At 57.8% G+C, this 57671-nt stretch carries 49 protein-coding genes, 3 tRNA genes and 1 pseudogene (2 of these 53 running past the window's edge); 29 read left to right on the forward strand and 24 right to left on the reverse strand.

The annotated features are described in order from the left end of the window. The 4 genes and pseudogenes from F4Z81_04775 to F4Z81_04790 form a co-directional block, all read left to right on the forward strand. Positions 1 to 1164 (forward strand): annotated as a pseudogene (locus tag F4Z81_04775) (potassium transporter Kef) (it extends 436 nt beyond the left edge of the window). A gap of 169 nt (positions 1165 to 1333) precedes the next feature. Continuing rightward, positions 1334 to 4036 carry a hypothetical protein gene (locus tag F4Z81_04780; GenBank protein MXW04369.1) on the forward strand — a complete coding sequence of 901 codons (2703 nt, stop codon included), beginning with the start codon at positions 1334 to 1336 and terminating at the stop codon, positions 4034 to 4036. A 35-nt stretch (positions 4037 to 4071) separates the two neighbouring features. Then, complete coding sequence (locus F4Z81_04785; protein MXW04370.1) at positions 4072 to 4785, forward strand: hypothetical protein; 714 nt, start codon at positions 4072 to 4074, stop codon at positions 4783 to 4785. Between the two features lie 80 nt (positions 4786 to 4865). Next, positions 4866 to 5168, forward strand: a complete 303-nt coding sequence (locus tag F4Z81_04790) for a HigA family addiction module antidote protein (GenBank protein ID MXW04371.1) — start codon at positions 4866 to 4868, stop codon at positions 5166 to 5168. A 103-nt stretch (positions 5169 to 5271) separates the two neighbouring features. On the opposite strand, the gene F4Z81_04795 is transcribed toward F4Z81_04790, so the two are convergent. The 4 genes from F4Z81_04795 to F4Z81_04810 form a co-directional block, all read right to left on the reverse strand. Beyond that, positions 5272 to 5343: transfer RNA gene (locus F4Z81_04795), tRNA-Asn, on the reverse strand. Positions 5344 to 5407: 64 nt separating this feature from the next. Continuing rightward, positions 5408 to 6307 carry a diaminopimelate epimerase gene (gene dapF, locus F4Z81_04800; GenBank protein ID MXW04372.1) on the reverse strand — a complete coding sequence of 300 codons (900 nt, stop codon included), beginning with the start codon at positions 6305 to 6307 and terminating at the stop codon, positions 5408 to 5410. 12 nt (positions 6308 to 6319) lie between these two features. Then, a complete protein-coding gene (locus F4Z81_04805; GenBank protein MXW04373.1) occupies positions 6320 to 7276 on the reverse strand; it encodes an outer membrane beta-barrel protein in 957 nt (318 codons plus the stop codon). 32 nt (positions 7277 to 7308) lie between these two features. Next, positions 7309 to 8529 carry a carboxylate-amine ligase gene (locus F4Z81_04810; GenBank protein MXW04374.1) on the reverse strand — a complete coding sequence of 407 codons (1221 nt, stop codon included), beginning with the start codon at positions 8527 to 8529 and terminating at the stop codon, positions 7309 to 7311. A gap of 287 nt (positions 8530 to 8816) precedes the next feature. Here F4Z81_04810 and F4Z81_04815 point away from each other — a divergent pair, with 287 nt between their 5' ends. Next, a complete protein-coding gene (locus F4Z81_04815) occupies positions 8817 to 9284 on the forward strand; it encodes a hypothetical protein (GenBank protein MXW04375.1) in 468 nt (155 codons plus the stop codon). A gap of 60 nt (positions 9285 to 9344) precedes the next feature. After that, complete coding sequence (locus tag F4Z81_04820) at positions 9345 to 9872, forward strand: hypothetical protein (protein MXW04376.1); 528 nt, start codon at positions 9345 to 9347, stop codon at positions 9870 to 9872. A 186-nt stretch (positions 9873 to 10058) separates the two neighbouring features. Here F4Z81_04820 and dnaK read toward each other — a convergent pair whose 3' ends face one another. Beyond that, positions 10059 to 12026, reverse strand: a complete 1968-nt coding sequence (gene dnaK, locus F4Z81_04825) for a molecular chaperone DnaK (protein ID MXW04377.1) — start codon at positions 12024 to 12026, stop codon at positions 10059 to 10061. A gap of 211 nt (positions 12027 to 12237) precedes the next feature. Then, positions 12238 to 12660 carry an Hsp20/alpha crystallin family protein gene (locus F4Z81_04830; protein MXW04378.1) on the reverse strand — a complete coding sequence of 141 codons (423 nt, stop codon included), beginning with the start codon at positions 12658 to 12660 and terminating at the stop codon, positions 12238 to 12240. Between the two features lie 388 nt (positions 12661 to 13048). On the opposite strand from F4Z81_04830, the gene F4Z81_04835 reads away from it, so the two are divergent. Further along, on the forward strand, positions 13049 to 13915 hold the full coding sequence (locus F4Z81_04835) for an RNA polymerase sigma factor RpoD/SigA (GenBank protein MXW04379.1): 867 nt from the start codon (positions 13049 to 13051) through the stop codon (positions 13913 to 13915). A 149-nt stretch (positions 13916 to 14064) separates the two neighbouring features. Here F4Z81_04835 and F4Z81_04840 read toward each other — a convergent pair whose 3' ends face one another. Together F4Z81_04840 and F4Z81_04845 are read right to left on the reverse strand one after the other, a co-directional pair. Beyond that, positions 14065 to 15114 carry a hypothetical protein gene (locus F4Z81_04840; GenBank protein ID MXW04380.1) on the reverse strand — a complete coding sequence of 350 codons (1050 nt, stop codon included), beginning with the start codon at positions 15112 to 15114 and terminating at the stop codon, positions 14065 to 14067. Positions 15115 to 15210: 96 nt separating this feature from the next. After that, on the reverse strand, positions 15211 to 15819 hold the full coding sequence (locus F4Z81_04845; protein ID MXW04381.1) for a thioredoxin family protein: 609 nt from the start codon (positions 15817 to 15819) through the stop codon (positions 15211 to 15213). 278 nt (positions 15820 to 16097) lie between these two features. Here F4Z81_04845 and F4Z81_04850 point away from each other — a divergent pair, with 278 nt between their 5' ends. The 3 genes from F4Z81_04850 (at position 16098) to F4Z81_04860 (ending at position 18736) form a co-directional block, all read left to right on the forward strand. Beyond that, positions 16098 to 17411 carry an aminotransferase class III-fold pyridoxal phosphate-dependent enzyme gene (locus F4Z81_04850; GenBank protein ID MXW04382.1) on the forward strand — a complete coding sequence of 438 codons (1314 nt, stop codon included), beginning with the start codon at positions 16098 to 16100 and terminating at the stop codon, positions 17409 to 17411. A 103-nt stretch (positions 17412 to 17514) separates the two neighbouring features. Continuing rightward, positions 17515 to 18033: a thiol peroxidase gene (locus tag F4Z81_04855; GenBank protein ID MXW04383.1), complete on the forward strand. Its 519-nt coding sequence runs from the start codon at positions 17515 to 17517 to the stop codon at positions 18031 to 18033. A gap of 16 nt (positions 18034 to 18049) precedes the next feature. Continuing rightward, positions 18050 to 18736 (forward strand): metal-dependent hydrolase, encoded by a 687-nt coding sequence (locus F4Z81_04860; protein ID MXW04384.1) that lies wholly within the window; start codon positions 18050 to 18052, stop codon positions 18734 to 18736. Positions 18737 to 18742: 6 nt separating this feature from the next. Here the strand turns inward: F4Z81_04860 and F4Z81_04865 are convergent, their stop codons facing one another. Then, positions 18743 to 19864, reverse strand: a complete 1122-nt coding sequence (locus tag F4Z81_04865) for a methyltransferase domain-containing protein (protein MXW04385.1) — start codon at positions 19862 to 19864, stop codon at positions 18743 to 18745. After that, positions 19590 to 20561, reverse strand: coding sequence for a hypothetical protein (locus F4Z81_04870; GenBank protein MXW04386.1), 972 nt, complete (start codon positions 20559 to 20561; stop codon positions 19590 to 19592). Before F4Z81_04870 ends, F4Z81_04865 begins: the two co-directional genes overlap by 275 nt. Before the next feature lie 121 nt (positions 20562 to 20682). On the opposite strand from F4Z81_04870, the gene F4Z81_04875 reads away from it, so the two are divergent. Both F4Z81_04875 and F4Z81_04880 read left to right on the forward strand, forming a co-directional pair. Beyond that, positions 20683 to 21984, forward strand: a complete 1302-nt coding sequence (locus F4Z81_04875; protein MXW04387.1) for an ammonium transporter — start codon at positions 20683 to 20685, stop codon at positions 21982 to 21984. Between the two features lie 77 nt (positions 21985 to 22061). Beyond that, positions 22062 to 22406: a P-II family nitrogen regulator gene (locus F4Z81_04880; protein ID MXW04388.1), complete on the forward strand. Its 345-nt coding sequence runs from the start codon at positions 22062 to 22064 to the stop codon at positions 22404 to 22406. 155 nt (positions 22407 to 22561) lie between these two features. Here F4Z81_04880 and F4Z81_04885 read toward each other — a convergent pair whose 3' ends face one another. Together F4Z81_04885 and F4Z81_04890 are read right to left on the reverse strand one after the other, a co-directional pair. After that, positions 22562 to 23113: a hypothetical protein gene (locus tag F4Z81_04885; GenBank protein ID MXW04389.1), complete on the reverse strand. Its 552-nt coding sequence runs from the start codon at positions 23111 to 23113 to the stop codon at positions 22562 to 22564. A 43-nt stretch (positions 23114 to 23156) separates the two neighbouring features. Continuing rightward, a complete protein-coding gene (locus F4Z81_04890) occupies positions 23157 to 23945 on the reverse strand; it encodes a phytanoyl-CoA dioxygenase family protein (protein MXW04390.1) in 789 nt (262 codons plus the stop codon). 301 nt (positions 23946 to 24246) lie between these two features. Between F4Z81_04890 and F4Z81_04895 the strand changes: the two genes are divergently transcribed. From F4Z81_04895 to F4Z81_04915, 5 genes are all read left to right on the forward strand, one after another. Beyond that, the gene (locus tag F4Z81_04895) at positions 24247 to 24699 is read left to right on the forward strand and encodes a hypothetical protein (GenBank protein MXW04391.1); all 453 of its coding nucleotides are present in this window, start codon (positions 24247 to 24249) and stop codon (positions 24697 to 24699) included. 8 nt (positions 24700 to 24707) lie between these two features. Next, positions 24708 to 26075 carry an extracellular solute-binding protein gene (locus F4Z81_04900; protein MXW04392.1) on the forward strand — a complete coding sequence of 456 codons (1368 nt, stop codon included), beginning with the start codon at positions 24708 to 24710 and terminating at the stop codon, positions 26073 to 26075. A gap of 10 nt (positions 26076 to 26085) precedes the next feature. After that, on the forward strand, positions 26086 to 27015 hold the full coding sequence (locus F4Z81_04905) for a sugar ABC transporter permease (protein ID MXW04393.1): 930 nt from the start codon (positions 26086 to 26088) through the stop codon (positions 27013 to 27015). Between the two features lie 9 nt (positions 27016 to 27024). Continuing rightward, a complete protein-coding gene (locus F4Z81_04910) occupies positions 27025 to 27870 on the forward strand; it encodes a carbohydrate ABC transporter permease (GenBank protein MXW04394.1) in 846 nt (281 codons plus the stop codon). Between the two features lie 72 nt (positions 27871 to 27942). Then, positions 27943 to 29124 (forward strand): ABC transporter ATP-binding protein, encoded by a 1182-nt coding sequence (locus F4Z81_04915; protein ID MXW04395.1) that lies wholly within the window; start codon positions 27943 to 27945, stop codon positions 29122 to 29124. A 735-nt stretch (positions 29125 to 29859) separates the two neighbouring features. On the opposite strand, the gene F4Z81_04920 is transcribed toward F4Z81_04915, so the two are convergent. Beyond that, positions 29860 to 31161, reverse strand: a complete 1302-nt coding sequence (locus F4Z81_04920; protein MXW04396.1) for a hypothetical protein — start codon at positions 31159 to 31161, stop codon at positions 29860 to 29862. 15 nt (positions 31162 to 31176) lie between these two features. Then, positions 31177 to 31752: a hypothetical protein gene (locus F4Z81_04925; protein ID MXW04397.1), complete on the reverse strand. Its 576-nt coding sequence runs from the start codon at positions 31750 to 31752 to the stop codon at positions 31177 to 31179. A 461-nt stretch (positions 31753 to 32213) separates the two neighbouring features. Between F4Z81_04925 and F4Z81_04930 the strand changes: the two genes are divergently transcribed. Genes F4Z81_04930 through F4Z81_04940 form a run of 3 tightly spaced genes read left to right on the forward strand, consistent with a single transcriptional unit; the run spans position 32214 to position 38013 of the window. After that, positions 32214 to 33353 (forward strand): DNA repair exonuclease, encoded by a 1140-nt coding sequence (locus tag F4Z81_04930; GenBank protein MXW04398.1) that lies wholly within the window; start codon positions 32214 to 32216, stop codon positions 33351 to 33353. Then, on the forward strand, positions 33314 to 36061 hold the full coding sequence (locus F4Z81_04935; protein ID MXW04399.1) for an AAA family ATPase: 2748 nt from the start codon (positions 33314 to 33316) through the stop codon (positions 36059 to 36061). The genes F4Z81_04930 and F4Z81_04935 overlap by 40 nt, the downstream gene beginning before the upstream one ends. A 17-nt stretch (positions 36062 to 36078) precedes the next feature. Continuing rightward, a complete protein-coding gene (locus F4Z81_04940; protein MXW04400.1) occupies positions 36079 to 38013 on the forward strand; it encodes an AAA family ATPase in 1935 nt (644 codons plus the stop codon). A 103-nt stretch (positions 38014 to 38116) separates the two neighbouring features. On the opposite strand, the gene F4Z81_04945 is transcribed toward F4Z81_04940, so the two are convergent. Together F4Z81_04945 and F4Z81_04950 are read right to left on the reverse strand one after the other, a co-directional pair. Continuing rightward, positions 38117 to 38944 carry an SDR family oxidoreductase gene (locus tag F4Z81_04945; GenBank protein ID MXW04401.1) on the reverse strand — a complete coding sequence of 276 codons (828 nt, stop codon included), beginning with the start codon at positions 38942 to 38944 and terminating at the stop codon, positions 38117 to 38119. Between the two features lie 353 nt (positions 38945 to 39297). Further along, on the reverse strand, positions 39298 to 40146 hold the full coding sequence (locus F4Z81_04950; protein MXW04402.1) for a hypothetical protein: 849 nt from the start codon (positions 40144 to 40146) through the stop codon (positions 39298 to 39300). Between the two features lie 226 nt (positions 40147 to 40372). On the opposite strand from F4Z81_04950, the gene uvrB reads away from it, so the two are divergent. The 8 genes from uvrB to F4Z81_04990 all read left to right on the forward strand — a co-directional run bounded on the left by uvrB (position 40373) and on the right by F4Z81_04990 (position 49841). Continuing rightward, on the forward strand, positions 40373 to 42355 hold the full coding sequence (uvrB, locus tag F4Z81_04955; GenBank protein ID MXW04403.1) for an excinuclease ABC subunit UvrB: 1983 nt from the start codon (positions 40373 to 40375) through the stop codon (positions 42353 to 42355). 87 nt (positions 42356 to 42442) lie between these two features. Further along, positions 42443 to 43165, forward strand: a complete 723-nt coding sequence (locus F4Z81_04960) for a rhomboid family intramembrane serine protease (GenBank protein MXW04404.1) — start codon at positions 42443 to 42445, stop codon at positions 43163 to 43165. Continuing rightward, on the forward strand, positions 43162 to 43941 hold the full coding sequence (gene yqeC / locus F4Z81_04965) for a putative selenium-dependent hydroxylase accessory protein YqeC (protein ID MXW04405.1): 780 nt from the start codon (positions 43162 to 43164) through the stop codon (positions 43939 to 43941). The genes F4Z81_04960 and yqeC overlap by 4 nt, the downstream gene beginning before the upstream one ends. A gap of 224 nt (positions 43942 to 44165) precedes the next feature. Further along, positions 44166 to 45224 (forward strand): extracellular solute-binding protein, encoded by a 1059-nt coding sequence (locus F4Z81_04970; protein MXW04406.1) that lies wholly within the window; start codon positions 44166 to 44168, stop codon positions 45222 to 45224. A 92-nt stretch (positions 45225 to 45316) separates the two neighbouring features. Then, entirely contained in the window at positions 45317 to 46384 is a 1068-nt protein-coding gene (locus F4Z81_04975; GenBank protein ID MXW04407.1) for an ABC transporter ATP-binding protein, read from the forward strand. 8 nt (positions 46385 to 46392) lie between these two features. Further along, positions 46393 to 48087 carry an iron ABC transporter permease gene (locus tag F4Z81_04980; protein MXW04408.1) on the forward strand — a complete coding sequence of 565 codons (1695 nt, stop codon included), beginning with the start codon at positions 46393 to 46395 and terminating at the stop codon, positions 48085 to 48087. A 56-nt stretch (positions 48088 to 48143) separates the two neighbouring features. Then, entirely contained in the window at positions 48144 to 49286 is a 1143-nt protein-coding gene (locus tag F4Z81_04985; protein MXW04409.1) for an MFS transporter, read from the forward strand. A 105-nt stretch (positions 49287 to 49391) separates the two neighbouring features. Then, complete coding sequence (locus F4Z81_04990) at positions 49392 to 49841, forward strand: DUF1640 domain-containing protein (protein MXW04410.1); 450 nt, start codon at positions 49392 to 49394, stop codon at positions 49839 to 49841. A gap of 43 nt (positions 49842 to 49884) precedes the next feature. Here F4Z81_04990 and F4Z81_04995 read toward each other — a convergent pair whose 3' ends face one another. From F4Z81_04995 to F4Z81_05015, 5 genes are all read right to left on the reverse strand, one after another. After that, positions 49885 to 50340: an SRPBCC domain-containing protein gene (locus tag F4Z81_04995; protein ID MXW04411.1), complete on the reverse strand. Its 456-nt coding sequence runs from the start codon at positions 50338 to 50340 to the stop codon at positions 49885 to 49887. Between the two features lie 105 nt (positions 50341 to 50445). Then, positions 50446 to 51954: a glutamate--tRNA ligase gene (locus F4Z81_05000; GenBank protein MXW04412.1), complete on the reverse strand. Its 1509-nt coding sequence runs from the start codon at positions 51952 to 51954 to the stop codon at positions 50446 to 50448. Positions 51955 to 51960: 6 nt separating this feature from the next. Then, complete coding sequence (locus tag F4Z81_05005) at positions 51961 to 52434, reverse strand: hypothetical protein (protein ID MXW04413.1); 474 nt, start codon at positions 52432 to 52434, stop codon at positions 51961 to 51963. 91 nt (positions 52435 to 52525) lie between these two features. Further along, a tRNA-Ser gene (locus F4Z81_05010) sits at positions 52526 to 52613 on the reverse strand. Positions 52614 to 52636: 23 nt separating this feature from the next. After that, positions 52637 to 52723, reverse strand: a tRNA-Ser gene (locus F4Z81_05015). Positions 52724 to 52891: 168 nt separating this feature from the next. Here F4Z81_05015 and F4Z81_05020 point away from each other — a divergent pair. Then, positions 52892 to 54301 carry a hypothetical protein gene (locus F4Z81_05020; GenBank protein ID MXW04414.1) on the forward strand — a complete coding sequence of 470 codons (1410 nt, stop codon included), beginning with the start codon at positions 52892 to 52894 and terminating at the stop codon, positions 54299 to 54301. A 303-nt stretch (positions 54302 to 54604) separates the two neighbouring features. Here F4Z81_05020 and F4Z81_05025 read toward each other — a convergent pair whose 3' ends face one another. The 3 genes in view from F4Z81_05025 to F4Z81_05035 are tightly spaced (at most 13 nt apart) and all read right to left on the reverse strand, a layout consistent with a single transcriptional unit that may run on beyond the window. Continuing rightward, entirely contained in the window at positions 54605 to 55393 is a 789-nt protein-coding gene (locus F4Z81_05025; GenBank protein ID MXW04415.1) for a tetratricopeptide repeat protein, read from the reverse strand. Between the two features lie 13 nt (positions 55394 to 55406). Next, on the reverse strand, positions 55407 to 57578 hold the full coding sequence (locus tag F4Z81_05030) for a TonB-dependent receptor (GenBank protein ID MXW04416.1): 2172 nt from the start codon (positions 57576 to 57578) through the stop codon (positions 55407 to 55409). Further along, on the reverse strand, positions 57565 to 57671 hold the 3' portion of the coding sequence (locus F4Z81_05035) for a helix-turn-helix domain-containing protein (GenBank protein ID MXW04417.1). The gene runs 223 nt beyond the window's last position; only the last 107 of its 330 coding nucleotides appear in the window; the start codon falls outside the window, past its right edge — the gene reads right to left on this strand; the stop codon is at positions 57565 to 57567. Before F4Z81_05035 ends, F4Z81_05030 begins: the two co-directional genes overlap by 14 nt.

A 57671-nucleotide genomic window follows, 5' to 3' on the forward strand; every position in this document is an offset into this window, starting at 1 on the left:
TTGCACGGCCGCATCGCGGTCGGCATTCTCATCGTTCAGGACCTGGCTGCCGTGGCTTTTATCGCGATCTCGGTGGGCATGTGGCCATCCCTTTGGGCGTTGCTCGTCCTGCTCCTCATACCGGCGCGTCCGCTGCTGTTGTTCGTGCTGCAGAAAGTCGGCCATGGCGAGCTTCTGGTGCTGAGCGGACTGCTGCTGTCCCTGGGCGGCGCGGAAGTCTTTGAACTGGTCGGACTGAAGGGCGACCTGGGCGCACTCGCCCTCGGCGCGCTGATCGCCAACCATGCGAAAGCCAATGAAATGGCGAAGACCATGATCGGATTCAAGGACCTGTTCCTGCTCGCCTTCTTTTTGTCCATTGGACTCTCAGGTCCGCTGACGCTGGACGCGGTGCTCATCGGCGCAGCCGTCACGCCGCTTGTTTTCCTGAAATCGGCCCTGTTCTTCGGCCTTTTGACGGCGTTCAAGCTGCGTGCGCGCACCTCGCTGCTCGCGACGCTGAACCTGACCAACTTCAGCGAGTTCGGACTCATTGTGGCGGCCATCGGGGTAGCCAATGGCTGGATCGACGGCCTCTGGCTGATCGTCATCGCGATCTCCCTGGCGCTGTCCTGTGTCATCTCCGCGGCGCTGAACGTCGCCGCCCACCAGATCTATGCCCGGCACCGGGCGTTGTGGGACCGGCTTCAAAAGTCCGAGCGTCTTCCCGACGACCAGCCGCTCGATACCGGTGGAGCAACGATCGCCATCATCGGCATGGGCCGCGTGGGCACCGCGGCCTATGACAACATGCATCAGGAGTTTGGAGACACCGTCGTAGGCGTAGACCTCGATCAGGTCAAGGTGCAACGGCAGCAGTCGAGTGGCCGCCACGTACTGCTCGGCGATCCCACTGATGCGGACTTCTGGGATCGCGTTCAGGCCGCCCACACCCTCGAACTGGTTCTGCTGGCGTTGCCGAACCTGGCGTCCAACCTCGCCGTCCTCGACCAGCTCAAGTCTTCTTCGTCCTACTGCCGGGTCGCCGCCACGGCGAGGTTCCCCGATGAGATCGAGGTGCTCAAAGCGGCTGGCGCGTCGAGCGTGTACAACCTCTACGCGGAGGCCGGCTCGGGATTCGCTGCGCACGTGGCGGCGCAGACGCCATCGAAGGCGGGTACGTAATCTAGCTGAACGATACGCAACGAACTTCCCACCCACTAAACTTCATGGTGAAAACAGTTTGAATTTTGAACTTCGTGTGGTAAATTTGGCCGATCTGCGCCCGTTAGCATCCATGATTCACTTGGGATGTCTCCAGTCATTCAGTCAAATCCACTAAGGGAATTCAAATATGCGTTGCGACCATGATACCAGGGGCAAATCAGCTTCACCCTCCTCCGCCGGTAACGGTATTGCACGATACACAAAAAAGGCCATCCAATGGAGTCCGATCCGACTCTTCTGCTTACTCGCGCTTCTTGTGGTGACCTCCTGCGGCAAGGACAGCCCCACCGGGCCGGCCGGACCAGCCAACGTCGTCGTGACGCCGCAATCAGTGAAGCTGACCGCGATCGGCCAGTCCGTGCAGCTCGACGCGCAGGTGCAATACGAGGCCGGCGCGACATCGTCCGGACACACGGTGGTCTGGTCGAGCCGGAATCCGTCCGTGGCATCCGTGACCAGCGGAGGGCTCGTCACCGCGCTCAGCAACGGTACGGCCGATATCACGGCCACCGCGGGACAGAAACAGGGCAGGTCCACGATTACCGTATCCCAGGCTGCGCGAACGATAACGGTTGAGCCGTCGTCGGTAACGCTGACCATGGCCGACGAAACCGCGACGCTGAAGGCCTCGGTGCTGGACGAAAACGGCCAGGCCGTCGATGGCGCGGTAGTGAAATGGTCGATCAACGACGAAGCCGTGGCAACGGTAAGCGACGATGGCCTGGTCACGGCGATCAGAAGCGGCAGCGCGGTCGTGACCGCCGCCTCGGGCGAGGTTTCCGCCAGGGTTACCGTCACCGTTTCCATCGATGTCAGCGATCGTACCACGCTGACCGATTTCTACCACGCGATGGACGGTGCAAACTGGAATGAGCGCGATAACTGGTTGAGTGAAGAACCCCTGACCGAGTGGCACGGTATCACGACCGACGCCAACGGAAGGGTGATCCGGCTGGAACTGCGCTCGAACAACCTGTCGGGCGGGCTGCCCGGGAATCTCGTCAATCTCATCCTGCTGAGGGAACTGGATCTGGCGGGCAACCAGGTATCCGGCGCCATCCCGGCCGAGCTCACCCAGTTCGACGAACTGAGGATCCTCGATCTGGGCGCCAATGAGATGTCGGGATCCGTGCCTGATGAGCTTGCCTTGCTTGCCAACCTGGAGATACTGAACCTGGGGAACAACAGCCTTACCGGGTCCATCCCCGCTGAACTGGGACAGATGACCACCCTGACACGGTTGGACATTGGCGGCAACGACCTGACCGGTACGATTCCGCCGGAACTGGGCCGGCTTTCCAGTCTGAAGCACCTGGAACTGAACCAAAACGAACTGGATGGATCGATTCCTGCCGAACTGGGCGACTTGTCTCAGCTGAAGTTCCTGCACCTGGACACGAACAAACTGACCGGCCCGATCCCGCCGGAACTGGGTAATCTGGAAAGCCTGGAGTTTTTGAACCTCTGGCGGAACAAGATTACAGGAGAGATTCCGGTTGAATTGAGCCAACTGGAAAACCTGGAACGCATGGATCTGGATGAAAATCAGTTGTCCGGACCGATCCCCGCCGACCTGGGACAGTTCCACAATCTCGAGATACTCTACCTCAATTCCAACAAACTGACGGGCGAGATCCCGACAGTCCTTGGGGAACAACCCAAGCTTCGTCTGTTGAGTCTCTATGGAAACGAGCTGACCGGCCCGGTACCGGTCGAATTGAGTCAACTCCCCAATCTCGAGATTCTTTATCTCCATAACAACGAACTGACCGGACCCATTCCATCCGAGTTTGGACGGCTCCAGGATCTCGAAGCGTTGTACCTCCAAGGCAACGAACTGTCCGGGGCCGTTCCGTCCGAACTGGGGCAACTCGACGACCTGGAAATTTTGTATCTCCATGGAAACCAACTCACCGGGATGATTCCCGAAACGTTTTCGGGCCTTTCAGACGTCACCCAGTTCTTCTTTCACGACAATGAAGGGCTGTGCTTACCGAGCGTTCCGGCTTTGCTGGCCTGGGTTGACGGCCTGGACGAATGGATGGGGTCGCGGTGCGACGAAGCCGGATTCGCCGAAGGCCTCCTCATGGTGGGCGAAGGCGCCGACCGACTGTACAGACTGAACCCGAACACGGGGGAAGCCAAACCCGTCGGTGAAGCCGAGCGGTTCGACGTCGACGAGTACCAGCCCTATGGCCTGACCGCGCACAACGGCGTGTTGTACATGACGGGCGGATGGAACGCGGTGCTGTACACCCTGGATCCGGAAACGGGCGTGGCCACGCAGGTCGGCGACGCCGTGGAATTCGGGGTGGGCGAATCCCAGCCCATGGGCCTGGCGTCCCACAACGGCAGGCTGTACATGGCCGGCGGGACGAATGCCGGGCTCTACGCGCTGGATACCGTGACGGGAGAGGCCACCCCGGTCGGTAGCGCGGTTGAGTTCGGCGTCGGAGAAACCCAGCCCTTCGGTCTTGCGTCTCACATGGGCGGCTTGTTCATGGTCGGTTACAACTCGGCCCGGCTGTACGAATTGAATCCCGCAACGGGGACGGCATCGCCCGTGGGCGACGCGGGCGACTTCGGCGTCGGTGAAGACCTGCCGACCGGGCTGACGTCACACCGGGGCGTGTTGTACATGGCTGGCGGGTGGACGGCGAAACTGTACACGCTGGACGCAGACACGGGGATCGCATCACCGATTGGGAGTGTCGACGAGGAGGTCAACCAGTTCGGCATCGATGAAGACGCTCCGACCGGGCTGGCTTCGCTGATGCGGGAAGTGTCGGCACGGAAGGTTGTGCCTGTGGTGAGGGTGGTGAAGGAGTAACACAGGCGTCCGCGAACGGATCAAAGGTCTGGCCGATGAGGAGAAAGTGGATCTGGTGGGCAGGCGGCGCTGTGCTGGCAGTGCTCGTTTCATTCATCACTGTCATGTACTGGTTCGATCCGGCGCGGCGCACGACTGAGCCTGAATTCTCCGGATTGAGCAGAACCGTTACCGGAAATATGCTTATCTCACAAAGCGATCCGCCGGTGCGGATGACATTTGACGAGCGATTCCGGCACATCGGAGGGCAGAAGTTCGTGCTCTATGGCACCGCCGACGTCGAGCAACACTTCTTTGTCGAAGAACATCCGGACGGCACACTGAAGAGTTTTGTCTGGATCCAGTTCGAAGGCTTCCTGCCCGATAACGACTACACCTACGACTATTCAAGTTCTCCTTTGCGGCAGCAGATCGGACCGTTCGATTTCTTTACCGATACCGCGGCCGGAGCATCAAATCGTTTTTTGCGGCTCGGCTGGCCTGGAACCGACGGTTATCTCGCCCGCAAGTTCGCGGCAGACAAAGGCTATACCATGCCGGCCGACTACGCCTACGCGCGGCTTGTGCACATTCCGGACGACGCAAGCCGCAAAGAACTGCTGATCATCTTCATGGAAGACCTGGCACCAACGGGTTGGACCGGCGAGTCACTGCGCGAAGGTGGGGAGCACGAAGGGCGCTGGCCCGAGATCGAGGCCGCTCATCTTGACAGGATCAAGCGCGTGATGTCGTTATCTTCGCCCGGGTAACACGAAATACCGCGGTCTCGGCCCGGCTCACGCTGCAATATAGCAGTATTTGATCGCTTGAACCTGGAGGATTACCACTAATGGCTGCCACCGGAATCAATGTCAAAATGACTCCGTCCCATCCGGGTGACTTCATTCGTTCGGAAATCATCGAGGAATTGGACCTCAGCGTCACGAAAGCAGCCGAGATTCTACACGTTCGTCGAGCTACGCTTTCTGCATTATTAAACTGCAACGCGTCGTTGTCGGCGGAGATGGCCTTGCGAGTCGAGAAGGCCTTCGACGTCAACATGGACATGCTTCTGCGGATGCAAGCATGGTACGATGCTGCCCGGATGCGTGCTCGCGCAGGAGAGATTGAAGTACTGCGCTATGAGCACTAATCGGTGTGACGCAGGTTTTCTAATGTGTCGACGAATGTTCTAACACTACGAGAGGGAGTGCCTGTCCAGGAATGTTGGGGCAAGGGATATGAGGGGAGTCAAGCTCCTCGGGTTGGATTCGAACCAACAACCTAGTGGTTAACAGCCACCCGCTCTGCCATTGAGCTACCGAGGAAAATGGCGTTTACAACAGCAACGGAATATAGAGCGTAGACGCCTTTGTGTCAAGTGGTTTGTGGTTAATCATCCGCGTCCAGAATCTCACGTAACGTCGCCTCACTGAAGGTTCCCCGGGCCAACTCGGCTACGGGTCCGGTCAGCGTCAGATTGAACTCCTCCTCCACATCAACAACCAGTGCCCCGCCTTGCGATTCCACCGTCACGGGAGACGTCACCAGGCCTAGACGCACCGCCGCGCTTGCAGCCGCGCAAGCCGAAGATCCGGATGAAGGTGTTTCGCCGACACCGCGTTCCCAGATCAGGATGCGAATCTTGCTGGGACCGGTGGGTTCGGCTAGTTGAACGTTTATTCGATTGGGGAAGATCGGGTGGGTCTCTAGCGCTGGACACAGCCTAAGCAGGTCGTCGCGACTCCACTTCCGGTCCTGGGAACGAAACACCACGCAATGAGGATTGCCAACGCTCACGCCGGTGAAAGTCAGCGTTTCCCCGGTGACCCTGATCGGTTGCTCGATCAGTTCGTCGACTTCGAGGGTACACGGCAGCGCTTCTGGTCTGAACGTTGCCTTGCCAATGTGCACGGTCGCGCCGCATACCGGACCGGAGGCATCTTCTGCACCGCATTGGTCATGCTGCGTTTCGACGCGTACCGTGCCGCCACGTGTCTCCGCCGTGAACGACTTCTTGCGCGTCCTGCCCTTGGAGTGCAGGTAAAGGGCGAAAATCCGCAGTCCGTTGCCCGAGGTTTCGGCCTCGCTTCCGTCGGGGTTCCAGATCCGCAGGCCGAAGTCCGCCGAACCAGAATCTTCAAGGACCAGGATTCCGTCGCTACCAATACCTTTTTGACGATCACAAATCCTGGCGATGCGCGCGGGGGTCAACGCAAAGGTCAGATCATCCGGATCCAGTACGATGTATTCATTGCCGAGGCCGTGGCCTTTGAAGTAGCTGTTCGCCATGCTCCGCACACATCAGAAACTGTACATCATGTTCAGGCTGACGCCGACCATCGAAAGCTCGTCGGTCGAAATGCCGTACATAACGTCGAATCCCCGGCCCACGGACGAGGCGTGGCTGCGGAGCTGCGTCCACGGTTTTTCGTCGTTGAATTCACTGAACTTCGACCAGCGAACCTTTGCCCCTATGCCCAGATTGGCGCTGAGCGCGTAGTCCACGCCCACGACGGCCTGGTAGGCGGTGAGCAGATCGTTCATCTTGTGCCGGCCCACGGTCGTGGTCCCGGCGAGCCGCGCTTTTCGCTCCGGATGGAGGAAGGTCGAGATCGCGGCCGGGTCGTCATTGCGCTTGAATCTTCCGTAGTAGTCGAGCGAAGTGCTGGAAAGCCCCACGCCGACCCCGATGTAGGGCGTGTAAGGCGAGTTGCTCTTGAACTCGTAATACACGTTGGCAAAAACACTGTGCGAAAGCAGGTCTTCGAGCCCGCCATCCAGGGTTTCGAGCTCCTGCCGTTGTTTCTCCTGGGTCACCGCATCCAGGATCTGATCTTCGCCTTCGCCGCGTGTATAGGTCGTGGTTCGGTAGAGATATTCACCCTCGAACCGCAGGCCGTTCCAGGTGTATCCCAGGGCCAGCACACTCTGCACGCCATCGCCCGCTCCGACTTCGTGCGTCCACTCCGCGGGCGGCGGCGCGCTCGCGCATTCATCCGGACGCGTCTCCGCGAGTCCCGGGTTGGAAAGCTTGTCGCATCGTGTGCCCCAGTCGTTGTCATAGGCGTTGAGGGTCAGGCCCGGGGCTACCGCGAAGCCCAGGTTGGTCCGCAGGTACCAGTTGTTCTGCGACAAGGCCTGCGCCGATGCCGAGGTGGAGGTCTGTGTGGAGGTCGATGTAGTTGCCTGTGCCGATGCCCGTCCGGAGACGGCCGCGACGACCAGGCACAGGGTCAATACCCCGATTCTGTGTTTCATGATGTGATCTCCTTACGATAAGGTTACCATCGTTACGCCGCGGTCGGCGCATCCAGGCCGCTTCCCGTTTCCTTGACCACGAGATCCACCACGGCCCGGAGGGCTTCCGCTTCCGTATCGCCTTCGAGGCGGCGCAGACGATAGTGGTCGATCTGGCGGTCCGACCCGGTACCGTACCGGATGAGGTCGAGAATGTGACGCAGTTGGTCCTCGCATTCCAGGGCGCGCGCGTCTTCGGACAGGGTTTCGACCAGGGCTTCGGCGTACTCGTCGATATCCAGGCGGCCCGAACCCTCCGTATCCCCCAGGAACGCGACCACGCCGTACCGCTGGGCGAGCCAGCAGTTCTCCTTGATCAGCTCCGTCGGCGGTTCCGGCGGAAGGCGCCCTTCCAGGTCGAGACGCATCAGGTGCCGCACGAGACAGGTATAGAGTGCCACGACGCACATGGCGTCGTCCACGGTCTGGCAGATGTCGCAGATGCGCAGTTCCAGGGTGGGAAATGCGCGGGAGGGCCGGATGTCCCACCAGAGCTCGCTGCTGTCCTTGATGAACTCCATCCGCTGGTAGTCTTCGACCAGTTTCTCGAATTCCTCCCATGAGTGCAGCGGTCCGGGCAGCCCCGTGCGCGGCATGCTGCCGAAGAGGGTCAGCCGGTAAGACTTGAAGCCGGTCTCACGTCCGCTGCTAAAAGGCGAGGACGCCGAGAGCGCGTGGAGCAGGGGCAGGTAGCGGCGCATGGCCGTCATCACCCGGACGCGGCTGCCGCCGTCGCCGAAACCTGCGTGGATGTGCATCCCGCCCACGAGCAGCTCCCGCACGGCCTGCTGGTAGGTCATGGCGAACTGTTCGTAGCGGCGGCCCGCCGTGACGACCTGGTTGTGCCAGGCCGCGAAGGGATGGGTGGAGGCGGCCAGCACCGCGGCGCCGTGCTGCGCGGCCGCGTCGATGACGAAACGGCGGGTCTCGATGAGGGCGGAATGGACGTCCGCCACGGACGTGCAGACCCGGGTGGTGGTCTCGATCTGGGACCGGAGGAACTCGGCCACGACTTTGTGGTCGCCGCGGTTCTTCTCACATTCCTCGAAGATGCGCGGATCGGGATCGGGCAGCAGGTCGCGCGTATCCGGGTCGACCAGGAAGAACTCTTCCTCGACGCCGAGGGTGATGGAGAGGGGATCTGAGGTGCTGCCTTTTGCCATGGTTTCTCCCGGGCTGGATTCCGGGAAGATTTTACACGGCGGGCAAGACATAGTCAACCGGTATCGAGTAACGCGTTCCTGACCTCTTGCCAGTCCACAGTACTGTCTGCGGGGTCGTGCAGACGACGCTGTCTATCAAGTTGACACCTAATGACTTATGGGCTAACTTGAACAGACTCACTCGGTCTCACGGGAATACCCCATGATAGAGAAAACCATTAAAAAACGACCCCTGGACGACAAATCCGCTACAGCGGATGATCTTGCCTACTGGATGAGTAAGACACCTGAAGAGCGGGTCGCCGCGGTCGAATACCTCCGAAACCAGTTCTATGGCAATAAAGGCAGACCCCGATTTCAGCGCGTTGCTCGCTTTGTTAAACGCTCATCGCGTTGAGTACATGATCGTCGGTGGACATGCTTTGGCCCTTCACGGTTCGCCACGGTTCACCGGGGATCTGGATATATATTACAAAGCGGACACAGTGAACGCCGAGCGCATGGCCACAGTAATTGCGGAGTTCGGTTTTGGTGATCTGGGATTAACCGCGGATGATTTCCTGACTGCCGAATCGGTTCTGCAATTGGGTGTGCCTCCACGGCGGTTGGATTTCTTAAACTCACTGACGGGCGTTTCGTGGAACGAAGCGCACACTGGGCGAGTGAAGGGTACATATGGTGATATCCAGGTTCATTACATCGGTCGTGACCAACTCATCAAGAACAAGCGGGCAACGGGGAGGCAACGGGACCTGGCGGACCTGGAGATGCTTGAAGGAACCTCAAGTGGTCTCGAAGGGGAGTAACGTATTCCAATAAAGGAAACCACCATGCGACGTTTATTCTTCCTGCTGGCGATGCCCTGTATGCTGGCGATACCCTTTCTGACGGCCGGCAAAGCTCAAGCCCAGGTTTCACTTGAAATCGAGGGGCATGCGACTTTCGCCCTGGAAGAACTGAGCAGGTTGGCGGACGGACAAGGGGTCGGCGGTCTGCTGACGGTTGTCTATCCGGTCCGGCCCTCAAGTATGTTCAATATCATCGGCAAAGCAGGCTTCAATCAATACGGCACCAAGTCTGGCGAGGTTGAGCGACGCGAAATCGTGAGAATCGTCGACTCGGTGTACCAGGGCATTCCGATCACCGCGGGCGCCAGGTTGTATTACGATCAGGACCGGTTATTCTACACCGAAGGACATTTGGGCCTGGAAATCAAGCGGGGTGACCTGGACCCATTCGACGATAAAGACCAGACTTTAACGATCCATCCAGTGCTGGCCATAGGCGCCGGTTTCTCCGTCTCCCCGAGACTGGCCCTGGTCGCATCGCTCGGCTTGAGCACGGATTTGTGGAGATATGCGAATCTGGGGGTCTCGGTTCGTTTCAGGGATTGATTGACCGGCGAGATTCCTGCACGCAGTTAGGGTAGCACGCCGCAGGCTTTCGTGCGCACCAATTGATTGAACATATAAAAACGCGGGACTCACCTCGAGCCCCGCGTTTCTGTTTTCAGAAAGAGACGCAGATACCAGCGGCTCCGCTCCATTCGTCTATGGCCGCCTGCCGCGCCCTCCCTCCCCTCAATTCACCACCTCGTAATCCGCGTCGATGGCGCCGTCTTTCTTCTTCTTCTGCGCCTGCGGATCGCCCTCCGGCTGAGCACCCGGCGGCGGACCCTGCGGACCGTCCTGCGGCCCCTCGGGACCGGCCGCGCCCGCCTGCGCAGCCTGGGCGGCGGCCTGTTCGGCCTGGGCCTGCTGGTAGAGGACTTCCGCGAGCTTCTGGGAAGCCTGGGTCAGCTTCTCGGTGGCCGCCTTGATGGCCGCCGGATCGCTGCCCTCCAGGGCCGTCTTCAACTCGGCTAGGGCCGCATCGATGGCGCCGCGGTCCTCTGCGGAAAGCTTGTCGCCGTGTTCTTCCAGCGACTTCTCCGTCGAGTACACGAGCTGGTCGGCCTGGTTGCGGGCTTCCACCTCTTCCTTCTTCTTCGAATCCTCGTCGGCGTGGGCCTCGGCGTCCTTGACCATCTTGTCGATCTCGGCGTCCGACAGGCCGCTGGACGCCTCGATGCGGATCTGCTGCTCCTTGCCCGTGCCCATGTCCTTGGCCGAGACGTGGAGTATGCCGTTCGCGTCGATGTCGAAGGTCACCTCGATCTGGGGCATGCCCCTGGGCGCCGGCGGGATGCCGTCCAGGTGGAACTTGCCCAGGGTCCGGTTGTAGAGGGCCATGTCGCGCTCGCCCTGGAGGACGTGCACCTCTACCGACGGCTGGTTGTCCGCCGCAGTAGAGAAGACCTGGCTCTTCTTCGTGGGGATCGTCGTGTTCCGGTCGATGAGCCGCGTGAAGACGCCGCCCAGGGTCTCGATGCCCAGCGACAGCGGCGTGACGTCGAGCAGTAGCACGTCCTTCACGTCACCCGAGAGCACCGCACCCTGGATCGCCGCGCCGATGGCCACGACTTCGTCCGGGTTCACGCCCCGGTTGGGCTCCTTGCCGAAGAGTTCCTTGACGATTTCCTGCACCTTGGGCATGCGCGTCGAGCCGCCCACGAGGACCACTTCGTCGATATCCGAAGCCGAGAGGCCCGCGTCGGAGATCGCCTGCCGGCACGGCGCTACCACCCGCTGGACGAGCGGGTCCACGAGCTGCTCGAGCTGGGCCCGCGTCATGGTGCGGTTCAGGTGCTTGGGACCGGAGGCGTCCGCCGTGATGAAGGGCAGGGCCACTTCGGTCTGTCCCGCGGTCGAAAGCTCGCACTTGGCCTTCTCGGCTGCTTCCTTCAGTCTCTGCAGGGCCATGGCGTCGTTGCGGAGGTCGATGCCGGCCTCCTTCTGGAACTCCTCCGCCAGGAAGTCCACCAGGGCATCGTCCAGGTCGTCCCCGCCCAGGTGGGTGTCCCCGTTGGTCGCCATAACCTCGAAGACGCCGTCACCGATCTCGAGGATCGAAATGTCGAAGGTGCCGCCGCCGAGGTCGAAGACCGCGATCTTCTCGTTGCTCTTCTTGTCGAGCCCGTAGGCCAGTGACGCGGCCGTCGGCTCGTTGATGATGCGCTTGACGTCCAGGCCGGCGATGCGTCCGGCGTCCTTGGTGGCCTGACGCTGGCTGTCGTTGAAATAGGCCGGTACGGTAATCACGGCCTCCGTGACGGTCTCGCCCAGATAGTCCTCGGCCGTCTGCTTCATCTTCTGCAGGACCGCCGCGGAGATCTCCGGGGGCGAGTACGTCTTGTCGCTGATCTGTATGCTGACCTGGCCGTTCGACCCTTCCACCACGCTGTAGGGCATGCGGGTGCGCTCGTCGGGCACCTCTTCGAAGCGGCGTCCCATGAACCGCTTGACGGAGTAAACCGTCGCGTCCGGGTTGGTGACTGCCTGGCGCTTGGCCGTCGCGCCGACGAGCCGCTCGCCGTCCTTCGAAAAGCCCACGACGGAGGAGGTGGTCCGGCTGCCTTCCGCGTTCGGCACCACGGTCGGTTCGCCGCCCTCCACCACCGCCACGCAGGAGTTGGTCGTGCCCAGGTCGATTCCAATGATCTTGCCCATGTGTTTCGCTCCTTAGAAACGGGTAAAGCCCGCCTCCGCATGGAGACGAGCCGTGCCCGCTTGCTTGATGAGGCAGGTGCTCCCGCCCCGGGTTTTAACGGAACTGCTTGGACCTGCTTGGATCTGCTTGGACCTGCTTGGACCCGCTTGGACCGGTCCAGTCCCCCGGTTGGAGGACCGGTCGGGTTCGTCCATTTCCGGCCACGCGGCCTCAGGCCACGGTGATCGGAATCTGCCTGGGCTGCGACTCCTTCGATTTCCGCAGCGTGAGGGTCATGACGCCGTCCTTGTACGTGGCGTCGATCGACTCGGTATCCACCGCGTCCGGCACCGGAAACGCGTGCTCGAACTTTCCGCGGGGCTGCTGCTCCGCGTCGCCGTTGAGACCGAAGGGACTCTTGCGCTCGCCGCTGATGGTGAGCACGCCCTTCTCCAGGCTGATCGACACATCCTCCGAAGCTACGCCCGGAAGGTCGACCGCGACCAGGTAGGCATCCTCGGTCTCGTGGGTGTCCACGCGAGGCGACCAGCGTGCCTGGAATCCGGACCTGAGCGGGAACGGCCGGAACAAGCCGTCGAGTTCGGTCCGCAGGTCATGCAGGTTCGCCAGCGGGAAAATGGTTGTCGCTCTCATGATGCTCCTCCTTTTAAGGTAACCAACTGACCTCTTCACAATCTCTCTACAATCTCTTTGCCGCCTTTCGGAACCGAATGGCCATCCCCGGCGTACATTAGTTTAGAAACGCGGGTGATGCGGCAGTTCCGTCATCTGCAACATAGTTAGCGCAAAGAGCGTGCCAGTTCGAAAGGATGCATCCTAAAGAAAGTAAGGGGAACACCGTAAGTCGTTGAATTTGATCCGGTTAGTTTGAATAAAAAAAGCGCAAGATTTGTATGATGAAAACTGACTAATCTGAGTAAGAGCAAATTGAATATGCCAAATTGGCAGAACATGACAAAATGGCATATCGCGACTGCCAACAATAAAATGCGCAACTGGGCTGGCAGGGAGGTGATTTGGAATGAAACTGACCACAAAGGTTCAGGTCAGGGATGACGAGTCGCTCGACTTGTACCTGAAAGAGATCGGCGATACGGAACTGCTCACGCCCGAGGATGAGGAGGAACTGGCCCGCCGCATCCGGGACGGCGATGAGAAGGCGCTGGAGACCATGATTCACGCGAACCTGCGTTTCGTCGTCGTGGTCGCCAAGCAGTACCAGAACCAGGGCCTTGCCCTTTCCGATCTGATCAGCGAGGGGAATATCGGCCTGATGAAAGCCGCGCGCCGTTTCGACGAGAAGAAGGGGTTCAAGTTTATCTCCTACGCCGTCTGGTGGATCCGTCAGGCAATCCTCCACGCGCTGGCCGAGCAGGCCCGGCTGATTCGGCTGCCCGTCAACAAGATCGAGGAACTGCGCCGGATCGAGCGTTCCATCAAGAAGCGTGAAGCCGAAATGGCCCAGGCCGGGGAAACCTCCAGTGACGGAGGCGACGAGGGCGAAGAGCGGAGTTACGGCAAGGGACGTCATCCCGCCCTGCCGGAATGGGCGAGCACGCCGCTTTCGCTGGACGCGCCGGTGGGCGATCAGGATGCCTACACCCTGATGGACCGGCTCCGGGACCAGGACAGCAAGATGCCTGACGATGCACTGCAGGAAGAGCTGCTGCGGACGGAAGTGAGGCGTGCGGTTTCGAACCTGACCGATCGCGAGAGCGAGGTGTTGAACCTGTACTTCGGCCTGAACTCGGACCGGGCGTACACGCTGGAAGAGATCGGGGTGCGTTTTGGCCTGACGCGGGAACGGATCCGCCAGATCAAGCAGAAGGCCATCAACAAGCTGCGCCATACCCGCCACGGCAGCCGGCTGGCCGCCTACGCGGATTAAGTGGAGCCGGCTAAAACTGCGGCGTCGCGTGAACTCTTGAACGGACTAGACATGATCCGTCTGCCATTGCCCCGGCAGGAGTTCACCGGCGCCTTTTTTGTTGGTTATTCCGACGTAACAGGTATTGGTCTTCTTGGTAGACTGCAGTGTTATGTGGGAGAATCGGACTGGATGATTTGTATTTCCAGGTCTGGGTATCTTGATGTCAGAGACTCAGCAGCGTTTATTGCGCCTTCTGTTGTCCACTGATTGGTTAAAGCGTATGTTTTTCCATCTACTTCGAACAACTCACCTTTGTCAATAAAGAACCGTCTCGGTCTGTCTTTAGTTATATTTCGCAGTTCACGCCTGAATTCTACCGAACTGACGCTTCTTTCGATTACGTGAAACGGGTTTGGCTTCACCTTTTCAATTGAAGAAACCACCTCTTCAATAGGCTTTCCCTTTGAAATCACGTATCGTGTGATATGATGTATCATCTTACGACTGCTTAGGTTTGGCTGTTGATTTCCTTCCGTTGTAACCTCAAAACGTACCGTATCCCTCGACCTCTTTCTCGCCTCCCGCTCTTTCATCGTTTTCTCTCGAATCCTCACCTGATATTCCTCTGCTTCCGGCAAAGGAATGAGCGTCTGGATATCAAGAAACAAGCCGTCTTGACTTAGGTACGGATTCATTCTAACACAACGAATATCCAAACCGAAATTGTTTAACCACATGACAGAAGTACAAAGTTCTTTGGAGAATTCCGCTGACGCCAGAACGATTTTAACATCCTGAGCGAATTCATCTTTAGGTTCTTCCCAACCCAGAAACTCCAATAGACTTTCTTCAGGATTGATCTCACTTTCGTTCTTTCTCAGGTAAGAACCATACGTATCCACAAGCTTATCGAATGTCAGTGTAGAAATCATCGCTGCATATCTCAGTGCCTGTAGATCCATGTAACCGCCATCGGTGGTACGTTTGAGTTCGATCACAACCAGATCCGCGTTTTTGTCGATGCCCAGAAGATCAATTCTATTCTTTCTGTCCTCCCAGTCGCCGAATTCCTCACTCACGATCAGAGTGTCAGGTGAAATTGCATCGATTTGAGACTTCAACATCTGCTGCAAATCGAACTCTCTCAGCCCCTGATTCTCAAATGTAGTCTCATCAAGTCGAACGATTTGTTGGTCCTGTACTTTGTAAAGTGGCATGGAAACCTTTAAGTTGAGGAATCGAAACCATACGGTGGGTCCGAGTCATGATTCCCGGAACACATTGTAAATTGAATTAAGAATCCAATGCAGTGTTTATTTCTCGCTGCGCTTCTCCCGCTCCATGTACATGTCGAAGTCCATCTTCTCATACCATCCGCCTTCGACGAATCGCAACATGGGCGCGAAGAGATCGGGACCGTAGTATCCCTTGACGGGCAGGAGGGGACGGCCATCCGAGGTGAGAAACCACGTGGTGGGATAGCTGCCCACCTGGAACATCAGGGCCACCTGGTATTCCGTCAGGGTCTGGCCCTGGATGGTCAGCGGTTGGGAGGATTCCGCGTTCAGCTTTACCGGGATGAAGGATTTGCTCAGTTGCTTCAGGACGGCCTCGTCGCGGTAGGTCTTCTCGTTCATCCTTCTGCAGTTTGGACACCAGTCGGTGTAGAAGTTGACGATGATGAGCTTGCCGGACTCCTTTGCCAGCGCCAGGGCCTTGTCGAGCCGTTGCCAGTCGGGTTCGGCCGGCTTCTTCTCATTGACTTCGCCAGCCGTGGCGACCGGAACGCCAATGGTCGCACCGGCACCGATCGCCATGCAGAACATGACCACGAGGAAGGCCGCAAGGGCGGCACCTGGCCGTCCTCCTGTGTAACTTCTCACGGACCGCGTTTCGATAACTACTGATTGCCTGGACGGCATAGATCGGAATCCCGGATGGGTAGGTAGTAATCGTCTTGTTTTCTTAAATCATCTTTCCGCTTAACCTACCGTTTCCACGCCGAAAGTCAAGCCGAAACCCCTCCGCCGCGCCGACGAGATAGGCCTTGTCATCCCCCTCTATTCCCTCCATATTGTAGGGATTCGGCAGACTTCAATTAGTGCGAAACGCCATTCAGTTGCAGCGTAATGAACGCACTTCCGAAACCCCGGTGCAGCCGTCAATTCCGGTGCACGGCGGTTTCTGCGGGACGACCTCCATGACCAAGCTCGAAACATCCTATCGGCAGGCCTTCGGCCAGTCGGCCGCGCTGTACGAGCGCGCGCTCGAGCGGTTCCCCAACGGGGTGACCCACGACGGCCGGTTCATGCGCCCCTTCCCGGTATACATCGACCGCGCCCACGGGTCGCGCAAGTGGTCGGTGGAAGGCCGGGAGATCATCGACTACTGGATGGGGCACGGATCCCTGATCCTGGGGCACAGTCACCCGGTGATCGTCGAAGCGATCGCGGAGCAGGCAGCCAGGGGCACCCACTACGGCGCCTGCCACGCACTCGAGATCGAATGGGCGGACATGATCCGGCAGCTCATGCCCTCCGCGGAGACGGTCCGCTTCGTTTCTTCCGGCACGGAAGCCACGCTCATGGCCATCCGGCTGGCGCGGACCTTCACGGGACGGCGCAAGGTCATCAAGTTCCGGGGGCATTACCACGGCTGGCATGACCAGGTGCTGGACGGGGTCGGACCGGGGAACAAACAACCCATGCCGGGCGTGTTGCGGGAGGTGTTCGATACGCTGATCAGCCTGCCGGAGGTCAACCTGGACCGCGTGGCGGACATCCTCAGGCGCGACAACGACGTCGCCTGCCTCATCCTGGAACCGACGGGCGCCATGTTCGGCGGCGTGGAACTGTCCGACGACATCGTCCCGGGCCTGCGGGAGCTCACCGAGCGGCACGGCGTGATCTTCGTCATGGACGAGGTGGTCACGGGGTTCCGGTGTGCACCGGGCGGTGCGCAGGAGCATTACGGGATCCGGCCGGACCTGAGTACGCTGGCCAAGATCGTGGCCGCGGGCTTGAATGGCGGCGCCCTGGTGGGTCGCGCGGACATCATGGAACTGCTGGAACTTCGCGACGACGCGGAGTGGCAGACCGACAAGAAGATGCTGCACTACGGGACCTTCAACGCGAACCCCCTTTCCGCGGCTGCGGGCATCGCCATGCTCCGGCGCATCGCCGACGGCCGCGACATCGCCGTGGCCAACGAACTGGCGGCGGAGCTGCGCAAGCGCATGACGGAGGTGCTGGCCGCCAACGGGCTGGACGACTGGCGGGTCTACGGCTCCTTCTCCGGGTTCAAGATCCTGTCGGCGGGAACGGCCACCGCTGACCGCCGGGGCGACGCTGACCTGCTCCACGCCATACGCCAGGCTTTGCTCCTGAACGGCGTGGACTGCATGGGGGTCGACGGCCTCACTTCTTCGGTCCATACCACCGAGGACGTGGAACGCACGGCCGAGGCCTTTGACGGTGCGATTTCGCTGCTTAAGCGGGACGGGATAATCCCATGACAGTGGGGATAATCCCTTGACAGCAGGGGGGCCGGCGCGTAGGTTGCGCCGGTGTTAAACAAGCCGTTTTAATCCAACGATTCGATCAAGGAGAACAGACATCATGGCGACTGAAAGAGCCGGTGCGGCGACCTTTCAAGGCAATGGATTGACCCTGTTGGGCGACGAGGTGAAGGTGGGAGACGCGGCGCCGGACTTTTCCGTGCTGGCGGACGACCTTTCCGCCGTCACGCTGGCGAATTACGCAGGAAAAGTGAAGGTCATCTGTCTCGTACCGTCTCTCGACACACCAGTCTGCGACACCGAAATCCGCCGGTTCAACCAGGAAGCCGCGGGCCTCGGCGACAACGTGGCGGTGCTGGCGGTAAGCACGGACCTGCCCTTCGCCCAGAAGCGCTGGTGCGGCGATGCGGGCGCCGACAACGTGACGGCGCTGTCCGACCACCGCGACACTTCCCTGGGCGTGGCCTATGGCGCCGTGATCAAGGAACTGCGCCTGCTGGCGCGCGCCGTCTTCGTCATCGACGCTTCCGACACCGTGCGGTACGCGGAGTACGTGACGGAAATCACCGAGGAACCGGATTACGACGCCGCCCTGGCGGCCGCCCGCGCCGCCGTCTGATCGAGGTACTCTAGCCATGGCCAAACTCACCTATCACGCCCACGCCAGTTACTCGCTGACGGACGGCAGCCATGACCTGCTGTTCGATCCCTTCATCACGGGCAATCCACTGGCGACGATTTCAGCGGACGACCTGAATCCCGACTACATCCTGCTGACCCACGGACACGGCGACCATATCGGCGACGCTGTGCCCATCGCCCGGCGCAGCGGGGCGACGATCATCGCCTCCTTCGAACTCGCCAACTACTGCGAGGCCCAGGGCGCCGAGACGCACGACCTGGGGATCGGCGGTGCGTACACCTTCCCCTTCGGACGGGTGAAGCTCACGCAGGCGACTCACAGTTCGTCGATCACCGCGGACGACGGGGCCATCGTGTACCTGGGAAATCCAGCGGGGATCATTGTGCGTTTCGAGGGGAAGACGATCTACAACACGGGCGATACGGGGCTCTTCGGCGACATGGCCCTGATCGGCCGCCTGGAGAAGCCGGACGTCGTGATCATGCCCATCGGAGACAACTACACCATGGGGATCGACGACGCCGTGGAGGCGGTGCGGATGATCGGCGCCGGCACCGTGATCCCGGTCCATTACAACACCTTCCCGGTGATCGAGCAGGACCCGGCTGAGTTCGTCGACAAGGTGGGCGACCTGGCCCGCTGCGTCGTGCTGAAGCCGGGCGAGTCGGTCGAGTTATAGGCCCTTTCACACCATCCGTCGCAGCCGCACGGCCATCATGGGCGGTGTTTCCCTGAAGTTCGCCCAGGACAACTCGCGGTCGGCTTCCACGCTTTCGTCGAAGGCGCGTTCCTCCAGGCCGTCCAGTACGAACCCTGCTTCGAAACAGGCGGCCAGCAGTGCGGACAGGGGCCGGTGAAAGATGAGGTTGGGCACGGGCTGGCCCACGATGGCCAGTCCCTCGAAGGGCTGCGGCGTCAAATAGCGGTCGATCTTGATTCCGACTTTCTGGATCATTCTCCCATCCTGGTCTACCTGTTCCGCGTAGCGTACGGCGTAGGGCGCCTGGAAGCACGGGTGCGTCAGGCTGAAGACGAAAACACCACTCGGCTTCAGAAGGCCGTGCACGGCGCCGAACATCGGTCCGACCTCGGCCATGTCCATGACGGCCATGTTGGATACGGCCGCATCGAAGCTATTCCTCCCCAGTCCTTCCAACTCCTTCGTATCCGTCACGTCGATCACGCGGTAGTCGATCTCGCCCGCGGGTTCGTTTTCTGATGCACCGGTCCCATGGCCTTCCGAATGTTTCCGCGCCTTATCGATCATCCCGGCGCTTCCATCGATCGCGGTGACCCGTGCGCCCAGTCCGGCGAGAAAACGCGAGAAGTTCCCGTTTCCGCAGGCGATGTCGAGCACGTTGTCGCCAGACTTCACGTCCAGCAGCCGTTCCATGGCCGGCCGCACCAGCAGGTTGTGGAAATCGTTGCTGTGTTCGCCCATGTAGTCGTCCCAGAATCCGGCGTTCAGGTTCCATCTACTCTGCGCGTCGCCTGCCAGTTCCGGCCAGTCTGACGTGGGCATGTTGGCTCCTTTACTCAAACACCCGCATGGGTGGATCTTCCACTTGCAGGCCGTGTTCCGCCGCCCAAGCGCGCAGGGGCACGTCGTCACCCTCCCAGGGCCGGCAGAAGAGCTGCGCCGTGATCGGATCCATGGTCTCGAGCACATCATCGGGCGGCGTCGGATGTTGCTGGGCCCACCAGCGGTAGGCGTAACTGATGAGCAGGACCTTTGTGGTGTTCCCGGTGAAATTGACCCCGGGCGTGTGGTAGATGCTCGTGCTGAAGATGTAGGCGTCTCCCGCATTGAGGGCCGGCTCGACGAACTTCGGCGGGTCCAGTGAATCCTTTTTGAACCGCAGGGCCTCGTTCAGTCTGTGGCTGCCGGGCACGAGCATGGTCGCACCCGCGTCCGGCGACGGAAAGTCGGTCAGGCAATAGCCGACGCGGACCGCCACCGTCCCTCGTATGGGATGATCCGGCCTGAAGTTATTCAGGTCGCGGTGCCAGTTCCTGAAGGACCGGCCGTCGCCGTCGGGATAGATCGGCTCGTCGGAGGCCGGCTGGGGATACTTGTAGATGAGATGCCCCCGCATCATATGGATGTCATGGGAGAGCAGTTGCACCACGAGGGGTACCGTGCGGCTGTTCGTGGTGAGTTCCACCAAGGCGTCCGCTTCGTACAGATCTATGTACCGGTTGGCGTAGTAGTTGTGGATCGGTCCGGCGGTCTCCATGAACCGGTCGCCGACGGCCATAACACGGTTGCGCAGGTCGTCGTCGAGGGCGTTCTTGACAATCAGGTAACCGTGTTCCCGGAAGTGATCCCGCTGCTCGGAAGTTAGGGGTGTGAACTCCATGTTGTTTCCTTGAAAGATGTCGGAGGAATACAGGTGGCAAGGGCAAATATAGAAGCCGGCACGCGGATCGTCAATATCCAGCGTCCCACGACGCTCCACACCAGGCTGCGCTATTTCGATAAGCGCCAGGCGTTTTTTCCACATTCCATCGCATTTTACAAGGATTTAACCTCCGGGTAATATGCCTGTAACAGATGGGGACTATATTGGAAACTCAGTTTCAAAATGACCGTTTCCAATCCATCACAACAGGGAGGTTTTCCGTATGTCCCTTAGCGGCATATTACGTATCGCTGCATGCCTGGCGCTTGCGGTTCCCGGCGCGGCTTTCGCGCAGGAAGAGGCTGCGGCCCCGGCGGCTGTGCTGAATTCCGGGGATACCGCCTGGATGCTCGTCAGCTGCGCCCTGGTGCTGCTCATGCTGCCCGGCCTGGCCATGTTCTACGGCGGGCTCACGCGCACCCGGAACGTACTGGGCACCATGATGCACAGTTTCGCGGCCATGGGCATCATGGGCGTGCAATGGGTGATCTTTGGATTCGCCCTGGCCTTCGGCGCAAGCGCGATCATACCGGGCGTCCTCGGCTGGAGCTCCGACTACTTCCTGCTGGGCGGCGTCGATCCCGGAACCCTCTGGGACGGAACGAACATCCCCACGTACCTGTTCGCCATGTTCCAGGGCATGTTCGCCATCATCACCCCTGCCCTGATCGCCGGGGCCATCGCCGAACGCGTGAAGTTCGGCGCCTACTGCCTGCTGATCCTGCTCTGGGGTTTCGTGGTGTACGAACCCCTGTGCTACATGGTGTGGAACGCGGACGGCATGCTCTTCAAGGACGGCGCCATTGACTTCGCCGGCGGCACGGTGGTGCACATATCTTCCGGCGTGGCGGGCCTGGTGGCCGCCATGGTGCTCGGTCCCCGGCTCGGTTATCCCGGACGGGCCATGAAGCCCAACAACCTGACCATGACCCTTATCGGCGCGGGCCTGCTCTGGATCGGCTGGTTCGGCTTCAACGCCGGTTCCGCCGTGTCCGCGGGTGAAACGGCCGTCCAGGCCCTGACGGTGACCCAGATCTCCGCCGCCGCGGGCGCCGTGGGCTGGATCGTTACGGAGCTGATCCACCATGGCAGGGCCTCAAGCCTCGGAATCGTTTCTGGCATCCTGGCCGGTCTGGTCGCCATTACGCCGGCCGCGGGCAGCGTGACTCCGGCCTGGGCCCTGGTCTTCGGTTTCGGCGCGGCGGTGGTCTGCTTCCTGATGGTGCAGCTCAAGGGCAAGCTGGGTTACGACGATACGCTCGACGTCTTCGCCATCCACGGCATCGGCGGCATGTTCGGCGCCCTGCTCGTCGGCCTGGTCGCCACAGACGTCGGCGGCTGGTCGCAGTTCCTGATCCAGATCAAGGGCGTGGTCATCGCCATCGCGCTGTCGGCCGTCGGTACGGGCGTCCTCGTGTGGTTGATCGACCGGACGATCGGGCTTCGCGCCACGGACGAGGATCAGCTGGTCGGCCTGGACCACTCCCAGCACGGGGAGGACGGTTACGGACTGACTCACCTGTAGTCGACCACGCTGAGGTCACGGGCCGGGAACAGGCCCGAATCTATCATCAGACCATTACTTCAGGAGTCGTCAGACCTATGAAACTAATCGTAGCCATCATCAGACCGGAGAAGCTCGACGACGTCCGGAACGCGCTCGACGAGAAAGGCATCCCCGGCATGACCCTCTCCAGGGTGTCGGGGCATGGCCGCACCGCCCATCGCACGGGACTTTACCGGGGACAGGAGATCGACATCCCCCTCGCGGCCAAGATCCGCATGGAAATCGCCGTCACCAACGATCAGAAGGACGAGATCGTGGACGTGATCTGGAAGGCCGCCAGGTCGGGCGGCGACCGGACGGGAGACGGCAAGATATTCGTGGTGCCCGTCGAAGAAAGCGTCCGCATCAGCAGCGGGGAACGCGGTGAGGACGCGGTGTAGGGAACTGGTGTATAAACCGTGTGGAGGAGTGATGTAGGGAATCTGTTGTGAGACCGCCGGTCCGGTGGCGTCATCGGGCCGGCGGTTTTCTTTCTTTGACAACGGCCGACGCCTTCTCCTGGCTTCGGGCCGGTGGTTTCCAGCCGGAGGCCGACTCAACCCCCCTGGTCCACGAACCGTACGTGTGTGTTCGGTTGGTAGACCTCGCCTTCCGTGTACGGCCGTTCTTCTTCATCCGTCCTTATGATATACAATTCCAACTTTCGGTCCTCACAGTCGCCGAACAGCAACAGGGAATTCCTGTACGGATCACCCACCAGGAAATCACGATAGACCCACGTCCCCCCCGGTTCGATGGGGTCGAATATGTACTGGTAACCTTCCTCCTCCGCCACGGCGGCGCTCCAGCCAGTAAATCCGTCACTGCGTGAATTACACTGGAAATCCAGCAAGACCATGATGATGGGCTGATCCATCTGATTGCGAAAACCCCAGTCCACGAATGGGAATCCATCGAGGCTCCTTTTGGTAATGGTAAGTACTACCTCGATCGGCGGGTCATCATTCGCACCCACGGTCGGAATAGGGTTCGGCGGCGGGTGGCTCGCTGTTATGGGCGACCGGACTGGATCAGGCTCCGCTGGATTGCTGCAAGACAAGGCAAAGGACGTGAGCAAGACGAGAAGCCACGGCAACAGTATCGACATGCTGATTTCCCGGTTTTTATCAGAAATTTCGGACGTAAAGGCCCTACAGCGCATCCGCCCGCGTCCTGAGATTTTCAATACCCGCCGTCATGGCCCGCAGGCGCGGGCTTTCCGACTGCATGATCCGCTCATGGGGCTCCAGGATGTAGGGACTGAACCGCTTGATGGACGCCAGGTGGGCGTCCGTTGTGGGACGGGCCGCGTACTTGAGGGCGACATAGCGTCTCCGCCCGGCCTTGCCGTAGACGGCGTGGTAGAGGCACTGGTTGAAAACGACCGCGTCTCCAGGATCCGTCTCAACGGGATGACAGGGGACCTCGTTGCCCGGAGATCCGAAGAACGCGGGATCGTCGAGTCCGTGCCGCTGCTGGAACGGTGCGAGTTCCTCGTGGAAGGGAGACCGGTGTGATCCGGGTATGACGCGCAGCGCCCCCGCTTCCTTCCGCATCGGATCCAGGTACATCATGATCTTGATGCGCAGGTAGCCGAGTTCCTGCGGCCCGGGCCGGTCCGCGTGCCAGTGGTGGTAGGGCCGCCGGGTCATGGTGCCCTGTACGCCTTCCGACCCCGACCAGATCATGTCCTGGCCGAGCAGCTGCACCATGGGCGTATAGATACGGTCGTCCTCGATCATGGGCAGGGCGGCCGGGTGCAATTCGAGGAACGGCGCGATGGACACGTGCTCGTCCTCCGCGGGCTGATGTCCCAGTTCCGCCGTCCATATCACGTCCGCCAGGCGTCCCAGTTCCTCGGTTTCCTCCACATTCAATACCTTCCTGAGCACGATAAACCCGAATACTCTGAAATGATGGATCTGGTCTTCTGTCAGCATGGCGGGATCCCTGCTGAATGGTGGTTTACGTGGCCGCGTGATGTCGAGCCGAGTGAAGCGGCAAGAAGGTCTTGAACAATAGCCATATCCTTAATAACATGGGTCATAATCAGCCGCAAGGCTAAATCAGTGAGACAAGCAACTCGCGTGGTGCGGCCTGCCAATGTGCGGGTCTGCCCATGTACGAATTGCCCTTGCGCGGACTACCTATGTACGACGCGGCTTGCCTTGCACGGTGGGGCCCGCCCATGCGCGGCGCGGCCAACCTGTGCCGCCCGCCCATCATCAGGATCAAATGACCATGGCCCTTACCGAAGGCAAGACCGTAAACGGCAAGAAGGACGGCTACTGGATCACCTATTACGCCAACGGTAACAAGCGCAGCGAAGGCAACTACCGGATGGGCGTGAAGGACGGGAACTGGATCCAGTACTTCAGCAACGGTAACAAGAAGAGCGAAGGACGGTTCAAAAACGGCCTCAACGAAGGCTGGTACACCTGTTGGCACGAGAACGGGACCAAACAGTGGGAAGGCGACTACGGTCCTCACGTGGGCAAATCCTACGACGGCAAGAAAGAAGGCCGTTGGTTCTGCTACTCGGCGAAGGACGGCGAGACCGTGTGGCGCACCATCGAATACAAGCACGGCACGCGTACGCGTCCCGATGTACACCCCCTCGGACCGTGTTTAATGTGCGGAGATCCCATCCACGATCCCGATACGGATCTTTGCCCGGCGTGCAACCGCCCGTGAAACCCCGGATGACGCGCCGCGCATTCCTCCAGTCGTCTACCGCTGCGGGCCTGGGCCTGATGGCCGGCTGTAATCCGGCGCCGTCGCCCGGCGTCATCTTCAAGGGCTGGGTCTACGAACCCGACCTGGTCCGGGAGAACCTCGACTACTTCGAACGGCAGACCGGCATCCGGGTGGACTATAACGCCGTATCGGGAAACTACCACGACAAGATGGTGGCGCTGCACGTGGGCGGAGCGCCCATGGAATGCTGCTACGTCCGCGACGACGACTTCGCCGAATGGGTCGAGGCCGGCTGGCTGCGTCCCTGCGACGACCTCCTGGACGCGGATCCCGATACGTCGGCGACGACCGCGGATCTCTTCCCCTACAACCTCTCGTCCATGACCTACGGCGGCAAACGCTACGGGCTGCCGTACTACACCGACTTCAACATCTGGATCTACAACGCGCCTATGCTCGAGGCGGCGGGATTCGACGCCCCGGCCCGCACGCTGGACGAGTTGACCGAGCAGGCTGTCAAGGTCCGGGAGGCGCGGGTCCGCACGCCGGCCGGGGACATCATCGAGTACCCGATCATGCTCAACTTCCGGCAGAGCGTGCTCGGATTCCTCGACTGGTGGACGCTGAACTACGCCAGCGAGGCGACGCTGTTCGACGATGACCTTAACCCCACCTTCCCGGATGACGAGGACCGCCGGGCCGAGACCATCCTGCAGTGGCTGACGGACGGAATCCACCGTCACCGCATCATCTCCCCTTCGTCGCTCACCGCGGGACAGATGCGCGACCACGTCGCCAGCGGCCGCCAGGTCTACGGCATACTCAACAAGTACGACCTGGAATACGTGAACAACCGACGGAACTCGGTGGCCGCGGACGATGAGCTGAAGCGGCGGGGCTCGGATGCGCTGCACGCGAAGGTGTACCGGATGGCGCCGGTGCCGTCGATCTCGGCGGAACAGCACGGCACCCTGGGATGGACGCGCATGTACTGCCTGACGTCGAGATGCCGGGAAGACCGGATGCAGGACGCCTGGGCGCTGATGAAGTTCCTGGGCGCGAGGGACGCGGAAGGAGAGTACTACACGGCGCGGCGCTGGTTCCGCCTGCGGGGACTGGGTTTCGCCTACCGGTCGCTGCTGGACGATCAGGACATCATCGCCCAGACGGAACAGTGGGGCGAGATCGACAAGGTCCGGGAGCAGTCCCGCCACGTCCGGCCGCGGGAGAACATCAAGGCGCCGTGGTTCCCCGACTTCAAGATCTACTACCAGCCGGAGATCCAGAAGATCCTCCTGGGGCAGCAGTCGGCCCGCGACGGACTCGGCAAAATCGCGCGGCGCTGCCGCCAGCTGATCGCGGATTGGAGTTGAACACGCCGATATGACCGTACTGAGACCCTCCTTTTTCATGACGCGGACGCGGGACTTCCTACCCCTGCTGCTGAACCTGCCGGCGGTGATCCTGCTCCTCGCCTTCATCGCCTATCCCATCGGCATCTCCTTCTGGATGAGCCTGCACCGGTACAACCTGCGGCGACCCGACCAGGTGTACTTCCACGGCCTGGAGAACTACGCGACCATCCTCGCGAGCCCCGAGTTCTGGAACGCGCTGTGGATCTCGCTGTACTTCACCTTCATGGCGGTCCTATTGGTCATCGTGATCGCCATGGCCATCGCCCTGCTGCTCCACGAGTCCTTCCGCGGCCGCGGCGTCGTGCGTGCCTTGCTGCTCATTCCCTGGGCCATTCCGGGTGTGGTCAACGGCCTGATGTGGGTCGGCCTTCTCGGCGATTACGGTGCCTTCAACGCAATGCTGGAGGACACGGTCGCGACTGTCAACTACCTGTTTGGTATCAACATTGTATATACCGGCATGGCCTCGCCCTTCGTCGCGCTGAACGCCGCCATCGGCGCCCACGTGTGGCGGAGCGTGCCCTTCGCCTGCATCATCTTCCTGGCGGCCATCCAGGCCATTCCGACGGAACAGTACCGGGCCGCCCGGGTGGACGGCGCCACGTCGTGGAACCGCTTCCGGTTCATCACCCTGCCCTGGCTGTACCACGCCGTGCTCGTCGTCGCCATCTTCGAAACCATGAACGGCTTCCGGGCCTTCGACCTGATCTACGCGCTCACGGGCGGCGGTCCCGGCGACGCGACCCACGTGATCGCCTGGCAGACCTACAAGGAGGCCTTCGCCCGGCTCGACTTCGGCGGGGCCAACGCCTATTCGTACCTGATCACGCTGATTACCATGACGCTGGCCATCATCTACATCCGGCTGCTGTACCGCCGCGGACTCGTCCAGGGATAGGGGACTATCATGTGGCGACGCGCCTCGCTCTACATCTATGCCCTGGCGGCCGTGATCTACCTGACTTTGCCCTTCGCCTGGGTGGCGGCCGTCAGCCTCATGCCCGAACGGGAGGTGACGCAGCAGCGCTGGTGGCCCGATGAGCCCACCATCGGCAACTACAGCCTCTATTTCGACGTGGAGGGACGGACGGCGGACGTGGGCGCCGCCATCGCCCGGCAGTTCCCCCGGGCCATCGTCAACAGCCTGATCATCGGCACCGCGGTGATGCTCCTCAACCTGACCTGCGGTTCCCTGGCGGCCTACGCCCTGTCGCGCCTGCCGTTCCGGGGCAACCTGCTGCTCCTGCTGTTCTATCTCGGTTCGCGGAGCGTGCCCGGCGTGGCCATCATGATCCCCATGTACCTGCTGATGCGGAGCTACGGACTCCTCGACACGCACCTGTCGGTGATCCTGTCCCACACGACCTTCACCCTGCCCTTCACTATCTGGATCCTGAAGGGCTATTTCCAGACCGTGCCCCTGGACCTGGAACGGGCCGCACGGGTCGACGGCTGCACGCCGCTGGGCGCGCTGCTGCGGGTGTTTCTGCCGGTAACGACGCCGGGACTGGTCGCCGTGGGCATCTTCGCCTTCATCGCGTCCTGGGGCGAGTTTCTCTTCGCCCTGCTCTTCACCACCACCATCGCCTCCCGTCCGGTCACGGTACTGGCGTCGGATTTCGCCCAGGAACTGCAGGTGCCCTTCACCGTCATCGCCGCGGGCGGCGTGCTGGTCATCCTCCTACCCCTGGTCCTGTCCTTCCTCTTCCAGCGGCTCATCATCCAGGGCATCGGCGGTTCGGTGACGGGGTAGGCAAGCGATAGGATAGTCAGATGGTCAGAAGATCCCGCGGCCGGTTCATCGTTTAGTTGAGGAGCAAATCCATTGGCTCGAGTCCGGTTAAACAACCTTACGAAACACTTCGGCGATGTGGTGGCCGTGGACGACGTCACGCTCGACATCGCCGATCGCGAGTTCCTGACGCTCCTGGGTCCCTCGGGCTGTGGCAAGACCACCCTGCTCAACATGATCGCCGGGCTCGAATCCCCCACGGCGGGCGAGGTATGGTTCGACGACCGGAACGTGACGGCCGTGCCGCCCGAACGGCGGGACATCGCCATGGTATTCCAGACCTACGCCCTCTATCCCCACATGAGCGTCTTCGACAACGTCGCCTTTGGTCTCAAGATGCGCGGCGTGCCCGCGGAGGATCGAAAACGACTCGTGCTGGAAGCGTCAAAGACCATGGAGATCGAACACCTGCTGGACCGCAAGCCCCGGGCGCTCAGCGGCGGCCAGCGGCAGCGGGTCGCCCTGGCCCGCGCCATCGTACGCGATCCGGGCGTGTTCCTCCTCGACGAACCGCTTTCCAATCTGGACGCACAGCTTCGCGTGGTGATGCGCACGGAACTCAAGCGGCTCCACGGCGAGCTGGAAATGACCTTCGTCTACGTCACCCACGACCAGGCCGAATCGCTCATCCTCTCCGACCGTATCGTGGTCATGAAGGAGGGGCAGATCCAGCAGATCGGCACCCCCGAGTCCATTTACGACAACCCCGCCAACACCTTCGTGGCGGGTTTCGTGGGGAGCCCGCCCATCAACCTGCTCAAGGGCACGCTGGAACAATCGGCCGGTGGCGTCTGGCGGGTAGTCGGCGAGGGGTACGCTTGTGATGTGGCTGCGTCGATGGTAGAGCGCATGGAACCGCCGGAAGGGCAGGAGGTATTTCTGGGTGTTCGGGCCGAGGACATCGGGGTAGAACCGGCTCCGGCATCACCGGGATCGACCAGTAAGGCACCAGATTCCGCGACTGCGGTAGCCTCGGCGCCGGACTCCGGGTCAAATAACTCCCGGCCTCCAGTCCGGGCAACGGTCGTCGTGCGCGAACCCATGGGCAGCGACCTTTACCTGACGGTTGATGTCGGAGGCACCAACGTCAAGGTGCGCACCCGGCCGGACGTTCGTTTCGACCGGGGCGACAGCGTGGATCTCTCTTTTGACCCTGGGAAGATACATCTGTTCGACGGGGAGAATGGAGAGGCGCTGACCACATCAAAATTATGATCTCATACTAACTGTATAGCAGAGTTCTTGATCCTGCAGGTTTCTCTTTAAAAAAACAATTGGTGTTTACAAATGTCGTAATTTATACGAAAGGGAAACATGTAGTAACGAACTGGTGGAGATGTGTTCACAACCCAGATTGGCTGCAACTTCGCATGTACTGAAAACTACTGAAACAGTTATCTACGTCGTAGGGTGAACCATCAGAACGAATCTCTCCTTCTCGATCAAAACATAACGGACCATCGAAGTTACACTCAACAAATGACCCATCTGGGTTCAACCATATCCATGTAAAACCATCGCCACCTTTTGATTTCAACTTGCCTTCATCGCCAATAATCTCCCATGCATCCCTAAGGTCGGGAGCGCCAGCGTGACCAGCAGGTCTTAACATAAGATATTCTTCATATGTGACGATTCGAACGCTGGTCGGAAATTGTGACGGTGAATCGTTGCACTGTACACCGAATACCATTGCCGAGACTACGACGAACATAGTTTTAGTACATAAAACGGGATTCGTCATTTATCCCTATTCTTCTTTCGCATAAACTCCCATTGCTTCTGTGGTGGCGTTTTCGCATCAGCGCGTGCCAAATCTTCCGGGGAAGCAGCAATTGGCGGTGGTAGTGGATATATTACGGGCCTTCCACGCGTACGCGTAGGAGATGTACTACCGACGATTTCTTTTTCCTTTGCCTTGCGTTTGCGCTTCACCAAAAAGTATCTGCCTTAGTACGGTTCATCAACGGACATTTGAGCATTCATAACGGATACTCCATCTGAAGGGTAGTGTGGAAACCCCGGTTTGTAATACGGTTTACTGGTGGAATCACTACCCAGTTTCCACAACAGATACTCCATGCCGAACGACCCCTTAACGCTGTTGCAGTACCCACATAACAGTTGCAGATTGGAGAGGTGGTCCGTGCCACCCACGCTACGGGCGATGATGTGATCCACCGTCAAGTTGTTGATCTTAAAGTGTTCCCTGCATCCGTTGCAATTCCCTTCCTGTTCGCCGTACAGGGCCGTTTTGTTCTCCTTGCAGTTGTACTTAGGCAGTTTGCCAAGATCGGTACGTTTAGGGATATCGAAACGTTGTGTAAGTGAGTAGAAAAGGCCCCCTGCGTCCTGAATCCGTTCCCTTACGAGTTCGTAAGCCTTCGGGGAAATGTCTATCCCCACCCATTGCCTGTTCAGGTTGTGAGCTGCTACACAGGCCGTAGCGCAACCGCAGAACGGATCCAACACAACATCCCCTTCATTGCTACTGGCCTTTATAATTCGTTCCAGTAAGGCAAGGGGTTTCTGTGTTGGGTAACCTGTGCGTTCCTTCGATTGGGAATTAAGTACGGGAATAAACCAAACATCCCCTGCCCTTACACCTTTAGGATCAATGTCAGTAACGTAAACATCCCCATCCTTGATTCTGGTATGGTAATGCTGCTTTCGTTCCAAAGAACGTTCAGTGTACGGGTCGTAGAGGACATTGTATTGGTAATAGTCGTTCTTGGTGTAGAAAAGAATAACGTCATGCAATCGTTGAAAACGTTTCGCCTTCCCGGTCCACCTTCGATAGTGCCAAATCACTTCGTTTCTTAATCTGTACCGTCCAAAAATCGAATCCATAATCAGCTTTAAATAATGACTCATGGTGGGATCACAATGTAGGTATATTGACCCTGTATCCTTCAAAACGCGGTGCATTTCCAACAACCTGGGGGCCATGTAGATAAGGTAAGCCTTATCGGAGTCCGTCAACGTAGCATTTATGATCCTCGTAAGAACAGGATGGTTTTTCTCGAAATCCAGAAGCCACGCAAGGTCTATATCACTAAGTGTCCAAGTGTCCTTGAATTCGGCTCCGGCCGCCTTGCTCCCAATCGGTGCGGCGTAGTCGTGGTTCGAATTGAACGGAGGATCGAGGTAGATCAAGTCCACGGAATCGGAATTCATGCCGCGAAGGACTGGTAAATTGTCCGATGTCCACATGGTTTCATTGACCCAGTTAGACGTTGCCATAACTAACATCCCCTATTGGGCTGCTTATTTCTTAGGATCGTCACAATTTTGAGACGAGATAAACTCTTTCCATTGCCTACTAAGTACGGACACTTCACTTAACACGTTACTTAATTTGCCTTCTACTGCACTTAAACTGATTTCTATTGTTTTAACGATATCTTGGTATGGCGATAGACGTGTTAGTTCTTCATCATAAGAATCTGTTTCAATAACATCTTCGCCGCACAGGCGTTTTTTACCATGATGATACCTATACTTCACTTTATATGATTCTCCGCTTGTTTTCTCCTTTAATGTCCACACCGTTCCCCACATAGACTCCCTATATTCTCCAGGTGCCAAAGATGACAGTAACCCGGTTGACAATGGGCCTCTAATATCCGGAATCGGATATTCCATCTCGAAAGATATATCTGTCGCCACGTCTTTCCCTATGTTGTGTATTCGCAATTTCAACAAACCAGGACGAAGGTGATCGTGATGAGTATACACAATGATTCTGGGACGTGTTTGTGACTTGAACGTCCGCCATGCAATCACCGCGATTGATATCGTTACCAAAACCATTAGCCCATTTACAATGGTGCCCACGTCCACAATAACATCCCCTTAGATTGGATAGCTCATAGCCTACAGACTTTGACTCATTTCATTATTGTTTCTGTGGTCTCTTATTCAACCAAATCATTACACTTTAGTTTCTTGCCTTCAAGTCCCAAAACGATAGAACACATCTGATCCATCACGTATCTGTGCATGTGCTTGCCACTCATTTTGTGATACGTTCCATGATAACCGCGATTGAATACCGACCGCTGCGTTTCAGACGCTTTGGTGGTTGCTTAGGTTTCGCTTACGTACTCACCCTGCGAGTGCTTTAGTTTTACCGCCTCGTGACTATAACCCGTCACGCAGTATACGCTTTCGCTTCATCTGTGTAAACCGTCAAACGGAACTTGATTACCGAAGGCATTCTGGTTTTATTACCGTAGTTTGCTTCAAAATGCATCAATTTTCAATATTGTGAAGATTACGTTTGATATAGGAAACAGTTGTCTATGGTAAGGTTTATTCATACCTCCGACTGGCAGATAGGTAAGGTATTTCGGTTTTTGGATGACACCACGATGGGGTTACTCCAGGAAGCGCGTTTACAAGCAATTAATCGCATAGGAGAGCAAGCTCATAATTGCGAGGTCGAAGACGTTCTAGTAGCCGGTGATATCTACGACATGGAGGAACTTACACCTCAATCGGTTAATCGACCACTTGAACGGATGCGAACCTTCTCGAACGTTGTATGGCATCTTATACCTGGAAACCACGATCCACATCGTCCAAATGGTCTATGGGATCGACTTTTACACAGGGGCCTGCCTGACAATGTGCGAGTCTACATAAAGCGAGAGCCAGTGATTCTAAAGGACAACGATTTGGCGCTTTTGCCTGCACCACTGCATTACCGGCATGAACTCGATGATATTACTGCCTACATGGATCATGTTGAACTTGCGGATGGCGTCGTGAGGATTGGGCTTGCTCACGGAACAGTTACTGATTTCGGATCCAGTAGTGGGAGAGCACCTAACTTCATTACGCCAGACCGTATACGAAGCGCAGACCTCGATTATCTCGCACTCGGAGATTGGCACGGTCAGTTAAAGATCAATGAGAGGTGTTGGTACAGTGGAACCCCAGAAGTTGATGCATTTCATACAGAAAACGGCGGTCAAGCATTACTAGTCAAAATCGAGGGACGTGGTGCTACCCCAGTAGTGGAACCGTTTCCAACCGGATACTATACGTGGGAGCGAGTTACGGAACAAATCAATTGCGGTGAAGACATTGACTACCTTGAAACCAGACTACGTGGTCTAGCTGAAGCACTAGATCGAGTATTGATTCACCTCGAAATAGAGGGTGCAGTGTCGTTAGAAGACCGCCAGCGTTTTCAGAATCAAATAACCGACGGCGTTACAGCCGCTTTCTGTTATATGAGAATTGATGATGACCATCTGTACTCTAAGCCAACAGAAAGGGATCTTGATCAAATCGATCGAGGAGGTTTCGTGCGTGCTGCTGCGGAAGAGTTGAAGCAGCGAGCAGAAGACGATAGTGACGAGGAACAAGCAATCGCCGCTCAGGCTCTACATCGGCTATTTATAGAACATATGAAGTTACAGGCGGGCCAACAGTGAGAATCCGCTCTCTGGCTTTCAATCAGTTTAAAAAATTCACTACTCCAACACGTTTGGACGGTATCCAAGACGGACTCAACGTCGTAGTAGGGCCTAATGAAATCGGTAAGTCTACTTTACTTGATGCCTTCCAAGCTGTTCTCTTCCAAAGACATACCTCCAAGGCCAGTCCTATTAAGGCTTATCAGAACGACCGGAACCAAACCGCTCCCGTGGTCGAACTGACATTCGAACTGGAACATGACGTTTATCGCATCACTAAGCGTTTTGTGAAGAAGCCCTACGCCAAGTTAACCTGTCCAGACGGTCGGATACTGGAAGGCGACAATGCAGAAGCTTCACTCCGTAGTCTACTAGGTTTCTACGAGTCAGGGAATACAGGAGCGAAACCAGAGACGATGGGTATGTGGAATATACTCTGGGTAAAACAAGGCTGGTCTTTCCGTACTCTCGATGTACCTGATAGCGCACGTACAAATCTTCACAGTGCACTAGAATCTGAAGTTGGCAATGTACTGGGAGGACGACGAGGCCGGGCTTTACCGCAATCAATCGAAAAACAACTAGCGGCGCTGATTACACCAAATACTGGCCGCCCTCGTGGCAAATACAAAGAATCGAATGAACGAATCGAAACTTTGCGTAGTGAACATGAAAGCTTGCAGGCACGTCGCCAGGAACTCACAGATACACTAAACAAACTAGAGGACTCCGAAACCACTTTGGAACGTTTGTCTTCTAGTGAATTCATTGATCAAGAAAAACAGGAGCTCGAAGACACACAGATAAGGTTTAGTGAACTTTCAGATTTGGAATCCAATATAGATACTGCACGCATGGAACTAGAACTCCGTAAACAGAAACTCGAACAGGTTAACCGGAAGTCAGTTGAACGAGACGAGTTAAATACCGAAATCGAAATACTCCAAGAAAAACAAAGTAAGTCTAGGCAACGATTAGTAGAATTGGGGGAGAAGGTTAAAGAAGCCCAGGCACATCATCTGGAGTCTAGGACCAGTATTGAGAAACTAGAAGCGGTAGTATCCAAAGCTGAAGAATCCGTATCACGTTGTCGTCGAATACTGGTTGCCGTTGAGAACCGAATTCAAATAAACAAGCTTGAGCAGCAGTACCGAAAAGCTTTAGCATCTGAAGTATACCAGCGGGAGGCCCTTGCATCTGCTGCGGCCATTCTTGTGACAGACGAGGTGATGGCTGGTATACTTGAAGCCGACAAAGAACACGAAAGAGTAAAGAACAGTCTAGATGCCTCTGCGACGATAGTCTCATTCGAGATGGAATCAGACGCGTTTACCGAGATAGAAGTTGATGGGAAACCAGTGACCAGTGATCAGTCGACTATTCGAATAGTAAAACCCACTGCTGTCACCATTCCGGGTCGTGGTCGCATCTTAATCGAACCAGGCATTAAGGATCGTGACAAACTGCTCGGTCAACTGTTGGAGGCTAACAACAAGTTGAGAATGGTTCTTGAAGCAGCAGGAGCCGAAACCGTCAGCGACGCGGAGGATCAGCATGTCAGACGGCAGACACTACTTCAAGATGCCGAGTTTGCCAGCCAACAAGTCGAATTGTATGCCCCAGCCACTGATGAACATCCAGCGGGAGCACAGTCTCTATCCGATTACATTGATGGAATACGACAGGCTCTCGGGCGAGAGTTGGACCTGCTTCAAATGGATGAATTGCCGACACTTCAAAGTGCCAGAGACTCACTGCATGACGCACAACTGCAGGCTGAAAACGCACGAGAGGATATCAGTACAGCACGTGCTTCGATGGTTGGTCCAGTCGAGAATATGAACTCCCTAACTTCCGAGCGTGATACCCTCCAGGGTGGTCATAACGAAAACAAAAACCGACTCTTAAATCTGGAGGAGAATCTAAAACAGTTGGAAAGTGAGCAATCGGATGAAGAACTACATTCTGCTATTGAAAAAGCAATAAACGATGTTTCGGTACAGGAAATACTTATCGTCGAACTCGAAGGACAAAGAACAGACGAGACTTTGCCACAGTTGGAAGCACGCATAACTCGACTGGAAAAAGCCACCCAAGACAGGAACGAAAAACGTTCCGACCTTAAAATTGAGATTGCTCGTTTGAAATCACAAATTGAAGTGGTAGAGGGAGTTGGCCTCGACGAAGTAATCGGTGTTAAAACCAGTGAGTTAGAAAGTGCCGAGGCCGAACAAAGTCGAATGCGAAACGAAGTGAAGATACTCGATCTGTTGCTATCGACCTTGCGAAAATCCGAGAGGGATGCAATGGAAAGATATCTCTCTCCTGTCCTCAAGCGTGTCCAGCCATATCTGCAACTGTTGTTCCCAGGCGCCAATTTAGAGATAGACCAGAATCTTAAAATACAAGGTGTAGAGAGGGTTGACGGGTATGTTGAAAACTTTCATCAACTGAGTATGGGTACACAAGAACAAGTGGCGGTTTTGGTCCGTCTTGCATTTGCCGAAATGCTCGCCGAACAAGGTTATCCAGCTACTGTAATCCTCGACGATGCCCTTGTTTTTTCGGATGATCGTAGGATGAGCCGTATGTTTGATATTCTTAACATAGCATCCCGAACAGTTCAGGTAATCATTCTCACTTGCCGGGAACAACTTTTTGAGCGACTTGGCGGTCATCAGCTAAGATTAAGTGACACTGACATTGACAATCTTGAGACAGCATAAAGGAATAAACTGGACACATGAAAATAAAGTCTGTTCGAATTCGGAATTTCAGATCGTTTGATGACATAACAATACCATTTAACAACTACGCGTGTTTCGTTGGACCAAATGGTGCTGGGAAATCCACAGTTTTAACTGCATTGAACGTGTTTTTTAGAGAATATGAAAATCACCCAACTGACCTTAGCCAATTGGATATAGAGGACTTTCACTGCCGAAATACCGATAATCCAATCAGGATTACAGTCACGTTCACCGAACTTAATGAGGAGGCTCAGGAGGATTTTTCGGACTATTATCGACAAGGATTACTTGTTGTCTCGGCCGTAGCGACATTCGACGAAGACTCCCAAAAAGCGGAGGTGAAACAGTTCGGCGAACGGCTCGGAATGTCCGATTTCGCTCCATTTTTCAGGGCACTAGATAACGGTGAAAAGGTAGCAGTTTTGAAGGAGATCTATAGCAACATTCGAACTACTTACACGGACCTTCCGGCCCCCGGTACAAAAGAAACAATGAAAAGTGAACTTCGATCTTACGAGAACAGCCACCCAGATGACTGTGAGCTCATTCCAAGCGAAGATCAGTTTTATGGGTTTTCAAGAGGGTCTAACCGACTTGCCAAACATATACAGTGGGTCTATGTACCTGCTGTTAAGGACGCAACTTCAGAACAAATAGAAGCTAAAAACACAGCATTGGGTAAGTTACTTTCGCGTACCGTACGTTTAAGGACGGATTTCGATCAGTCAGTTAGGTCTTTGCGCATGCAGATGCAAGAACAATATCAAGTGTTGCTGGATGAAAACCAGCACGTACTCGATGAAGTGTCTGACTCACTACAGAATCGCCTTACTGAATGGGCACATCCAGGAGCCAAGTTGAGTCTACAGTGGCAACAAGATCCTGATAGGTCTGTTAGAGTTGAAGAACCTTGGGCACATATTCTAGCTGGTGAAGGGGAGTTTGAAGGGGAGCTATCTCGCTTTGGGCACGGACTGCAACGGTCGTATTTACTAGCATTACTACAGGAACTGGCAGGAACGGACGTATCGGCAGCTCCCACTTTGATTCTAGCTTGTGAGGAACCGGAACTTTATCAACATCCACCTCAAGCTCGGTATCTTGCTGACGTGCTTAAAAGGTTAAGCAGCGACAACACCCAGATCATCATTACGACACACAACCCACTGTTTGTTTCGGGAGAAGGATTTGAGGATGTGCGGATGATCCGGAAAGCTTCGAATAGTCTAGCATCATCGGTCTCATATATGTCTTACGTGGACATTTCAGATGTGATTTCAGAAGTTCTTGAAACAAGACCACAAGCGCCTGAAGGAGCACTAGCGAAAATAAACCAAGCATTGCAGCCAGGACTTAATGAGATGTTTTTTACTCGTCGACTGGTTTTAGTTGAAGGCTTGGAGGATGTTGCTTACATACTTTCCTACATCAACTTACTTGATCGGTCCGAAGAGATTCGAAGAATCGGATGTCATATAGTATCAACGCAAGGTAAAAGTGAATTGTTGCAACCATTCGTTATTGCAAAGCATATGAGTATTCCAACCTATCTCGTTTTTGACTCAGACGCTGATAAGCCAGACCGAAGCGGGAGTCGTTCTAAACATGAGAAAGACAACAAAGCCCTTCTAAAGCTCGCTGATATACCGAACCCCAATGCGTTTCCAGATGAAACTTTCTGGAGCAGTGGGGTTACAATGTGGCATTCAGATATCGGAACTACTGTTCAATCGGAAATCGGTATAAGTGATTGGGCGGGATTCTCAGAGCAGGCTGATATACGTTTTGGCCAAGTTGGTGGTCTTAAGAAAAACACATTACATATTGGTACAAGCCTTTCAATCGCTTGGGACGCTGGTAAACAATCAGAGAGTTTAATCCAACTTTGTGATGTTATATTGAATTCGGAGAACTACATTGGAGCTTAGTTCAGTAGTCAGGTGTTTTGAGCAAAAACGAGATTTCGGTAGTGAGATCGTATCTCTTATGTGAGTTGCATCCCAGTCTTTTGGAAGCCGTTTCTATCGATCCTCAGTACTGCTGCTCATCCGGCGCATTTGGCTGCCCCGGATGCGATCCACCCGCGTTCTTGGCCGTGTTCCCGCCGTCCAGCGGCATGAGCGCTCCGGTGACCCAGCTTGAGGCGTCGGAGGCGAGGAAGATGGCCAGTCCCTGGATGTCTTCCGATTTTCCCAGGCGGCCGATGGGGATACCCCGCAGGTAGGTGTCGCCCAGCTTGGCGTCGGCGTCGATGCGCTTGCTCAGGCCTTCGTTCATGATCTGGGCGCATACGATGGCGTTGACGCGTACGCCCTTGCTGCTCCACTCCGTGCTCATCTCCCGCGTCATCTGGGCCACGCCGCCCATGGCGATGCTGTAGGACATGTGGCCGCGGCCGAGGGCCGACAGCCCGGCGATGGACACGATGTTGATGATGCTGCCCCGACCGGCCTCGATCATGCGCTTCGCGCCTTCCTGGCAGCAGACGTACCTTCCGACGACCAGCGTGTTCAGGGTCTGGATGAGCCCGGCTTCGGTAATTTCCAGGGGCAGTTGATTGATTCCCCCCTCTCCGGCGATATTGGCCAGTACGTCGATACGTCCGTAGGTTTCGTCCAGCCGTGCGAACATCTTGCGGATCTGCGCTCCGTTGGAGACGTCGCATACCACCGGCTCCGCTCGCCGGCCCCGGCGTTCGATCTCCCTGACCGTTTCCTGCATGCCCTCTTCATTGACATCGGCCAGCATGAGATCCGCGCCCGACTCGGCATAGGCGATGGACGTCGCCTTGCCCATGCCGGCGGCCGCGCCGGAGACCAGGGCCACGCGTCCGCTCAGGTCGAATAATGGATGAGACATGGCCACTCCTGTTCGTGCCGGGTCCGAAATAAAACACCAGGTCGCTGTGTATTACTTAACCCCACTAGGATCTTTGTTCTTGGTTACAAAGACAAGGAGGAAGAAGGCGTTATTAGCGTGGTAGATTCAGTTTGAAGAGAATAGTAGATCCAATTCAATGCACAGGCATCGCAGTCTATCAAACACCTCAATTTGGATCCGCAGAGAAACTGACGAAAAACTGTAGCGATTTCGTCGAGTTCCAATTCGGTCTACTGATTCTTTCGATTACCGGGATGCACCCTCACATCAACTCCCTTGACGATCCAATCAACATACTTCAGCAGGCTAAGTTGATTGGAACTGTTTCGAAATCAAACCTGTTGTTCAAGCAGCACATCTATATCACGCTTGGTTCTTAATCTTATTAAATCTGCCCAGTTGTTTTTTCTAAACTCCCTCACATTCAAAAACCTCAGCCCAAATTTACAGACGATCTTTCTCATTGTGTACCGTCTGACCTTCTTGTCAATAAATTCGTTTATATCAAGCGCACTGAATAAGTGCGTATAGGTTTGATAGGTAACGACTAAGTGCATGAGAGGGATAAGTGATATCGAAAGAACAATCGGTACTAACACTATGCGGGCTGTTTCAAGCGATGCTAGAGTTTTGAAATCGTAGAAAGCACTATATATTGCCGATCCAGCAATTACAAAACCCATGGAGGCTAACATCCAGCCTGTCACGGTCTCGGCTGACTTGTACTCTTCATTGGTTTTGGCAACTGCATTAGCTAGTCCAATGGTAATAAGAAAGAACTGTAATAGTAGCTCAATAAACACCGAAAAGGTATATGTTGAAACTAGATACTCAAGAATAACAATAGCTTTAACACTGTCAGTAACTAGAGTTCTGGCTGGACTCGTTATTGTATTCGAATCTTTAGCGATTTTAAACGTTTGCACTATACCTGCAAAGAAAAACCACATAACTGTCTCCTTTTGCAGGTCTATAGTCCAAATCCCCGAAACATACAATAACACTAGAATTACAGAGACATAACCAAGTAGGATTGCAACGAACTTAAACAATACCGGATTTTGGAATGGGATTTTCAGTATATTCCATAGGCACTTTCGTAAGTCTTTATGAAGCATTGCCAGTCCGATAACAAATAACGTCCAGATGACTGCTGCAAATTCCCTATTGTTTAAATCCATGCTACTTCTCACAAATGACTTAATTGGTTACCTGAAAACCTTCCAAATTTCAAGTCAGTAGACACGTTTTAGTTACCAGACTGCAGCACTTGAAATACCCTCTGTTCCGGTGCGAGGTACCGGTCAATCCCCTTTGCATTTGAGGCTGCTTCGGCATATATTATAAGGGTCTTTTCGCCTATTTATCCAGTCGTATTTACGACTAAGTATCTCGACGGACTTGCGAATGCCTCCCTTCACCGTCGTTTCCGATTACGAACCCCGGGGTGACCAGCCCAGGGCGATCGAGGAACTCGTCCAGGGTGTGCACCGGGGGGACAGGCACCAGTGTCTCCTCGGCATAACGGGCAGCGGCAAGACCTACACCATGGCCCAGGTCATTGCCGAGCTGCAGAAGCCGACCCTGGTCATCTCGCCGAACAAGACCCTGGCCGCCCAGCTTTACGGCGAGTTCAAGGGGTTCTTCCCGAAGAACGCCGTCGAATACTTCATCAGCTACTACGACTACTACCAGCCGGAAGCGTACATGCCTGTGACGGATACCTATATCGAGAAGGATTCGTCCGTCAACGAGGACCTGGACAAGCTCCGGCTGCGGGCGACGAGCGCGCTGCTGGAACGGCGGGACGTGGTGATCGTCGCCTCCGTATCCTCCATCTACAGCCTGGGATCCCCCGACGAGTGGAAGGAGTTCATCCTCCTCGTGGACCGGGGCGAGGCGTACGAGCGGGATATGATCATGCGCAAGCTGATCGACATGCACTACAACCGGAACGATTACGACTTCGCGCGGGGCACATTCCGCGTGCGGGGCGACACCCTCGACATCCTGCCCGCGGACCAGGAGAAGGGCATACGCATCGAGATGTTCGGCGACGAAGTCGACCGCATTACCGAGTTCGATCCCCTTACGGGCGAGGTGCTGGCCGAACGGGACCGCATCGCCGTCTACCCGGCACGTCACTTCGTCACTACGGCGCCGCGCCTGGACCAGGCCATGAAGGCCATCGAGGAGGAACTTGACGAGCGGCTTCGGGTGCTCTATGACGAGAACAAGCTGCTCGAGGCCCAGCGGCTGGAACAGCGCACGCGCTTCGATCTGGAGATGATGCGGGAGATCGGGTTCTGCGCCGGCATCGAGAACTACTCCATGCACCTGTCGGGGCGGTCCCCGGGCGAGCGTCCCTTCTGCCTCTTCGACTTCTTCCCCAACGATTTCCTGCTGGTCATCGACGAGTCCCACGTCTCCCTGCCCCAGCTCCGGGCCATGTACAACGGCGACCGGTCGCGGAAGACCACGCTGGTGGAGCACGGATTCCGGCTGCCGTCGGCGCTGGACAACCGTCCGTTGACCTTCGAGGAATTCGAGACGATGGTCAACCAGGTGATCTACGTATCGGCCACGCCGGCCGACTACGAACTGAGCCAGTGTCAGGGCGTTGTGGTCGAGCAGATCATCCGGCCCACGGGGCTGATGGACCCCGAGATCAGCGTGCAGCCCGTGGAAAACCAGATGGATGATCTCCTGACCCGGATCCGGGAGCGCGCGGACCGGCAGGAGCGGGTGCTCGTGACGACGCTGACCAAGCGGATGGCGGAAGACCTGACCGATTATCTCAGGCAGCTGAACGTGCGGGTGCGCTATCTCCATTCCACCATCGATTCCATCGAGCGCGTCGAGATCCTGCGCGACCTGCGTCTCGGCAAGTTCGACGTCCTCGTGGGCATCAACCTGCTCCGCGAGGGGCTCGACCTGCCCGAAGTCTCCCTGGTCGCCATCCTGGACGCGGACAAGGAGGGGTTCCTGCGGTCGGAACGCTCGCTGATCCAGACGGCGGGGCGGGCGGCGCGGAACGTGCGCGGCGAGGTGATCTTCTACGCCGACAACATCACCGACTCCATGCGGCGGGCCATGGAGGAGACGAACCGCCGGCGGGTGCTGCAGCAGGAGTACAACGAACTGAACGGGATCGAGCCCGAGACCGTGTACAAGTCCATCGAGGAGATCATCCAGACCACGGCCGTGGCCGACGTGAAAGCCGTGGACGACGACATGCCGATCCTGAACACCATCGCGAAGATGGACCAGAGCACCGTCGTGGAGGAACTCAAATCCGCCATGTACGAGGCCGCCGCCAACCTGGAGTTCGAGAAGGCGGCCAGGCTGCGCGACGAGATCAACCGGCTGGAGTCCCAACCCACGAAATGAGACGGGCCGTTGCCTGCCGGGTCGGTTCGTTCCCCGTATCGCCGGTGACAAACCTTTTCGGGCCGGCCGCGGTCCGTCCACCTGCCCATGCTCCTACCTCTCCAGGCTGAAAGCCCGTCCTATGGCCGGCCCGTGATCACCTACGGGCTGCTCGCGGCCAACGTGGCCGTCTTCCTGTTCCAGTTCGTCCTGGGACCGGTGGGCGAGCAGATCTTCATCTTCAAGACCGCGGCCATTCCCTTAGAACTGACCCATTTCGTCGACCGGAACGAGATTCCCATTCCGGGCACCTCCCTGCTCTACCCGGACGCTCTAGTGCCCTTCCCCCTGACCCTGTTCACGGCCATGTTCGTCCACGGGGGTTTCATGCACCTCGCCGGCAACATGCTGTACCTGTGGATCTTCGGCAACAGCGTGGAAAGCGCCATGGGGGCGGGCCGCTACCTGCTCTTCTACCTCCTGACCGGCCTGTGCGCCACCATGGTGCACGTGGTATCCGAGCCCGATTCCGCCATCCCGATGATCGGCGCCAGCGGGGCGATCGCAGGCATCCTGGGCGCCTACTTCATCCTGTATCCCAAGGCCTACATCAAGACCTTCGTCCTGCTGTTCATCTTCATCCAGATCATCCACGTGCCCGCCATCATCGTACTCGGGATCTGGTTCCTGCGACAGATCCTGGGCATCGGTAGCGACGGCGTGGCCTGGTACGCCCACATCGGGGGATTCCTCGTCGGCATGGTCCTCGTACGGCGCTTCCTGCAGCGGCGGCCCCGAACGATTCATATCCGTCCGGGGGGCGAGTGGTGAGCGGACCGGCGGCGGAAACGCCCTTCCTCGACACGCTTGGGATTCGCCGGGGAGACGCCGTAGCCATCGTCGGCAGCGGCGGCAAGGCCACGCTGATGTACCGGCTGGCCGGCGAGGCCGTCGATCGTGGAGACGTCGTCATCACGTCCTCCACCACGCACCTGCATCCGCCGACGTCGAAGCAGACGCGCGGATTCTACGTGACCGCCGAAACGCCGGGCTGGCCGCAGTTGATTCCCCCTGAACTGAAAACGCGCCGACACGTGACCGTCCTCGGCGCCCGGCCCCGGCCGGACAAGCTCAAGGGGCTGGACGCGGAGGAGTTGGAAAAGTTGCGGGAGGTCTGCGCGCCCGACCTGCTGCTCATGAAGGCCGACGGCGCCCGGGCCCGGCTGTTCAAGGCGCCCGGGGACCATGAGCCCGTGGTGCCGGCGGGGACGACACGGGGCGTGGTCGTCGCCACCCTTAGGGCCGTCGGCATCCCGCTGGACGAGCGGCAGGTGCACCGGCCGGAGCGCGTGGGCCGTCTGACCGGGTTGAGACAGGACGAACCGGTAACACCCGAAGTCATCGCTGGCGTCGTAAGTCATCCCGAGGCGTACCGGCGAGCTTTTCCGGAATCCGTACCCCTTTCCTTGTACCTCTCCTGCGCAGGTGACGAGGATAGCATGGACCTGGCCCGGCGAATCGTCGCGGCCGTGCCCGACTCGGTATTCGAAGGCGTCTACTGCGGGGACATACAGCGGTCGCAGGCGGTGGTGAATCGGCTGGCCTGACCCTGGGTTGAGGGCCCCGGCGGAACCGTGTCCGCACCGCCTTGCGCGACCCCGTGCAGCCGTGTCCTTGCCGCCTTGTACGACCCGACGTTCCGCCAAATCCGCGTTGACACTGTACGCCCGCCGTGGTACTTTCTAGCCACGTCCCGGGGCTTTCCGGATTCGGTGAAACGGAGCGTCGCGGCGAAGGTTACGCGGGATTACCAGGTTTACAAAGGAACGTAATGAAGACGGGTCTGGGTCTACGCTTTACGACATTGGTGCTGTGCGCGGCCGTTTCAGCGTGCACGGTCATCATCGCCTTGGGTTGCGGCAGCGGCGATTCGAACCGGCGCGTCGTGACGGTCTATTCGCCCCACGGCAAGCCGATCCTGCCCGAGTTCGAGAAGCTCTTCGAGGCCGCTCATCCCGATGTGGACGTCCGGTGGCTCGACATGGGCTCGCAGGACGTGCTGGACCGGGTGCGGTCGGAGCGGACCAATCCCCAGGGCGACGTCTGGTGGGGCGCGCCGGCGACCAACTTCATCCAGGCCGCCGACGAGGGCCTGCTGAGTCCCTACCGGCCGACCTGGGCGGACGCCCTGCTTCCCGAGTTCAGGGACGAGGAAGACCGGTGGTACGGCACGGCGCAGTTGATACCGGTCATCGCCTTCAACAATCTCGAGTTGACGAAGGAGACGGCGCCCGGGGACTGGGACGAACTCCTCGACCCCCGGTGGCGGGACCTGATCGTGATCCGGTACCCGCTCGCGTCCGGCACGATGCGGACGGTCTACTCGGGGATGATCTGGCGCACGTACCGGGACACCCGGGTTCCCGACGCGGGGTACGCGTGGCTCACGCGGCTCGATGCCAACACGAAGGACTACGCCGCCGATCCGAACATGATGTTTCAGAAGCTCGCCCGGAAGGAAGGACTGGTGTCTATCTGGCTGATGAGCGACATCATGATGCAGGTGGACCGGTACGGCTATCCCTTCGATTTCGTGGTGCCGAGGAGTGGCGCGCCCGTGCTGACTGACGGCATCGCGCTGATCGCCAACGGCAAGAACCCCGACGACGCCCGGCTCTTCTACGAATTTGTCACCAATGTGGATCACACCGTCCTGCAGGCCGCGGAGTACTACCGGATCCCGACCCGGGGCGATATCCCGAAAGACCGCCTGCCCGCGTGGATGGCCGATCTTTCCGTCGCCCCCTTCGACATCGACTGGAAGGTCTTCTCCGAACAGTCCAGCACCTGGATGAAGTACTGGGACGACAACATCAAGGACCGGGGTTAGCTCTTTTCGCCTGCCGTTGCGGCCGGTTCTGATCCGCGGCCCGTTTTGATCTAAGCTTCATACTGATCCGCGCCCTATTCTGATCTCCGCCCATGGCCCAGGTCACCCTCAATCGCCTCACCAAGCACTTCGATGACACCCCGGTCGTGAAAGGCATCAGCCTGACGGTGGCCGACGGCGAGTTCTTCAGTCTCCTGGGACCGAGCGGTTGCGGCAAGACGACCATCCTCCGCATGATCGCCGGGTTCATCTTCCCCACCTCCGGCACCGTGCTCTTCGACGACCAGGACGTCACCCACGTGCCCGCCAACCGGCGGAACACCGGGATGGTGTTTCAGAACTACGCCCTCTTTCCCCACATGACCGTCTTCGAGAACGTGGCCTTCGGCCTGCGAACGCGGAAGGTGGCTGCAACCGAGACCAGGGATCGCGTGGCGCGGGCCCTCGACCTGGTGGGACTGGCCGGGCTGGAACAGCGTCCCGTGCCCCAGTTGTCCGGCGGACAGCAGCAGCGGGTGGCCCTCGCGCGGGCCGTGGTCATCGAACCCGACCTGCTGCTCCTCGATGAGCCGCTGTCCAACCTGGACGCCAAGCTGCGGGAAGAAACCCGGGACCAGATCCGGGAGCTGCAGACCAAGCTGGGTATCACGGCCATCTACGTCACCCACGACCAGGAGGAGGCGCTGGCCGTTTCCGACCGGATCGCGGTCATGGAGGAGGGTGTGTGCCGGCAGCTGGACCGCCCCGACGCGATCTACCGCAGGCCGGCCAACCGGTTCGTGGCCGCCTTCATGGGCAACATGAACCTCTGGGAGGGGGTGCTGGATAAGGACGGGGGCAGGACGGTTTTCCGCCACGCGAGCGGACTGGCCGTTGTGTTGTCCGAGGACTCCGACCCGGCGGCTGGCCCCGGCGGCCCCGTGTACTTGGCCCTCCATCCCCAGGCCGCGAAGTTGACCGACGAGGATACGGAAGGCACGGTGAGCGGCGTCGTGACTACCCGGCGTTTCAAAGGTGCTACGGTCGAGTTCACCGTCGATGCCGGAGGCGTCTCCATACAGGTCGTGGAGTACGCGGAAGGCCCGATGGCCGCGCGTCAGCCCGGCGATGCCGTGCGCGTCCGCATTCCCGGCGACCAGGCGATCATCCTGAGAGATTGAACCGGACCATGAACCTGTACGCTTTTCTCCGGCAACCCCGAACCCTCGTCTTCATCCCCCTGGGATTCATCCTGCTCGGCTACATCGTCTATCCCGCGGCGCTCGTCTTGTGGGAGAGCCTGTTCCGGGAAGGGCAGTTCGGCTTCGGCAACTACGGGGAGTTCTTCGATCCGGACAGCCCGTCCTATATGGAAGGCCTCTTCAACAGCGTCATGGTCTCCGTGGGCAGCGTGCTGCTGTCGGCCCTCATCGGCGTCCCCCTGGCCCTCATCTTCACCCACTACGACTTTCCCGGCCGGTCCGTGTTTTCCGCGCTGGCCATCCTGCCCATCGTCCTCCCGCCGCTGGTGGGCGTGCTCGCCTTCCTGTTTCTCTACAGCGAAAGCGGTATGGTCCCGCGCCTCATCCAGGCGGCCCTGGGGCTCGAGCGGCCGCCCTTTTCGTTGAACGGTGTGTGGGCCGTGCTGCTCGTGCACGGCTACACCATGTACGTCTTCTTCTACCTCTTCACCTCGGCGGCGCTTCGGGGCATCGATCCCGCGGTCATGGAGGCGGCCCGCAATCTGGGCGCGTCGTCGTGGTTCAGCTTCCGGACCGTCACCCTGCCCCTGCTCACGCCCGCCATGGTGGGGGCGACGCTCCTGGTCTTCATGACGTCCATGAATTCCTTCAGCGCACCCTTCATCTTCGCGGGCGGATTCCGCTTCCTGAGCCTCAACATCTACACGTCCAAATTGAACGGCGACATGGCCATGGCCGTCACGCAGACCGTGGTCCTCTCCGCCTTCTCCATCGCCTTCCTGTTCTGGATGCGCCGTTACGAGGGGCGGCGGCAGTACGCCATGAGCACCAAGGGCACGGCAACGGTCCGGCGCGAAATCCGGGGACGCTGGGCGCGCCTGCTCGCGGGCACCGCGGGAATCGCCATGGTGGTGGTGCTCCTGCTGCCCCATCTGACTATCCTCCTGCTGTCCTTCGTCCAGGACGGCACGTGGACCCACCAGATCCTGCCCCAGGTCTATACGTCGGAAAACTACGGTCGCCTCTTCCAGGACCCCACCTTCTGGGAACCGATCCGGAACAGCCTCAACATGGCGGTGGTTTCCACGGCGGCCGACGTGGCGATCGGCGTCACCGCGGCCTACCTGGTCGTCAAGGGCACGTTCCGGGGCCGCAAGCTGCTCGATGCCCTCGTGATGGTGCCGTGGGCCCTGCCCGGCACGGTGGTGGCCATCAACCTGATCGTCGCCTTCAGCCAGGGCACGCCCTTCAGCTTCGGACAGGTGCTGGTGGGTTCCTTCTGGCTCCTGCCCATCGCGTACTTCGTCCGCCATCTGCCCATCGTGTTCCGGGCGTCCGCGGCGGCCTTCAGGCAGCTGGACGACTCCCTCGAGGAAGCGGCGCGCAACCTCGGCGCGGGGTGGTTCTACGCCTTCCGCCGCGTCACCCTGCCCCTCATCGGTCCGGGCGTGCTCGCCGGTACGCTGCTGGCCTTCGTCACGGCCCTGGGTGAATTCGTGGCCTCCATCCTGCTCTACGTCTACGACAACCGGCCCATCGCCATGGAGATCCTGTCCCACCTGCGCCAGTTCAACATCGGCAGCGCCGCGGCCTACGCCGTCCTGCTGCTGCTCCTCGTGTCTGTCGTACTGCTGGGCTCCAACTACTTCTCCCGCGGCACGGCGCAGCGCAGCCTGTCATAGACCCGCGGATGCAAGCGTCTTCCTCCACCCAGGCCACCCGGAGTCATACGTAACCCGTGCTCAAGCGTTCCGACTACTTCCTGTTCACTTCCGCATTTGTCATGGATTTCTGCACGGGCCTGGTATCCTTCGCCGTGCCGCTCAGAGCCTTGGACCTGGGCGCTTCCGTGGTGGAACTCGGATTCATAGGCACCGCGGGTTCCCTCAGCTTCACCCTGGCCTGCACCTTCACGGGCAAACTGGCCGACCGCTTCGACCGGCGCCGGATCCTGGCCATCGCCTCCGGCTTGACCGCGCTGGTGTTCGGCATGCTCTTTCTGGCGGTGAACTACTGGATGCTGCTCGCGGGCACGGCCATGGGCTGGGGACTGTTGGCCCTCTTCTGGCCGTCGGTGCAGGCGATGCTGGCCGAGGGCCGCAGCCGGACCCAGTTGGTCAAGACCCTCGGCACGTTCAACATGTTCTGGACCATGGGATTCATGCTGGGCCCGTTGGCGGGGGGCTATCTCTACCTCGTGGGTCCATCCGTGCCCTTTGCCACCGGCACGATCGGCATGGTCCTGCTCACGCTGGCGATCACGTTTCTGCGTATCCGGTCCGTCACAACGCAGGATGAGGATCCGGCAGAGGAGGCACAGGGACGCTCGCGCGAGGACACGGCGCGCTTCCGCTGGATCGCCTGGACGGCCAATTTCACGGCATTCTTCATGATCGGCATGCTCAACAACCAGTTCCCCAAGCTCGCCAGCGAGCTCCTCATCCGGCCCGATACGCTCGGCATACTGCTCGCCATTCCGCGGCTTCTGCAGATGACGGTCTTCCTCATCGCGCGGTACACGACCTGGTGGCAGTTCCGCCTCAGGCCCCTCGTCATTCCCCAGATTGCCGCCGTTGCCGGCATGATCGTCGTCGCGACGCAGGATGCCACCGTGGTGCTGGCCTTCGCCTTCGGAACCGTCGGGTTGCTGGTCGGCGCCGCTTTTTCTGCCAGCCAGTTCTATTCCTTTTTCCAGGAGGAACGCAAAGGGGAAAAGGGCGCGCGCAACGAGATGATCGTCGGCATGGGCATGGTATCCGGACCGCTGGTCGGCGGCCTGCTGGCGCAGCTCATCGGACTGCGCATGCCCTACGTGCTTTGCTGCATCGTGCTGATCGCGGGAATGATCGTCGAGTACCGGTGGTACCGGAAGCGGGATTAGGGATCGGGATCAGGGGCTTGGGATCAGGGGCTTGGGATTGTTCGAACGCGGCAATCACGATCCCTGAAAATAAAATGCCGAGATGTCTTCGCTCAAATCTGACTAATCCGTAAACAGTCCGATTTACCGCATTCAACCGATGCAGGAGACGCCGTGTCCTATTATCCCATAGATACCCACGCCACGGTCCGTGAATTCGAAGCCGCGGGCATCGAGACGAGGCAGGCGGAAGCCATCGTCAAGGCGATGACGTGGAGCCGGAACGACCTGGTGACGAAGACAGATCTCGCGGGATTCGCGACCAAAGAGGATCTGGCCGGGTTCGCGACGAAGGAAGACCTGGAGCGATTCGCGACGAAGGAAGACTTTGAACTGTGCGCCACGAAAGAGGACCTGGAACGATACGCCACGAAGGAAGATCTTGTTGTTTTAAGGGCCGAAATGGCTGCGATGAAATCGGACCTTGAAAAGCAGATCAGCGGCGCCGTCATCAAGATGATGATATGTATGATCAGCATGTCCGCGCTGATCGTCGGAATGATGAAATACCTTTGACCACCCACGAGCACCTAGGCGTAGAACGACGGTAAAACGCCTGTTACCCTTCGGCGATCCGCTTGATCTCGTCCAGCCCTTTGGGCCAGGTCTCGTTGAAGTACTCCACGTAGTCGTTGAACGTGTCCGTTTCAACGGTCAAGTGGGTACCGCCTTCCACGTCCTTCAGCGTGTAGTTCTCGAACGCCGGCGTCCATGATTTCACCTCGTCGCTATCCGTATCCTCCACGCCATTGACAATATACCCGAGATGCCGTATGGACATGAACTCGTGGGTCCGGTTTGCGTCGATCATGCTGATCATGCCGTCGTTGCCCGCATTCAGGAACCGTATTTCACTGCCTTCGCTCCAGTCCCCGACAAAGTAGGACCCTTCGGCGAAAAGACTCGTCCACCTTCGAAAAGATTCGTCCTCGAACAGGGCCTGCCACACCTTGTCCCTCGAAGCGTTTATCGTAATCGAGTAGCGGAGTTTTTCAGTGGCGTTCTGATCTGACATTGTTTTACCCCTTCTCCAAGTCTGTTTTCTCTCCGGGTTTTTACCCTTTTACTTTCCAAGTTTGGTTTCGTCAACTTCTTCACGCTTCGTATAGCGTCATGGGCACTATCCTTCGCCAATCGCCGCCTGTTCGACCACTTCCGGAAGACGCACCAATGCCTTCTCCAAACGGTCGACACACGCCGCTTTCCCCAGGACGGCGATAAGATGGAACAGGGACGGACCGGCCATTTCGCCGGTCAGCGCCACGCGGCAAGGATGGATGAACTGGGCCGCCTTCAATCCTTCCCGTTCCGATAGGTTCCGGACGACCTCCTCCACTGCTTCCGTGTCGAACGCTGCAAGCGCGGCGAATTCGTCGCGTAGCCAGCTGATCCGCGCAACAACGCCATCCGGATCCTTCGACCAGTGCTTCCGGACGGCCTTTGGATTATACCCGAAGTCGTCCGTGAAGAAGAACCTGCCCTGGACCGCGAAATCGGCCAGCGTGCGGCACCGTTCCCGCAGCAAGCCGACGACCTCCAGGACGTAGTCGTGATCTACGGGTCGACCGCCTACCAGCCCGTCGTCCTGTCCGCACGGTTCTTCGTCACCGATGAGTCCTGCGCGTACCAGAAACGGCTTCGCCAGCGTCCACAGTTCCTCGTTGGACAGGGCCATGATGTGCTGGCCGTTGAGCCACTCGAATTTGCGCAGGTCGAAGACGGTGTCCCGCTTGTGGACCTGGTCCAGGGAGAACCGCTCCATGAGCTCGGCGCGGGTGAAGAACTCCTGGTCGTCGCCGGTCTGCCACCCGAGCAACGAGAGGAAGTTGACCACGGCGTCGGACAGGTAGCCGGCGTCGCGGTATTCGGAGACGGACACGGCGCCGTGACGCTTCGATAGCTTCTTCTTGTCCTCCCCCAGGATGCTGGGAAGATGGGCGAACTCGGGCAGCTCGGCACCCAGGGCGCGGAACAGGTGGATATGCTTGGTGGTATTGGTGACGTGGTCGATGCCTCGGATGACGTGAGACACGTTCATGTCCACGTCGTCGGCCACCACGGCCAGGTGGTACAGGGGCGTGCCGTTGGACCGTACGATGACGAAATCGTCGATGGTCTCGTTCTCCACCGCGATCTCACCCAGGATCCGGTCCTGGAATACGGTTTTCCCCTCGGGGATCTTGAGCCGGATGACCGGCTTGCGGCCCTCTGCCTCCAGGGCTTCGGCCTCGGCATCCGTGAGGTCCGCATAGCGGCGGTCGTTCCGCCAGGACCGGCCCTCGGCGAGGGCTTCCTTCTTTTTCGCTTCCAGCTCTTCGGGCAGATAGTAGCACCGGTAGGCTTTGCCGCTATCGACCAGGGCCCGGGCCCTGGCGACATGCCGGTCGAACCGCTGGGACTGATAGACTACCTCTTCGTCCCAGTCCACGCCCATCCACTCCAACACCTCGAATATGGCATCGACCCACTCGGATCGGGAGCGGGCGGTGTCGGTGTCTTCGATGCGCAGGAGGAAACGGCCCTTCTCCCTGCGGGCGAAGAGCCAGTTGAACAGGCCCGTGTGGGCGCTGCCGATGTGGAGAAGTCCGGTGGGACTGGGGGCGAAGCGAACGCGTACGGGCCGGGACATGGGTCGTCAGGATGCCTGCGGATCCGAACCGCCGGCGTCTGTCGCCGAGGTCGAAGCATCGGTGGCGGGAGGCGTGGCAGTGGGCGTGGCGTCCGCCGGTGCGGGTGTTGCCGCTGGCACGACGGAAGGCGGCGGCTCCAGGGTCATGGTCACCCCACCTATCGCGCCTGCCAACAGGTTGTACAACCAGGTGGCCAGCGAGACCACCAGGGCACCGAGCACGGCGTACAGGATGGTAATCACGATCCAGGCTATGACCGCGATGAAGCCCGTGGCCCCCACGATGTAACCCATCTCGTCGGGCATGCCTTCGGACATCCCCACCATGCCCATGAAACTCGCCATCAACGTGATCATCACGGCGTATAGCGCTCCGACCACGAAACCCACGGCGCCGGCGATGAGGAAGGTGATCTTGCACGCGGACCATGGGTCGATACGCTTTAGCTGGTACCTCATAGGTGGTGCTCCCGTTGGCATTACGTGGATGGGGCTCCCGGGGTTCCGGTTCGGTCCGGAACCCGGTGGCGTCCGCCATGCTGCCGATGAAGAACAGCGAATTGACTACGAACGGAGAGGGAGGGATTCGAACCCTCGGTAGGTTTTTGACCCACAATCGCTTAGCAGGCGATCCGATTCAGCCACTCTCGCACCTCTCCCAAGAGATTTCCGCGTCGCTGGACGGTGGGGGTGGGATTCGAACCCACGGTACCCGCAAAGGTACAACGGTTTTCAAGACCGTCTCTTTCGGCCACTCAGACACCCCACCTGACAGGCGGCAATATAGGCTGATCTAGCGACGGGTGTCAATCTAAAACAGCGGTCGGAACCGCCTTTGATGCCCCGGAAGGAACGTCCTTCGGCTCCCCGGAGCGCTTGACCTGGTTTACAGGCTCATTTAGTATATATTTTAAACCATTAACTGGAGACAAGTACCATGAAACAGCGAATCTGGCGGCTCACCGGCTACGTGCTGTTCTCCCTGTTCATCGGAACGTACACGGCTTCCCACTTTGCATCGCCATATGAATCTACGAACGAGGACGGCTCATACCCTGTGGATGGCACGAAATCGGTGGATGGCAAGCACTCGGGGAATGCCGCGCCGGGGAATGCCACGCCGGGGAATGCCGCGCCGGGTGATGCCGTGCCGGGCGATGAGGACTGTTATGCGGAGATCGCGTCCATCGACTATGGGGACGGGAGCGAGAAGCTCGAGAACAACCGGTTCCGCCATGTCTTCCAGTACATCGATACGTATCCCTACTTTCGTCGAATCAGCGACGTGTACGTGGGCATCGAGACGGTCCGGTACTTTCCAAATTCGACCCGGCCGAACCGGTCCTACTGGAGAATCGTGGACGGAAGAAAGGGCGTCGGCGCCGAGGGACACTACTCGTTCATCCAGGACTTCCGCGGTGAAGCGAACGTCCTGGGCGTCGCCGTCGGTGTGAATGTGGCCGACGAGTTTGCGTTCTTCTTCTACGACCGGGACAGCGATACAAACGCCAGTCATTATGCGCACGGCGCGAGGGAGGGCCTGCTCGACGTGATGACGACCATTGAGGACAAGGCGGAGTTCATCATCGTGGAGAAGGCGTCGAGCTGGCGCATCGGTACCAATACGAAGCTGCGAGCGTGGAGCTCGCGTTTCGTGGATTCGGACGGCGATTGGAACGAAGGGATTTACTCGAACAAGCTGTTCAGGACGTTGTACTTCATCAAAAGCCAGGTGACCGTTGCGGGCGTCGAGCGTGAAGTGAACAGGATCTGCAGGCTCGCCTGGTCTCCCTTGGCCGTGACGAATTCAGACAAACTGGTACCGGCCATCGAGGCGGAACTGTTGCGCCGGGCTGATAGGATACACGCGTTGCGGATCGTCAACAACGAAGTGCCGGCATCGCGGGCGGAATGGAGGTCCGCTTTCAACAGCTTAAGACCCGAGACGTTCATTCGTGTGCTGACGGTCCCGAGGAGTCATTCCGGTGACTTTGGCGTGAGCACTGAAGTCGGTGAAATCACGATCACCTTTACGCGTGATCCTTACAGCGACCAGATCCACTACCGCCCTGAAAAGGTGTGGAGGCTGGATGGAGCACAGCACAATTCCGGATTGTATCACTTCGACATTCAGGGACGTCTGTCCGTCAACGGACGGGACCTGGGATGGATCATCGACGCCAGGATCGGTACCTACTGGCGGTGCTGCGACGAGAACACCTACAATCTGAAGCACCAGAAGTTCGGGATGCAATGGAGGAATGTCGACAGGGATGACTACCGTATGCAATGCGGGTCCGAGGAGTGCAAGGTGTACATCAGGAAGGGGATCCTGCGGTTTCGCTGAGCCCTCCTACACCCGTACCGTCAGCCCATCGTGGAGGGCCGTGCGGTAGGCTTTGAGGGCGGGAACGAAGCCCATCAGGAAACCGGCCGTCACCACTCAACTTATTCTATGTTTAACTTAGTACCGGTTATAGTTGTTGAACAATAGTATCATCCGTGTGCATCCGGGTACGGTTACAATCGTCATAGAACAGACCTTTGGCCCTAGGTTCACCACAGCATCGGACACCTGAACGAGTGAACTACGCACACCTTGCAACGTTTGATTGCGCAAAGGTAGGGTAATCGTTACCCTCAGTTCTGGTTAGTTGTTGCCCATCCGCTTCTCCAACGCCGGCACAAGCTGATATCGGACCCATCCTCCGTCTGGATTGATCTCCAGAGCCTTTTCGTAGTATGCCTTCGCGGCGTCGTTATCATCCAATTCAACGGCGACCTGACCCAGCCACGCATAGGCTTCGTAGCGACCCCAACTTGGATGTACTTCGGATACGGGTTGGTAGGTCTCGAATCGATCCACGGATCTCAGGAGCAGTTCGCGGGCTTCCTTGGAACTTCCTCCGAACATCGGTGGAGTTTCCAGGGCAGATATACCCGACAGCAATAGAACCCTCGGGTTATCGGGATCGGATTTCACGGCCCTGTCCATTGCGTTCTTCGAACGCGGACCTAGAATCATACCCTTCCATGGCGAAAGGGCAATCTTCATGCCATAAAGAGATGATTGGAGCGCATGGGCTTCTGCGAAGTTTTCCTTCAGTTCAATGCTAGTTGCTAATTGATCGATGCCGGCGTCAAGGTGTCTGTTGGCCAAGTCTGTATCGCTTTCGTAGTAGTGCTGCGACAGATATCGGTCAGCCAAGGCGATATAGTAGTGTATTAGCCACGGCTTCTCGGCCATGGGTAGAATCCGCTCGAAGGTGGCCCGGGCTTCGGCTAGTTTTCCGGTTTCAAATAAACTGTTCGCCTTATGCATCTGGGTTCGTACTTGAATCAACAATGAATCTGGATGGCCGGTAGTTGCAGGGCTTTGTGCCGACAATACGGCAGGAAAGAACGCCCATGTCACAAACACAATATACAGTCGCTTCATGATGACCTCGCATTTACAGGTTGATGGACAGTCCGAAGTAAACGGTTCTCAAAGTCGAAGACCTGACTGTGCTACGTCTCAGGAAGTCGCGTGAGTAGATATAATCCAGGATATTCTCGCGTCCGAGCACGTTAGCGACCGATAGATAGAATACATCCGGCTTGGAACCGAGAAACCGGTGTAAAAAGGTCAGGTTTAAATCCAACCTTCGATAGGATGGCAGGCGTTGATCGTGATAGGTGTGCGGACCGCTGGTGTATGGTTTTCCTGTAGCGTATCTGTAGCTCAACCCCAGCCGAAAATTCAGGGCAATCGCCATATCTGCAACAAGGTTTAGGTTGTTAGTTATGTCGAACCTGGTCGAAGCAAGATGCGGTGCTTCTTCCCACAGTCGTTGCGTCTTGATGTAGCTGTAGGAGATTCTACCACTCAACCTGTTCCAATCGCGTTTCATAAAAACGTCCACACCTTGACTGTATCCGTGGCCGCCGTTGAGGTTACGCGGGTTCATGTCGTTCAGCGGTAATCGCGTATAGATTTTCCGGTAGACTTCCAGCCGATACATGGAGTCTTCGTTCTGGAAGTTCAGGCCGGTGATGTAGTGCGTAGATTTCATCGCCTTCAATAGACTTTGTTCCACGAGTTTAGTTTGGCGGGATGGGTTGTGGAATTGGTGGTATGTTCCAATTGAGATAAGGGCATTCCAGCCGGCACTAAGCGGAAGCGTAATACGGAAACGTGGATCGAGCGCACGCTCGTTCGTGGACATTATCTGTTCGTGGCGAAGTCCGCCGGCGAATCCTATCCTTCCTGCCCACTTACCGTTTAATCCCACGAAGGAGGCCAGTCTCGTCGACCGGTAACCAGTATCCAGATGCGATACATCCAAACGTGGATTCAATTCGGCTGACGTAGGGTCAACCGGAATCTGGCCACTAAGGTAGTGTCGGTGTTCATAGGATTCGAACCCCGCATGCACGCGCACATGCTTCCAAACATACTCGCCTCTGAGTCGTAATTGGTAGAGCCTGTCCTCCGAGTCAAGATCCAGCATTCCAATCTGTTTTCGGTGTCCGTAATCGGTGAATGCGACGTTTCCGGTGAACATTAACCTTTCGCCCGCAAGTTGCCTCCATCTCAGATTCATGAAGTTCTGACGGCTGTTTCCTTTGTAATGTAAGGGATCGCCCGGTTGTACGATTTCGACACCAATATCGTCACTGTCCCTGAAGTAAAACAGCTTGAAGGTACCTCCAGGCGCATACCGGTAGGTCCAGTTTAAATTAAAGTCGTATGATACCGGATATTTAGAAAACACCTGACTTGTTCCATTGAACCGATAGAGATAATGGGTATCGCCATAGTTACCGGATACCGACAATCCCAGAACCTCGTGAACTACAGGAATCTCTAATTGCGCTGAATAAGAAGCGAGTCCCAACCCCATCCTTATCCCGAATCGTTCAGGCATGTCCCTGCTTTGCATACTGAGCACGCCCGAGAGTGCGTTCCCGTATTCCACCCCGTACCCGCCGCTCGAAAAGTATGTTCCCTTTAGCAAGAACGGCGATACTGTCCCCGTAAATCCGCCGTTCGGTGACTCGAATCTGTAGGGGTGATACAGATAAGCTCCGTCCAGGACAACGGCGGTTTCTGATACGTCGCCTCCTCTCACATAGAGGCCGGCATCGTCACCTACCTGTTGCACTCCAGGGAAAGTCTGGATTGTGCGAAAGACATCGGCGTAACTGCCTGCTGTTGTCACTATCTCCAGAGGGGTCAGCGTAACACCGGTTTCTTCATCACCATTTAGCGCATGGTCTGTTACCGTAATACTCCGGTGTTCCAACAGGACGGGTTTCAGCCTGACGTCGATAACAAGGGATTGACTGCCCACCTTTCTTACCTTCCGCTTTTGGTTTTCATATCCGATGTGCGAAAAAACAAAGGTGTAGCCTTCTTTTGTCCTCGGGGCGGAAATTTGATAGAATCCTTGTTCATCTGTAAATGCACCAATCATTGTACCATGCAGATATACATTTACGGAGGGTAAGGGCGTTCCCTTATCGGAATAGACCCTGCCTCGCACACTTACCTGTGGATCTTGACCGGAAACATAGCCCGCGAATGATAGAAGGAAGACAATAAAGAGTGTACGTATGATTGACGGACTAATCATTGGCACGGCTGAGCAATTTCATCAGGTTAGACACGTGTATTTTGAGGCGACGCTTACCCTCTTCGGTGAGCTGGTACCAGGTCACAGGACGCCGATCAC

The sequence above is a fragment of the Gemmatimonadota bacterium genome, assembly GCA_009835325.1.
Lineage (GTDB): Bacteria > JAAXHH01 > JAAXHH01 > JAAXHH01 > JAAXHH01 > JAAXHH01.

Excerpts from the sequence above, each read along its gene's own strand:
- F4Z81_04840 (MXW04380.1), bottom strand. The coding sequence starts at position 15,114 with ATGCCACTTTACAAAGTACAGGACCAACAAATCGTTCGACTTGATGAG.
- F4Z81_04945 (MXW04401.1), bottom strand. The coding sequence starts at position 38,944 with ATGTCTCATCCATTATTCGACCTGAGCGGACGCGTGGCCCTGGTCTCC.
- F4Z81_04830 (MXW04378.1), bottom strand. The coding sequence starts at position 12,660 with ATGAGAGCGACAACCATTTTCCCGCTGGCGAACCTGCATGACCTGCGG.
- F4Z81_05000 (MXW04412.1), bottom strand. The coding sequence starts at position 51,954 with ATGTCCCGGCCCGTACGCGTTCGCTTCGCCCCCAGTCCCACCGGACTT.
- F4Z81_04905 (MXW04393.1), top strand. The coding sequence starts at position 26,086 with ATGACCGTACTGAGACCCTCCTTTTTCATGACGCGGACGCGGGACTTC.
- F4Z81_04865 (MXW04385.1), bottom strand. The coding sequence starts at position 19,864 with ATGCGGGAGACGCCTACATCTTCAGCACGAGCATCTACCACACGCCCG.
- F4Z81_04950 (MXW04402.1), bottom strand. The coding sequence starts at position 40,146 with ATGGATTTAAACAATAGGGAATTTGCAGCAGTCATCTGGACGTTATTT.
- dapF (MXW04372.1), bottom strand. The coding sequence starts at position 6,307 with ATGGCGAACAGCTACTTCAAAGGCCACGGCCTCGGCAATGAATACATC.
- F4Z81_05005 (MXW04413.1), bottom strand. The coding sequence starts at position 52,434 with ATGCCAACGGGAGCACCACCTATGAGGTACCAGCTAAAGCGTATCGAC.
- F4Z81_04970 (MXW04406.1), top strand. The coding sequence starts at position 44,166 with ATGAAGACGGGTCTGGGTCTACGCTTTACGACATTGGTGCTGTGCGCG.
- F4Z81_04790 (MXW04371.1), top strand. The coding sequence starts at position 4,866 with ATGGCTGCCACCGGAATCAATGTCAAAATGACTCCGTCCCATCCGGGT.
- F4Z81_04960 (MXW04404.1), top strand. The coding sequence starts at position 42,443 with ATGCTCCTACCTCTCCAGGCTGAAAGCCCGTCCTATGGCCGGCCCGTG.
- F4Z81_04895 (MXW04391.1), top strand. The coding sequence starts at position 24,247 with ATGGCCCTTACCGAAGGCAAGACCGTAAACGGCAAGAAGGACGGCTAC.
- F4Z81_04780 (MXW04369.1), top strand. The coding sequence starts at position 1,334 with ATGCGTTGCGACCATGATACCAGGGGCAAATCAGCTTCACCCTCCTCC.
- F4Z81_04785 (MXW04370.1), top strand. The coding sequence starts at position 4,072 with ATGAGGAGAAAGTGGATCTGGTGGGCAGGCGGCGCTGTGCTGGCAGTG.
- F4Z81_04930 (MXW04398.1), top strand. The coding sequence starts at position 32,214 with ATGGTAAGGTTTATTCATACCTCCGACTGGCAGATAGGTAAGGTATTT.
- F4Z81_04890 (MXW04390.1), bottom strand. The coding sequence starts at position 23,945 with ATGCTGACAGAAGACCAGATCCATCATTTCAGAGTATTCGGGTTTATC.
- F4Z81_04975 (MXW04407.1), top strand. The coding sequence starts at position 45,317 with ATGGCCCAGGTCACCCTCAATCGCCTCACCAAGCACTTCGATGACACC.
- F4Z81_04860 (MXW04384.1), top strand. The coding sequence starts at position 18,050 with ATGGCCAAACTCACCTATCACGCCCACGCCAGTTACTCGCTGACGGAC.
- F4Z81_04880 (MXW04388.1), top strand. The coding sequence starts at position 22,062 with ATGAAACTAATCGTAGCCATCATCAGACCGGAGAAGCTCGACGACGTC.
- F4Z81_04920 (MXW04396.1), bottom strand. The coding sequence starts at position 31,161 with ATGTTAGTTATGGCAACGTCTAACTGGGTCAATGAAACCATGTGGACA.
- F4Z81_04810 (MXW04374.1), bottom strand. The coding sequence starts at position 8,529 with ATGTCTTGCCCGCCGTGTAAAATCTTCCCGGAATCCAGCCCGGGAGAA.
- F4Z81_04835 (MXW04379.1), top strand. The coding sequence starts at position 13,049 with ATGAAACTGACCACAAAGGTTCAGGTCAGGGATGACGAGTCGCTCGAC.
- F4Z81_04980 (MXW04408.1), top strand. The coding sequence starts at position 46,393 with ATGAACCTGTACGCTTTTCTCCGGCAACCCCGAACCCTCGTCTTCATC.
- F4Z81_04820 (MXW04376.1), top strand. The coding sequence starts at position 9,345 with ATGCTGGCGATACCCTTTCTGACGGCCGGCAAAGCTCAAGCCCAGGTT.
- F4Z81_04910 (MXW04394.1), top strand. The coding sequence starts at position 27,025 with ATGTGGCGACGCGCCTCGCTCTACATCTATGCCCTGGCGGCCGTGATC.
- F4Z81_04900 (MXW04392.1), top strand. The coding sequence starts at position 24,708 with ATGACGCGCCGCGCATTCCTCCAGTCGTCTACCGCTGCGGGCCTGGGC.
- F4Z81_04995 (MXW04411.1), bottom strand. The coding sequence starts at position 50,340 with ATGTCAGATCAGAACGCCACTGAAAAACTCCGCTACTCGATTACGATA.
- F4Z81_05025 (MXW04415.1), bottom strand. The coding sequence starts at position 55,393 with ATGAAGCGACTGTATATTGTGTTTGTGACATGGGCGTTCTTTCCTGCC.
- F4Z81_04850 (MXW04382.1), top strand. The coding sequence starts at position 16,098 with ATGACCAAGCTCGAAACATCCTATCGGCAGGCCTTCGGCCAGTCGGCC.
- F4Z81_04885 (MXW04389.1), bottom strand. The coding sequence starts at position 23,113 with ATGTCGATACTGTTGCCGTGGCTTCTCGTCTTGCTCACGTCCTTTGCC.
- F4Z81_04940 (MXW04400.1), top strand. The coding sequence starts at position 36,079 with ATGAAAATAAAGTCTGTTCGAATTCGGAATTTCAGATCGTTTGATGAC.
- dnaK (MXW04377.1), bottom strand. The coding sequence starts at position 12,026 with ATGGGCAAGATCATTGGAATCGACCTGGGCACGACCAACTCCTGCGTG.
- uvrB (MXW04403.1), top strand. The coding sequence starts at position 40,373 with ATGCCTCCCTTCACCGTCGTTTCCGATTACGAACCCCGGGGTGACCAG.
- F4Z81_04845 (MXW04381.1), bottom strand. The coding sequence starts at position 15,819 with ATGCCGTCCAGGCAATCAGTAGTTATCGAAACGCGGTCCGTGAGAAGT.
- F4Z81_04805 (MXW04373.1), bottom strand. The coding sequence starts at position 7,276 with ATGAAACACAGAATCGGGGTATTGACCCTGTGCCTGGTCGTCGCGGCC.
- F4Z81_04855 (MXW04383.1), top strand. The coding sequence starts at position 17,515 with ATGGCGACTGAAAGAGCCGGTGCGGCGACCTTTCAAGGCAATGGATTG.
- F4Z81_04875 (MXW04387.1), top strand. The coding sequence starts at position 20,683 with ATGTCCCTTAGCGGCATATTACGTATCGCTGCATGCCTGGCGCTTGCG.
- F4Z81_04870 (MXW04386.1), bottom strand. The coding sequence starts at position 20,561 with ATGTGGAAAAAACGCCTGGCGCTTATCGAAATAGCGCAGCCTGGTGTG.
- F4Z81_05020 (MXW04414.1), top strand. The coding sequence starts at position 52,892 with ATGAAACAGCGAATCTGGCGGCTCACCGGCTACGTGCTGTTCTCCCTG.